Annotated in this window: 51 protein-coding genes (1 of these 51 running past the window's edge); 20 read left to right on the top strand and 31 right to left on the bottom strand. The window is 72.4% G+C overall.

From position 1 onward, the window contains the following. Both ACZ7MF_RS38015 and ACZ7MF_RS38010 read right to left on the bottom strand, forming a co-directional pair. Positions 1-952, bottom strand: the 5' portion of a protein-coding gene (locus tag ACZ7MF_RS38015) for a DNA repair ATPase (protein ID WP_471482702.1). The gene continues 4,292 nt to the left of window position 1, outside the view; only the first 952 of its 5,244 coding nucleotides appear in the window; its start codon is at positions 950-952; its stop codon lies beyond the left edge, outside the window. 87 nt (positions 953-1,039) lie between these two features. Continuing rightward, positions 1,040-3,073, bottom strand: a complete 2,034-nt coding sequence (locus tag ACZ7MF_RS38010) for a flotillin family protein (protein WP_471482701.1) — start codon at positions 3,071-3,073, stop codon at positions 1,040-1,042. A 615-nt stretch (positions 3,074-3,688) separates the two neighbouring features. Here ACZ7MF_RS38010 and ACZ7MF_RS38005 point away from each other — a divergent pair. From ACZ7MF_RS38005 to ACZ7MF_RS37990, 4 genes are all read left to right on the top strand, one after another. Further along, positions 3,689-4,423 carry a hypothetical protein gene (locus tag ACZ7MF_RS38005; protein WP_471482700.1) on the top strand — a complete coding sequence of 245 codons (735 nt, stop codon included), beginning with the start codon at positions 3,689-3,691 and terminating at the stop codon, positions 4,421-4,423. Positions 4,424-4,429: 6 nt separating this feature from the next. Continuing rightward, the gene (locus tag ACZ7MF_RS38000) at positions 4,430-6,031 is read left to right on the top strand and encodes a hypothetical protein (protein ID WP_471482699.1); all 1,602 of its coding nucleotides are present in this window, start codon (positions 4,430-4,432) and stop codon (positions 6,029-6,031) included. Beyond that, positions 6,028-6,777, top strand: a complete 750-nt coding sequence (locus ACZ7MF_RS37995) for a TIR domain-containing protein (protein WP_471482698.1) — start codon at positions 6,028-6,030, stop codon at positions 6,775-6,777. Before ACZ7MF_RS38000 ends, ACZ7MF_RS37995 begins: the two co-directional genes overlap by 4 nt. Positions 6,778-7,004: 227 nt before the next feature. Beyond that, complete coding sequence (locus ACZ7MF_RS37990) at positions 7,005-8,462, top strand: macro domain-containing protein (protein ID WP_471482697.1); 1,458 nt, start codon at positions 7,005-7,007, stop codon at positions 8,460-8,462. A 130-nt stretch (positions 8,463-8,592) separates the two neighbouring features. Here the strand turns inward: ACZ7MF_RS37990 and ACZ7MF_RS37985 are convergent, their stop codons facing one another. From ACZ7MF_RS37985 to ACZ7MF_RS37965, 5 genes are all read right to left on the bottom strand, one after another. After that, positions 8,593-9,102, bottom strand: a complete 510-nt coding sequence (locus ACZ7MF_RS37985) for a hypothetical protein (protein WP_471482696.1) — start codon at positions 9,100-9,102, stop codon at positions 8,593-8,595. Positions 9,103-9,161: 59 nt separating this feature from the next. Beyond that, entirely contained in the window at positions 9,162-9,674 is a 513-nt protein-coding gene (locus tag ACZ7MF_RS37980; protein WP_471482695.1) for a RipA family octameric membrane protein, read from the bottom strand. Then, complete coding sequence (locus ACZ7MF_RS37975; RefSeq protein ID WP_471482694.1) at positions 9,671-11,023, bottom strand: transferase; 1,353 nt, start codon at positions 11,021-11,023, stop codon at positions 9,671-9,673. Before ACZ7MF_RS37975 ends, ACZ7MF_RS37980 begins: the two co-directional genes overlap by 4 nt. A 104-nt stretch (positions 11,024-11,127) precedes the next feature. Beyond that, a complete protein-coding gene (locus ACZ7MF_RS37970) occupies positions 11,128-11,796 on the bottom strand; it encodes a CE1759 family FMN reductase (protein ID WP_471482693.1) in 669 nt (222 codons plus the stop codon). Then, positions 11,793-12,914, bottom strand: coding sequence for an LLM class flavin-dependent oxidoreductase (locus tag ACZ7MF_RS37965; RefSeq protein WP_115742675.1), 1,122 nt, complete (start codon positions 12,912-12,914; stop codon positions 11,793-11,795). Before ACZ7MF_RS37965 ends, ACZ7MF_RS37970 begins: the two co-directional genes overlap by 4 nt. Positions 12,915-13,010: 96 nt before the next feature. On the opposite strand from ACZ7MF_RS37965, the gene ACZ7MF_RS37960 reads away from it, so the two are divergent. Both ACZ7MF_RS37960 and ACZ7MF_RS37955 read left to right on the top strand, forming a co-directional pair. After that, positions 13,011-13,349 (top strand): YnfA family protein, encoded by a 339-nt coding sequence (locus ACZ7MF_RS37960; protein WP_030145264.1) that lies wholly within the window; start codon positions 13,011-13,013, stop codon positions 13,347-13,349. Between the two features lie 55 nt (positions 13,350-13,404). Further along, positions 13,405-14,187: an SDR family NAD(P)-dependent oxidoreductase gene (locus ACZ7MF_RS37955; RefSeq protein WP_115742676.1), complete on the top strand. Its 783-nt coding sequence runs from the start codon at positions 13,405-13,407 to the stop codon at positions 14,185-14,187. Between the two features lie 34 nt (positions 14,188-14,221). On the opposite strand, the gene ACZ7MF_RS37950 is transcribed toward ACZ7MF_RS37955, so the two are convergent. Next, entirely contained in the window at positions 14,222-15,415 is a 1,194-nt protein-coding gene (locus tag ACZ7MF_RS37950) for an RtcB family protein (RefSeq protein WP_471482692.1), read from the bottom strand. A 204-nt stretch (positions 15,416-15,619) separates the two neighbouring features. On the opposite strand from ACZ7MF_RS37950, the gene ACZ7MF_RS37945 reads away from it, so the two are divergent. The 3 genes from ACZ7MF_RS37945 (at position 15,620) to ACZ7MF_RS37935 (ending at position 18,878) form a co-directional block, all read left to right on the top strand. Beyond that, positions 15,620-16,498: a DUF3558 domain-containing protein gene (locus ACZ7MF_RS37945; RefSeq protein ID WP_471482691.1), complete on the top strand. Its 879-nt coding sequence runs from the start codon at positions 15,620-15,622 to the stop codon at positions 16,496-16,498. Positions 16,499-16,630: 132 nt separating this feature from the next. Beyond that, entirely contained in the window at positions 16,631-17,470 is an 840-nt protein-coding gene (locus ACZ7MF_RS37940; RefSeq protein ID WP_471482690.1) for a DUF3558 family protein, read from the top strand. A gap of 88 nt (positions 17,471-17,558) precedes the next feature. After that, entirely contained in the window at positions 17,559-18,878 is a 1,320-nt protein-coding gene (locus ACZ7MF_RS37935; RefSeq protein WP_471482689.1) for a DUF2637 domain-containing protein, read from the top strand. Positions 18,879-18,946: 68 nt separating this feature from the next. Here ACZ7MF_RS37935 and lysS read toward each other — a convergent pair whose 3' ends face one another. Further along, complete coding sequence (gene lysS, locus ACZ7MF_RS37930; RefSeq protein ID WP_471482688.1) at positions 18,947-20,692, bottom strand: lysine--tRNA ligase; 1,746 nt, start codon at positions 20,690-20,692, stop codon at positions 18,947-18,949. A gap of 173 nt (positions 20,693-20,865) precedes the next feature. Here lysS and argS point away from each other — a divergent pair, with 173 nt between their 5' ends. Continuing rightward, positions 20,866-22,629, top strand: coding sequence for an arginine--tRNA ligase (argS, locus tag ACZ7MF_RS37925; RefSeq protein ID WP_471482687.1), 1,764 nt, complete (start codon positions 20,866-20,868; stop codon positions 22,627-22,629). Positions 22,630-22,718: 89 nt separating this feature from the next. On the opposite strand, the gene ACZ7MF_RS37920 is transcribed toward argS, so the two are convergent. After that, the gene (locus ACZ7MF_RS37920) at positions 22,719-23,168 is read right to left on the bottom strand and encodes a peptidoglycan-binding domain-containing protein (protein ID WP_471482686.1); all 450 of its coding nucleotides are present in this window, start codon (positions 23,166-23,168) and stop codon (positions 22,719-22,721) included. Between the two features lie 257 nt (positions 23,169-23,425). Here ACZ7MF_RS37920 and ACZ7MF_RS37915 point away from each other — a divergent pair, with 257 nt between their 5' ends. From ACZ7MF_RS37915 to ACZ7MF_RS37900, 4 genes are all read left to right on the top strand, one after another. Beyond that, positions 23,426-24,271 (top strand): peptidoglycan-binding protein, encoded by an 846-nt coding sequence (locus tag ACZ7MF_RS37915; protein ID WP_471482685.1) that lies wholly within the window; start codon positions 23,426-23,428, stop codon positions 24,269-24,271. Beyond that, positions 24,268-25,146 (top strand): helix-turn-helix domain-containing protein, encoded by an 879-nt coding sequence (locus tag ACZ7MF_RS37910; RefSeq protein WP_471482684.1) that lies wholly within the window; start codon positions 24,268-24,270, stop codon positions 25,144-25,146. The genes ACZ7MF_RS37915 and ACZ7MF_RS37910 overlap by 4 nt, the downstream gene beginning before the upstream one ends. A 109-nt stretch (positions 25,147-25,255) precedes the next feature. Continuing rightward, positions 25,256-25,837, top strand: a complete 582-nt coding sequence (locus ACZ7MF_RS37905) for an ArsR/SmtB family transcription factor (protein WP_471482683.1) — start codon at positions 25,256-25,258, stop codon at positions 25,835-25,837. After that, on the top strand, positions 25,834-28,410 hold the full coding sequence (locus ACZ7MF_RS37900) for an FtsX-like permease family protein (protein ID WP_471482682.1): 2,577 nt from the start codon (positions 25,834-25,836) through the stop codon (positions 28,408-28,410). Before ACZ7MF_RS37905 ends, ACZ7MF_RS37900 begins: the two co-directional genes overlap by 4 nt. Positions 28,411-28,426: 16 nt before the next feature. On the opposite strand, the gene ACZ7MF_RS37895 is transcribed toward ACZ7MF_RS37900, so the two are convergent. The 3 genes from ACZ7MF_RS37895 to ACZ7MF_RS37885 all read right to left on the bottom strand — a co-directional run bounded on the left by ACZ7MF_RS37895 (position 28,427) and on the right by ACZ7MF_RS37885 (position 32,162). Beyond that, entirely contained in the window at positions 28,427-29,656 is a 1,230-nt protein-coding gene (locus ACZ7MF_RS37895; RefSeq protein ID WP_471482681.1) for an aminotransferase-like domain-containing protein, read from the bottom strand. Positions 29,657-29,739: 83 nt separating this feature from the next. Further along, entirely contained in the window at positions 29,740-30,642 is a 903-nt protein-coding gene (locus tag ACZ7MF_RS37890) for an SAM-dependent methyltransferase (protein WP_471482680.1), read from the bottom strand. 104 nt (positions 30,643-30,746) lie between these two features. After that, a complete protein-coding gene (locus ACZ7MF_RS37885; protein WP_471482679.1) occupies positions 30,747-32,162 on the bottom strand; it encodes a helix-turn-helix domain-containing protein in 1,416 nt (471 codons plus the stop codon). A 212-nt stretch (positions 32,163-32,374) separates the two neighbouring features. Between ACZ7MF_RS37885 and ACZ7MF_RS37880 the strand changes: the two genes are divergently transcribed. Further along, positions 32,375-33,091 carry a DUF4232 domain-containing protein gene (locus ACZ7MF_RS37880; protein WP_471482678.1) on the top strand — a complete coding sequence of 239 codons (717 nt, stop codon included), beginning with the start codon at positions 32,375-32,377 and terminating at the stop codon, positions 33,089-33,091. Between the two features lie 58 nt (positions 33,092-33,149). Here ACZ7MF_RS37880 and hemB read toward each other — a convergent pair whose 3' ends face one another. After that, positions 33,150-34,142, bottom strand: a complete 993-nt coding sequence (gene hemB, locus ACZ7MF_RS37875) for a porphobilinogen synthase (RefSeq protein WP_471482677.1) — start codon at positions 34,140-34,142, stop codon at positions 33,150-33,152. Between the two features lie 111 nt (positions 34,143-34,253). Between hemB and ACZ7MF_RS37870 the strand changes: the two genes are divergently transcribed. Next, positions 34,254-34,664 (top strand): SRPBCC family protein, encoded by a 411-nt coding sequence (locus tag ACZ7MF_RS37870; RefSeq protein WP_471482676.1) that lies wholly within the window; start codon positions 34,254-34,256, stop codon positions 34,662-34,664. Here ACZ7MF_RS37870 and ACZ7MF_RS37865 read toward each other — a convergent pair. Together ACZ7MF_RS37865 and ACZ7MF_RS37860 are read right to left on the bottom strand one after the other, a co-directional pair. After that, positions 34,661-35,563: a nitroreductase/quinone reductase family protein gene (locus ACZ7MF_RS37865; protein WP_471482675.1), complete on the bottom strand. Its 903-nt coding sequence runs from the start codon at positions 35,561-35,563 to the stop codon at positions 34,661-34,663. The genes ACZ7MF_RS37870 and ACZ7MF_RS37865 overlap by 4 nt on opposite strands. A gap of 280 nt (positions 35,564-35,843) precedes the next feature. Then, positions 35,844-36,800: an NAD(P)-dependent alcohol dehydrogenase gene (locus ACZ7MF_RS37860; RefSeq protein ID WP_471482674.1), complete on the bottom strand. Its 957-nt coding sequence runs from the start codon at positions 36,798-36,800 to the stop codon at positions 35,844-35,846. A gap of 128 nt (positions 36,801-36,928) precedes the next feature. Here ACZ7MF_RS37860 and ACZ7MF_RS37855 point away from each other — a divergent pair, with 128 nt between their 5' ends. Beyond that, entirely contained in the window at positions 36,929-37,633 is a 705-nt protein-coding gene (locus ACZ7MF_RS37855; protein WP_471482673.1) for a TetR/AcrR family transcriptional regulator, read from the top strand. 22 nt (positions 37,634-37,655) lie between these two features. On the opposite strand, the gene ACZ7MF_RS37850 is transcribed toward ACZ7MF_RS37855, so the two are convergent. The 6 genes from ACZ7MF_RS37850 to ACZ7MF_RS37825 form a co-directional block, all read right to left on the bottom strand. After that, entirely contained in the window at positions 37,656-38,432 is a 777-nt protein-coding gene (locus tag ACZ7MF_RS37850; protein ID WP_471482672.1) for an SDR family NAD(P)-dependent oxidoreductase, read from the bottom strand. Positions 38,433-38,562: 130 nt separating this feature from the next. Next, the gene (locus ACZ7MF_RS37845) at positions 38,563-40,260 is read right to left on the bottom strand and encodes a bifunctional uroporphyrinogen-III C-methyltransferase/uroporphyrinogen-III synthase (RefSeq protein ID WP_471482671.1); all 1,698 of its coding nucleotides are present in this window, start codon (positions 40,258-40,260) and stop codon (positions 38,563-38,565) included. Next, the gene (hemC, locus tag ACZ7MF_RS37840) at positions 40,257-41,216 is read right to left on the bottom strand and encodes a hydroxymethylbilane synthase (RefSeq protein WP_471482670.1); all 960 of its coding nucleotides are present in this window, start codon (positions 41,214-41,216) and stop codon (positions 40,257-40,259) included. The genes ACZ7MF_RS37845 and hemC overlap by 4 nt, the downstream gene beginning before the upstream one ends. Further along, positions 41,213-42,958, bottom strand: coding sequence for a glutamyl-tRNA reductase (locus tag ACZ7MF_RS37835; protein ID WP_471482669.1), 1,746 nt, complete (start codon positions 42,956-42,958; stop codon positions 41,213-41,215). Before ACZ7MF_RS37835 ends, hemC begins: the two co-directional genes overlap by 4 nt. Continuing rightward, positions 42,955-43,731, bottom strand: a complete 777-nt coding sequence (locus tag ACZ7MF_RS37830; protein WP_471482668.1) for a redox-sensing transcriptional repressor Rex — start codon at positions 43,729-43,731, stop codon at positions 42,955-42,957. Before ACZ7MF_RS37830 ends, ACZ7MF_RS37835 begins: the two co-directional genes overlap by 4 nt. Before the next feature lie 274 nt (positions 43,732-44,005). Further along, positions 44,006-44,311: a glutaredoxin family protein gene (locus ACZ7MF_RS37825; protein ID WP_385357588.1), complete on the bottom strand. Its 306-nt coding sequence runs from the start codon at positions 44,309-44,311 to the stop codon at positions 44,006-44,008. 132 nt (positions 44,312-44,443) lie between these two features. Between ACZ7MF_RS37825 and ACZ7MF_RS37820 the strand changes: the two genes are divergently transcribed. The 3 genes from ACZ7MF_RS37820 (at position 44,444) to ACZ7MF_RS37810 (ending at position 48,010) form a co-directional block, all read left to right on the top strand. After that, positions 44,444-45,394 carry an HAD family hydrolase gene (locus tag ACZ7MF_RS37820; RefSeq protein ID WP_471482667.1) on the top strand — a complete coding sequence of 317 codons (951 nt, stop codon included), beginning with the start codon at positions 44,444-44,446 and terminating at the stop codon, positions 45,392-45,394. A gap of 325 nt (positions 45,395-45,719) precedes the next feature. Beyond that, on the top strand, positions 45,720-46,514 hold the full coding sequence (locus ACZ7MF_RS37815; protein ID WP_007443701.1) for an ECF subfamily RNA polymerase sigma factor, BldN family: 795 nt from the start codon (positions 45,720-45,722) through the stop codon (positions 46,512-46,514). A gap of 248 nt (positions 46,515-46,762) precedes the next feature. Further along, positions 46,763-48,010 (top strand): DUF5667 domain-containing protein, encoded by a 1,248-nt coding sequence (locus tag ACZ7MF_RS37810; protein WP_471482666.1) that lies wholly within the window; start codon positions 46,763-46,765, stop codon positions 48,008-48,010. Positions 48,011-48,204: 194 nt separating this feature from the next. On the opposite strand, the gene ACZ7MF_RS37805 is transcribed toward ACZ7MF_RS37810, so the two are convergent. The 9 genes from ACZ7MF_RS37805 to ACZ7MF_RS37765 form a co-directional block, all read right to left on the bottom strand. After that, a complete protein-coding gene (locus ACZ7MF_RS37805; RefSeq protein WP_471482665.1) occupies positions 48,205-49,302 on the bottom strand; it encodes a lysophospholipid acyltransferase family protein in 1,098 nt (365 codons plus the stop codon). A gap of 14 nt (positions 49,303-49,316) precedes the next feature. Further along, positions 49,317-50,378 (bottom strand): NAD-dependent epimerase/dehydratase family protein, encoded by a 1,062-nt coding sequence (locus ACZ7MF_RS37800; protein WP_471482664.1) that lies wholly within the window; start codon positions 50,376-50,378, stop codon positions 49,317-49,319. Positions 50,379-50,567: 189 nt separating this feature from the next. Then, positions 50,568-50,666, bottom strand: coding sequence for a 30S ribosomal protein bS22 (locus ACZ7MF_RS37795; RefSeq protein ID WP_003948845.1), 99 nt, complete (start codon positions 50,664-50,666; stop codon positions 50,568-50,570). A gap of 109 nt (positions 50,667-50,775) precedes the next feature. Next, positions 50,776-50,988 carry a helix-turn-helix domain-containing protein gene (locus tag ACZ7MF_RS37790; protein WP_004984898.1) on the bottom strand — a complete coding sequence of 71 codons (213 nt, stop codon included), beginning with the start codon at positions 50,986-50,988 and terminating at the stop codon, positions 50,776-50,778. A 129-nt stretch (positions 50,989-51,117) separates the two neighbouring features. Further along, positions 51,118-51,933 carry a phosphatase gene (locus tag ACZ7MF_RS37785; RefSeq protein ID WP_471482663.1) on the bottom strand — a complete coding sequence of 272 codons (816 nt, stop codon included), beginning with the start codon at positions 51,931-51,933 and terminating at the stop codon, positions 51,118-51,120. Between the two features lie 212 nt (positions 51,934-52,145). After that, positions 52,146-53,318, bottom strand: a complete 1,173-nt coding sequence (locus ACZ7MF_RS37780) for an acetoin utilization protein AcuC (RefSeq protein WP_471482662.1) — start codon at positions 53,316-53,318, stop codon at positions 52,146-52,148. After that, positions 53,269-54,537, bottom strand: a complete 1,269-nt coding sequence (locus ACZ7MF_RS37775) for an MFS transporter (protein ID WP_471482661.1) — start codon at positions 54,535-54,537, stop codon at positions 53,269-53,271. The genes ACZ7MF_RS37780 and ACZ7MF_RS37775 overlap by 50 nt, the downstream gene beginning before the upstream one ends. A 23-nt stretch (positions 54,538-54,560) precedes the next feature. Then, positions 54,561-55,277, bottom strand: a complete 717-nt coding sequence (locus tag ACZ7MF_RS37770; RefSeq protein ID WP_471482660.1) for a VC0807 family protein — start codon at positions 55,275-55,277, stop codon at positions 54,561-54,563. Between the two features lie 76 nt (positions 55,278-55,353). Next, positions 55,354-56,001 (bottom strand): HAD family hydrolase, encoded by a 648-nt coding sequence (locus ACZ7MF_RS37765; protein ID WP_471482659.1) that lies wholly within the window; start codon positions 55,999-56,001, stop codon positions 55,354-55,356. Between the last annotated feature and the right edge of the window lie 107 nt (positions 56,002-56,108).

Below are 56,108 nucleotides of genomic sequence, written 5' to 3'. Positions count from 1 at the left end.
CGTCGGGCAGGCGGCGGCAGGCCAGGCCGATGCCGTCCAGGCGGACCACCGACTTGGTGAGGGTGTTGAACACCAGGTGCCGGTCGGTGTCCTCCTTGTAGGGCCGTACGCGCAGCAGGATCAGGGCGCCGACCCTGGCGTGCGCGATGTCGGCGTCGGCCAGGGACTGGAGGGGTTCGTCGACGGGCTCGGAGTAGATGCCCCCGGCGGTCTCGGTGTCGTCCTCCAGCTTGACGGTGAGGGCGCCGCCGACCGCGCCGACGTGGAACTCGCCGCGCACCGACACGTGCGGGTGGCGGCCCAGGACGTGGTCCTCGCGGGTCGCGGCGGTCCACTCGAAGTCGTGGGACGGCGGGAACACGTCGTCGCGTTCGCCCCGCGCGTCCAGGAAGGCCGCCCGCCCGTCCTCGGTGAGTTCCCAGCGCAGGACGCGGATGTCGTCGGCCTTCTCGCCGGTGCGGAAGACGGCCAGCAGCCTGCCGCCGACGGGGCGCAGCCGCAGCAGCCGGGCCTGCCGGTAGTAGCGGTGCAGGTCGGCGAACTCCCGTGCGAAGGCCGGGTCGTCGAGCAGGCCCGGCACCGCGGACTCGGGCAGCGGGTTCAGGTCGCGGTCGTACAGCGTGAAGACGTCCGCCACGGCCGCCGTCCGGGTGCGGTGGCCCGGACGGCCGGTGGAGCCGAGGAGCAGGACGTCGCCGACGGCGGCGAGGTCGCGGGGCACCCCCGGGTGCTCGGTGCGCAGCCGCTCGGTGGAGGCCAGTTCGAGGCGGGCCGAGCCGAACTCCTCCACCCGGCGGGTATTGAGGACGTCAGCGCGGCGGGCGAGGTCGGCGCTCTGCGCGGCGAGACGGTCGCGCAGCACCTCGTACGCGCCGGCGTCGGCGGTGTCGTACGTGACCGTGGCGGATGTGACCGTGGCGGACGTCGTAGCCGTCTCCGCAGCGGTGGCCATGAGCGGTTGGTCCCTTCGAGGAAGCGGGGGGTGCCGAAGCCGCCGACCCCCGTACGGCGGTCCCGGCACCCGGTCTGTGGTGGCCGGTCAGACCCTGGCCGTGCCGTTCAGCGCGGTGAGCGGGGTGTCGGCGAGGCCCAGTTCGCCCGCGCGGTCCAGGAGGCGCTGCACCTGCCCGGCGTCCGTGCCGCCCGACTTCATCAGCTTCATCAGCAGCGCGGAGACCGTCAGGTTCTGCACGTCGGCCGTGGAGAACGAGCCGAGTACGCGGGTCAGGTCGTCGGTGAAGCTCGACGAGCCGTCCAGCCAGGGCCCGGCGAGGGCCTGCGCGGTCTCGGAGTGCTTCACGAATCCGTCGACGCCCTTGCCGAGCGCGACCGAGGACATCAGGCGGTCGAAGAAGACCGTGTCGCCGCCGACGATGTCGATGTCGGCGTTCTCCAGACCGGTGGCGAGCACCGTGGCCTGCGCCTCGGCGACCTGCCGCTGCACGTCCAGACCGGCCAGCCGGATGTCCTTCTCCGCCTCCAGGCGCAGCCGGTACTCCTCGTGGCCGCGCGAGGCGTCGTCCAGGGCGGCCATCGCGGCGGCCTTCTCGGTGAGCCCGGCGGCCTCCGCCTTCAGCTTGCCGCCGATGGCCTCCGCCTCGGCCAGGGCCTTGGCCCGCGCGCCCTCGGCCTCGGCGCGCATCCGGGCCTCGGTGGCCTCCGCCTCGGCGCGGCCCGCCTTCTCGATGACCTCGGCCTCCTTGTCGCGGACCTGGACCGCGGCCAGCCCCGCCGCGGCGGCCTCGGCCTGGATGCCCTCGGCCATCCGCAGCTTGGCCTGCGCCTCCAGGTCGGCGCTCTTCAACCTGGCCTCGGCCATGGTGAGTTCCTCGGCGGCACGGTGGGAGGCCGCGGCCTCCGCCGCCTCGGCCGCCTTGATGTCCTTGACCAGCCGCTCCTGCGCCTGGGCCTCGGCGGCGATGATCACGGTCTGCCGGTCCCGCTCCGCCTCCTCCACCGCGCGCAGCTTCTTGATGGACTCCTCCTGCTCGGCGACCGTGCGGTCCACGGCGACGCGCTCGCGGATGACCTCGGCGATGTCCCGCTTCTCCGCCTCGACCTCCTTCTCGGCGGCGATCCGGGTCAGCTCGGTCTCCCGCTCCCGGCCGATGGCCTCCAGCATGCGGTCCTTCTCGATGCGCTCGTTCTCCACGGCGATGACCCGCTCGCGGTTCTTCGCGGCGACCGCGACCTCACGGGCCTGGTTCTCGCGCTGCACGCCGAGCTGCTCCTCGGTGCGCAGGAAGGCCGCCTGCGCGCGCAGCCGCTCCTCCTCCACCACCCTGGCCGTCTCGGCCTCCTCGCGGGCCCGGGTGGTGTCGATCTCGCGCTTCTGCTTGATCTCGGCGTCGGCCTGCCGGCGCTCCAGCTCCAGTACGGCCTCGCGCGCGTCGACGTTCTGCCGGGTGATCTCCTTCTCCTCGGTGCGCCGGGCCTCGTTGGTGCGCACGTGCTCGACGGCCGTCAGCTCGGTGATCTTCCGGATGCCCTGGGCATCCAGGACGTTGGCCGGGTCCAGCTGGGTCAGCGGCGTCTGCTCCAGGTAGTCGATGGCCGCGTCCTCGAGGTGGTACCCGCTGAGGTCGACGCCGATGACCTCGATGATCCGGTACCGCAGCTCCTCGCGCTTGGTGTAGAGGTCGGTGAAGTCCAGCTGCTTGCCGACGGTCTTCAGCGCCTCGGAGAACTTCGCGTGGAACAGCTCCTGCAGCGTGTCCCGGTCGCTGGCGCGGGCCGTGCCGACCGCCTGGGCGACCTTGACGACGTCCTCCACGGTCTTGTTGACCTTGACGAAGAACGTGATGCGGATGTCCGCCCGGATGTTGTCCCGGCAGATCAGCCCTTCCTTGCCGGCCCGGGTGATCTCGATCGTCTTGACCGAGATGTCCATCACCTCGGCCCGGTGCAGCACCGGCAGCACAACCTGACCGGTGAAGGTCACGTCCACCTTGCGCATCTTCGAGACGATCAGCGCCTTGCCCTGCTCCACCTTGCGGAAGAGCCGCGAGACGCCGAACAGCACGACGGCGAGAAGGAGCAGGCAGACGAGGGCGAGGACACCGATGACTTCCATGGCATACGTCCTTACGGCATGAGGCGGCTGTCACGGCGGCCGGACGAGCGCGGCCGGCCGCCGCCGATGTTGGTGTGGTGACGCCCGTGCGGACAGGCGTGGTTCCGGGGGGGCGGGTCTTCGGACGGACCACGCCCGCGCGGGGCCCCGCCAGAGGCGGTGAGCGGGTCTCAGACGGCGCGGCGGCCGTGTGCCGCGGCACCGGCGGCGCGAGCGGCGCGGCCGGGTTCGTCCGGGCGGGGGCGGAGTTGGTGGAGAGGGCGAACGAACGGACTGTGCGTCGACTTCGACTTCGTCTTCGTCGTCATCGTCCGGCCCCCTCTCCGCAGTGCTCCCCGTGCGCCCCATGATGCGTGACGGTGCCACCTATCCGCATTGCCGGTTTCCGGCAGCGTTCACCTGGCCTTGAGTGCCGGTGAAGTGCCCCGGGGCGACCGGCGGGGCGATCAACGCGGCGGCCATACCGGAAGCCGATCGGAAGCGCATCGGAACCCCGGAAATCTGGTTCCGGAAGCGCCGCCACTGGTCGGATCGGTCGATGCACAAGGCACATCGGCCCACTCGGGGCGCGTGCCGTATCCGCCCGGCCGGATACCGGCGGCAATGAGGTGACAGATGAGCAGTACACGCGTCCCGTCCGGCGCCCGGGGTTCCTACCCCGCACCGGGGCTCGCACTCACGCCCGGCCCCGTACGCAACCAGGCCCTGACCGTGATCGCGGTCCCCTTCGTCCTCATAGTCGTGCTGGCCGTCGTGCTCGCCACGACCGGCCCGGACGACGGGGCGCCGGCCACCGACGGGCTCTACGGCAGCGGAGCGCTGCCTGACTGGGGGTCCGGCACGACCGACGACGGCACGACCGACGACGGCACCTCGGGCGACGGCACCGACCCCGACGGCACGTACGGCAACGGCACGTACGAGGACGGCACTTACGGCGACGGCACGACCGACGGCGGTACGTACGGCGAGGACACGTACGGCGACGACACCACGGACGACACCCCCACGGACGACACCACGACCGACGACACGGCCACCGAGGACACCACCGCCGACGGGAGCGGGCCGGAGGCGACCGTGACGGCGTACTTCGGCGCCATCAACAACCGCGACTTCGCGACCGCGTGGGAGCTGGGCGGCAAGAACCTCGACCAGGACTACGACTCCTTCGTCGCCGGCTTCGAGACGACCCTGCGGGACGACGTCACCGTGACCGGCACGTCCGGCGACGACGTCTCGGTCACGGTCGTGGCCCGGGAGACCGACGGCACGCAGACGACGTACGAGGGCACCTACACCGTCAGCGGCGGCGTCATCACCTCGGCCGACATGCGGGAAGGGAACTGAGCAGCCATGACCACCCACGCCGCCCCGCCGCCCCCGGACGCCACGAGCAACGCCACCCGCCTGCTGTGCGCGGGCACCTACCTCGACCCCCTCTACCGCAAGGCCGTCATCCGGGAGCTGCTGACCCACCGCTACCGGGTCGTGGCCCCCTCCTACGGCTACGACGCCGCGCCCGTCCTGGCGCACGCCCTGGCCGCCCACAACCTGCGCCGCAACCAGCTGATCGCCCTCGGCGCGGGCGCGGTCGTCATCGCGCTGCTCATCGCCGCGGGCGTGCTGGGCGGCTGGACGGCCGCGCTGTTCGCGTTCTGGCTGGCCTGGGCCACGATGTTCCTGCGCAGGCTCGCCATCCTGCAGACCCTCGCCGAGCACCTCGCGCCCCCGGCGGACGACCGCACCGGATTCGACGGCTCCCACCCGATCACCTCGCGCCTCACCCCGGAACTCGTCGGCAAGATCAACCGTGAGCAGGCCTCGGACACCGTGTACTACGGCGGCTACAAGCCCTTCGTCGGCGCCGGCGGCTCGGTCAAACGGTGGGCCAACGCGGAACTGCTGCTCGGCGCCCCGAAGTCCCGGGCCGGCGCGCTCGGCCAGACCCTGCTCAACGGACACCTCCCCGCCCAGCACGGACCGGCGGACGGCGCGGACGGCACGGGCGGCACGGGCGGAGCCGGAAGGACGGAACGCAAACCGATCATCCCCTTCACCGTCGAGGACATCACCACCCGGGTCTGCGAGGGGCTGCTCGCGGAACTGCGCGACAAGCCCGCGCCGAGCGACCGCGTCGAGCTGCTCTCCGTCGACCGGCGCCGGTTCACCAAGGCGGTGCGGACCGCCGAGGGCAGCGACCCCGTCGCCGTGCTCCTGGACACGCCCGACCCCGGCCACCCCGACCACACCGCCGCACACTGGCGGGAGGACTACGACGCCCGCCGCGAGTACCTGTGCGTCCGCATCGGGGCCTGGCAACAGGAGCTGGTCACCTCGGTGTTCATCGGCTTCGACATCAAGGGCAGCACCCTGCACACCGAGTTCTACACCTACGTACTCGGTCCGCTGCCGGAGAGCTTCCACCTCGCCGACCGGCTGCCGGCCGCGATCGACGGCAGGCTCATGTGCCGCATCGCCTGGGACGTGACCCGCAGCGCGCCCGGCGAGCTGCTGCGGCTGATCGCCAACCCGCTGCGCGAACGGCTGCCCAGCCGCTTCTCCACCGACACCGTCCGCAAGCTGGTGGGCCGGCCCGCCGACACCAGCGAGTTCCGGCTCGGCCGCTACGCGCTGACCGCGGTGGACTGCGGCGCCCTCACCAGCGTCCGCGAGCTGGCGCCCGACCACGACTTCCACCACTTCTTCCAGGAGTCGGACGCGATCAAGTACATCCAGATCATCGAGCGCCATCTGCTCCAGATCGTCGGCGACTTCCTGCGCGACCACGACGTCGACACCCGGGAGCACGAGGCGAACCAGACCAACATCCTCCAGCAGAACTTCGGCGCCAACAGCACCAACAACTTCGGCGGCAACCAGAGCGTCGGCAACACCAACACCACCCAGACCTTCGGCAACAACTCCGGCGTCACCAGGGAGGCACGGCAGGCATGAGCGGCCAGCAGTTCCACGGCAACAGCTTCGGCCAGGGCAGCACCAACAACTTCGGGGGCAACCAGAGCACCGGCAACACCGACACCACCCAGACCTTCGGCGACAACTCCCCCGTCCACGCCGCACCGCCCGCGCCGTCCACCCCGCCCGCACAGCCGTACGCCGACGGATGGCGGCGCCCGGCCGCCGCGGCGGGCCAGGACGCCGAGCGGGCCCGCAGCGTCTTCGTCGTGCACGGCCGCGACGACCAGGTGCGGCGCGAGATGTACGAGCTGCTGCGCCGGCTCGACCTGCGGCCCAAGGAGTGGGAGGACCTGGTCCGGGCGACCGGCCAGGCCTCCCCCTTCCTCGGCGACGTGGTCGCGGGCGCCCCCGCCCAGGCCCAGGCGGCGCTGGTCCTGCTCACCCCGGACGACGTCGTCACCCTCCACCCGGACCTGCGCGGCCACGACGAACCGGACCACGAGACCCGGCCGGTGTGCCAGCCGCGCCCTAACGTCCTGATCGAGCTGGGCATGGTGCTGATGGCCTACCCGGAGCGCACGCTGATCGTCGAGGTCGGCAGGGTGCGGCCGATCGCCGACATCGCGGGCCGCAACGTGGTCCGCTTCGACGGCTCCGAGACGGCGCTCGGCAAGGTCGTGGAGCGGCTGAAACTGGCGGGCTGCACGGTCAACGACACCGGCTCCGACTGGCGCCGGACCTACCCCTTCCGCCACCTGTCCGCCTACCACCGGCGGCCGTAGCCGTCCTGCCACCGCCGGCGCAGTCGTCCGGCGGATCCGGCGCCGCTCGGGGGACCGGCGCAACCGGCCCCCGGGGCACGTCCCGTCACCGCGGTACGTGTCCCGGGGGCCGGCCCCGCACGAACCGACCGAAACCACAACTCCCCCAAACGGACAATTGATACGCTGCCGACACCTCTCCCGCGACCACCGGTCGGGAGAGTGTGAAGCGAGTGGAGACCACTTGTATGGCGCGCATCCGTGTGAGCGTCCTGGGTCCGGCCAGGCTCGAAATCGACGGCGTACCCGCCCGGTTGACCCCGTTGACGACACGGCTGCTGGTCCGGCTGGTGGCGGCGGACGGCGAGCCCGTCCCGGTGCGCCGGCTGCACCGGGACGTGTGGGCACTCGACGGCGAGCAGCCGCACGCGGCGCAGCGCCACCGCAACGAGGTGCAAAAACGCGTCCTCGAACTGCGCCGCGCCCTCGATCCCACGCAGCGCGGTGACGGCGCCCGGGTGCTGCGCACCGAGCAACTGCTGGCCGGCCCGGCACCCGAGACGGCCTACCGGCTGGTGCTCGCGCCCGGCGAACTGGACTGCGCGGAGTTCACCGACCTGGTCGACTCCGCGCTGCTCGCGGCGCCCGCGTCGGCCGCCGACCGGCTGGCCGCGGCGCTGGCCCTGGTGCGCGGCCGTCCCCTGGCCGAGGCGGGCGACGAGGACTTCGCGCGGCCGCTGGTGCGCCGGCTCACCGCGCTGTACGAGACCGCCCGCCGCCAGCTGATCCGCAGCAGGATGGACCTGGGCCGCCACGACCTCGCGCTGCCGGTCGCGGAACGGATGGCCCGGGAGCGGCCGGACGACCAGGACGTCGCCGAGCTGCTCGGCGCCCTGCGGGCCCGGCTGCGCGAGCGGCACGGACGGGAGTTGCTGCGGCAGCCGTTCCCCGGCGCCGGTGACCTCGTGGTGGTGCGGGGCGACCTGTTCGACCAGGACGACGCCAATCTGGTCGTCGGGTTCACCGACACCTTCGACACCGCCACCGAGCAGGACCTGGTGATCAGCCGGGACAGCGTCCAGGGCCAGCTGGTGGAGCGGCTGTTCGGCGGGGAGCGCAAGCTGCTGGACGACCGGATCCAGGCCGGGCTGCGGGCGCTGCGGCCGCTGCGCACCGAGCGGCCCCAGGACAAGCCGCGCGGCCGGCGCGTCCGCTACCCCCTGGGCACCACCGTGCCGCTGACGGTGGGCGGCCGCCGGGTCTTCGCCGTGGCCTACTCCCGGCTCGGCAACGACCTCGTCGCCCGCTCCGGACCGGCCGAGCTGCGGGCGAGCCTGGACACCCTGTGGCCGGCCGTGGCCCGGTACGGCATGTACCGGCCGCTCGCGATCCCCCTGATCGGCTCCGGGCTGGCCCGGATCGTGGAGCTGGACCGCACCCGGCTGCTGCTCCTGATCGTGCAGAGCTTCGCCGACCACTGCCGCCGCGATCCGGCGACCGCCCCGGAGCTGCGCGTCGTGATCCGCCCGGCCGACCTGGAGCGGACCGACCTGTCGGTGCTCGGCACCTATCTGCGCACCAGGCGACTCCCCGGCACGAACACCACCGCCGGCACCGGCACCAGCGCCGACGTCGGCGCCGGCACCGGGAGTCAGGACACCGGTGCCGGCGCCGGCGACAGCGGTGGGGCGTACGGCCGCCGGTGACGTCGACATGCCCTTACGGCATCAGCGACCCCGCTTCCGGAACCAGCGGCGCACCGCTTCCGAACCGCTTCCGGTTCCGGGTTCCAGGTGCCGGGTTCCGGCGTCGGTCCGCGCCGATCGGCGGCCCTTCCTACCGGGAGTCCGCCCGGCGCGCGGCCCCGGCCGGCCACACGACGTCGACGGGGATCCCCGCCTCCCGGGCGGCGAGCACCAGGTCGGCGGTGCCGCCGCCCCGGCCGCTGGGCGGTTCGCCGTTCCACACGGCCACCAGCCGGTCGGCACGTTCGAGGAGCAGGGCGTTGGCGGCCTCGTACGCCTGCCGGCCGGCCCTCTCGCGGGGCAGTACGACGACCTCGTCGGCGGCGGCGGCGAGGTGGTCGAAGAGGGGGGCGTCGTCGGGCTCGACCGTGCTGCGGCGGTAGTCCCGCGAGGGGACGACGACGACCAGGCGACCGCCGACGGCCAGTACCGCTTCGGCGAACAGCGAGTCGGCCCCCTTGGCGATGCAGGAGATCCCGACCAGTGTCTTGCTTGCGCCCAAGTCCCTGTACCGGCCCAGCAGTTCGTCCAGGGCGGCGCGGACCGCGGGGAGGCTCTCCTCCGTCAGGTCCATGTGCCCGGTCACCGCGAGGGCCGTCACGGTCTCCCCCTCGGTCGATGGCCTGCCGGCAGGCCCCGGATCCTATCGCGGCCCGTGGCTCACCGGGCGACGAGGGCGGAGAAGCCCATCACGTAGGAGACGGCGAAGACGACCGGGACCCACTGCTCGACGTAGGTCAGGGGCAGATACCGGCGCCAGTCCCGGCCCTCGCCCAGCGCGTCCCACTCCCCCCTGCTGTACGCGAACGCCGGCAGCCGCTCCTCGAAGGCGCCGATCACCGCGTACTTGGCGCGGTTGAGCTGCCGGTACGACCGCACCATGACGTACCAGGCGGCGCACTGGACGAGCAGGATGACCAGCCCGGCCAGCAGCAACGGGACGGACGCGTCGGCCAGTGCGCCGCCCGACACCGCGGCCACCACGGCGACCACCGCGCTGTTGAGCGACAGGAAGAACGTGTTGGTCAGGTTCCGCCGGGCGCTGACCCGGTCGGCCATCTCCACGCAGAGCTTGTACTGGTCGAGCACCGCCTGCCGGTAGCGGTCGTCGGCCACCGAGTACTCGGCCGGGCCGACCTCCGTGTTCCACAGCGCGTCCCCCATGTCGCTCATGCCTCGCCGTGCCTCCCGTCCGCCCGCCGTTCGAGTTCGAGTTCGAGTTCGGTCAGGCGCACCATGGCGGGCCACATGGCACGGTCCAAAGAGCCCACGAGCTGGTCTTCGAGCGGTGAGGGCCGGCGCAGGGCGACGAACTCCGCCGTCCAGTCCGGCTCGAAGTGGATGATTCCCCTGACCCGGGACGACAAAGCGCGGCTGCGCCGGTACGCGGGCAGCGCACCGGGCGTCAGGTCGCCCGCGAGCGCGCGGAACTCGTCGTACGCCTTCTCCTTCATCGGCACGAGCAGCAGCAGCCGCTCCGGCGGCAGGATCCGCATCGCCTCGCGGATCTCCCAGAGCGTCCCCCGCCCCTTGCCCAGCACGACCACGACGAGCGCGGCGCCGCGCATCATGGTGCTCACCGGCGTCTGCCAGTCGTCCGGCGGCAGGTACATCCGCCGGGCACCGGCCCGGGGCACGCGCTCCCCGGGCGCCCCCACCCCGACGAGGGTGCCGGCCCAGGAGAGGGCGTCGGCGATGCGCTCCTCCTCGCCCTGGCCGATGCCGACGGCCGCACCCAGCCAGGCGCCCGCCAGAGGGATGCGGTGGGGGCGCGAGAGCCGGTGGTCGTCGCGGAAGGAGCGCAGGTAGAGGACGTACTGGCGGCCCGCGAGGTCGTCCGGGGAGGAGACGACCGTGTCGTAGTACTGCACTGAGGTGCGCAGGATCGTGTTGCCCAGGCCGATGAAGAGGACCGTCTGCACGAACAGGCCGACGACGACCAGGGACGCCCACCACGGGTTGTCCTCGGTCGTCAGCAGGTCCCGCAGGGCGAGAAGGGTGAAGCAGAGGAACAGCGAGCCGAGCCCGGAGACGACCGCGCCGAAGATCCCCGTCGTCGTGAAAGGGATCCAGCGCGCCCCGGGCCGCGGCTCGCCGAGCGGCTCGGCGGGCTCGAGCAGCCCGTTCTCCTCGCGGTGGCGCCGCAGTCCCGACAGGGTGAGCTGCGCGGCCCGCCGCACCTTCCTGCCGTGCAGGAAGAACTGGAGGCCCAGGAGGAAGAGGACGGCCGCACTCCCGTGGGGGCCGAGCGAACCGTCCCGCAGAATCAGGTAGTAGGCGAACGCCTGCGCCAGCACACCCGTCGCGCACAGCCCGGTCCCGGCCGCCAGGTGCCACAGCGCGGGCTTCCTGGACGTGGCGTAGCCCACCGCCACGAAGGCCACGCCGCACAGCACCGCCGCGTAGACCGGTCCCCACAGGACGGCCACCAGGAGGGAAGCGGGGAACACCGCCGGCAGCCACCGGGGCAGCGGCGGCTCGGGTAACCGGTCGGGCGACTGTCCCGGCTGGGGTCTGCTCATCCTGGCCACACCGTAGTGAACCGCCGACCGGGCCGGGCGGGAACCCCGTCGGCGTCACACGATCCGGTGATACGGCCGGTGCCCGGCCCCCACCGGCAGCCGCCCTACGGCGCCGGGCTCGGGCCCGGGACGCTCAGCGCGGCGAGCCGCTCCGCGAAGGGCGTGACCTCCTCGAAGGAGTCCCGCTTCGGCAGCGGGCGCCCCGTGGACGGCCCGGACGCCCGCGAGGACCCCGACAGCCCCGCCATCAGGGCCGCCAGCTCGGTCGCGGCCCGCCCGATCCGGGCGTCGAGCCCTTCCGCGCCCCAGTCCTCGGAGGCGGCGTAGACCCCGGTGGGGACGATCACCGCCTTCAGGTAGGCGAAGAGCGGCCGCAGCGCGTGCTCCAGCACCAGGGAGTGCCGGCCGGTGCCGCCGGTCGCGGCGATCAGGACCGGCTTCCCGGTGAGGGCGTCCTCGTCGTTGACGCTCAGCGCGTCGAAGAACGACTTGAACAGCCCGCTGTACGACGCCGAGAACACCGGCGTGACGACGATCAGTCCGTCGGCCGCCGCGACCTCGGCGAACGCGTCCGCGAGCGCCGGTGCCGGGAAGCCGTTGGTGAAGGTGTGCGCGATCTCCACGGCGAGGTCGCGCAGCTCGATCACCCGGACGTCGGCCGGGGCGGGCTCGGGCGCGGTGGCCGCCGGGGCGGCGACCGCGGCCAGCCGGTCGGCGAGCAGCCGGGTGGACGACGGCACGCTCAGCCCCGCGGAGACGACGACGAGCTTCATGCGCGCGCTCCTTCCTTGTCATGGCTGTCCCGCTTGTCCTGCCCGGCGGCCTTCGCGGCCAGCAGGGACGCGTGGGTCGGCGCGTCCGGCACGCCCGCCGGACGGTCCTTGGCGAACTCCTTGCGCAGCACCGGCACGACCTCCTCGCCGAGCAGGTCGAGCTGCTCCAGGACGGTCTTCAGGGGCAGCCCGGCGTGGTCCATCAGGAACAGCTGGCGCTGGTAGTCACCGGCGTAGTCGCGGAAGGCGAGCGTCTTCTCGATCACCTGCTGCGGCGAGCCGACGGTGAGCGGCGTCTGCGCGGTGAAGTCCTCCAGCGACGGTCCGTGTCCGTACACGGGTGCTTCGTCGAAGTACGGCCGGAACTCGCGCACCGCGTCCTGACTGTTCTTCCGCATGAACACCTGGCCGCCGAGGCCGACGATCGCCTGCTCGGGCGTGCCGTGCCCGTAGTGGGCGTAGCGGGCCCGGTACAGCTCGATCATGCGCTTGGTGTGGTCGGCGGGCCAGAAGATGTTGTTGTGGAAGAAGCCGTCGCCGTAGTAGGCCGCCTGCTCGGCGATCTCCGGCGAGCGGATCGACCCGTGCCAGACGAAGGGCGCGACCCCGTCCAGCGGACGCGGGGTGGAGGTGAAGCCCTGGAGCGGGGTGCGGAACTTGCCCTCCCAGTTCACCACGTCCTCGCGCCACAGGCGGTGCAGCAGGTTGTAGTTCTCGACGGCGAGGTTGATGCCCTCGCGGATGTCCTTGCCGAACCAGGGGTAGACCGGGCCGGTGTTGCCGCGCCCCATCATCAGGTCCACCCGGCCGTCGGCCAGGTGCTGGAGCATCGCGAAGTCCTCGGCGATCTTCACCGGGTCGTTCGTGGTGATCAGGGTGGTGGAGGTGGACAGGACCAGCCGCTCGGTGCGGGCCGCGACGTAGCCGAGCATGGTCGTCGGCGACGAGGGCACGAAGGGCGGGTTGTGGTGCTCACCGGTGGCGAAGACGTCGAGCCCGACCTCCTCGGCCTTGAGCGCGATGGCGACCATGGCCTTGATGCGCTCACGCTCGGTCGGCGTACGGCCCGTGGTCGGGTCGGGCGTGACGTCGCCGACGGTGAAGATGCCGAACTGCATGATCGCTCAACCTCCGATTTGTTGACGGTTCAACTATACCCGTGCAACGGTGGCCCCCGACCCGTTATTCCGCAGGTCCGTGCGAAGCTGCCCCCCATGCTGGTCCTCCGCTCCGCCGCCCTCTTCGTGGTCGCCGCCCTCTTCGAGATCGGCGGTGCCTGGCTGGTCTGGCAGGGGGTGCGCGAGCAGCGCGGCTGGCTGTGGGCGGCGGGCGGGGTCCTCGCCCTCGGCGCCTACGGCTTCGTCGCCACCTTCCAGCCCGACGCGCACTTCGGCCGCATCCTCGCCGCGTACGGCGGGATCTTCGTGGCCGGCTCGATCCTGTGGGGCGTGGTCGCCGACGGCTACCGCCCGGACCGCTGGGACATCGCGGGGGCGCTGGTCTGCCTGGCCGGGATGGCCCTGATCATGTGGGCCCCGCGCAACGGCGGCTGACTACCCTGGTCGGCGACCGTCCGCACCGACCTTCGTACGCACCAGGAGCAGCCCCATGGCCACCGCAGCAGCCGCCCCGTCCGCCGCCTCCCGCATCGCCGTCGTCACCGGCGCGAGCAGCGGCATCGGCGCCGCCACGGCCCGGCAGCTGGCCGCGGCCGGGTACCGCGTCGTCCTCACCGCGCGCCGCAAGGACCGCATCGAGGCGCTGGCCGAGGAGATCGAGGCGGCCGGGCACAAGGCGACGGCCTACCCCCTGGACGTCACCGACCGCGAGGCGGTCGACGAGTTCGCCACCGCGTTCAAGACGGTCGGCGTCCTCGTCAACAACGCGGGCGGCGCGCTCGGCGCCGACCCGGTGGCCACCGGCGACCCGGACGACTGGCGCCGCATGTACGAGACGAACGTCATCGGCACCCTCAACCTCACCCAGGCCCTGCTCCCCAAGCTGGAGGCGAGCGGCGACGGCACGATCGTGGTCGTCTCCTCGACCGCGGGCCTGTCCACCTACGAGGGCGGCGCGGGCTACGTCGCCGCCAAGCACGGCGAGCACGTCCTCGCCGAGACCCTGCGCCTGGAGATCGTCGGCCGCCCGGTCCGCGTCGTCGAAGTCGCGCCGGGCATGGTCAAGACCGACGAGTTCGCCCTGACCCGCTTCGGCGGCGACCAGGACAAGGCGGCCAAGGTCTACCAGGGCGTCGCCGCCCCCCTGACCGCCGACGACGTCGCCGACACCATCACCTGGGCGGTCACCCGCCCGGCCCACGTCAACATCGACCTCCTGGTCGTCCGCCCCCGCGCCCAGGCCTCGAACACGAAGGTGCACCGGGAGGCGTAGACCCGCCTTCCGGTGCACCTGGCGCGTCCGGGCGTCAGCCCTTCACACAGACGACCTGCTTCAGCTTCGCCACGACCTCCACCAGGTCGCGCTGCTGGTCGATGACCTGGTCGATCGGCTTGTACGCGCCCGGGATCTCGTCCACGACGCCGGAGTCCTTGCGGCACTCCACGCCCCGCGTCTGCTCCTCCAGGTCCTTGGTGGAGAAGCGGCGCTTGGCGGCGTTCCGGCTCATCCGCCGGCCGGCGCCGTGGGAGGCGGAGTTGAAGGACTTCGCGTTGCCGAGGCCCTTCACGATGTACGAACCGGTGCCCATGGAACCGGGGATGATCCCGAAGTCCCCGGAACCCGCACGGATGGCGCCCTTGCGGGTGACCAGCAGGTCCATCCCGTCGTACCGCTCCTCGGCGACGTAGTTGTGGTGCGCGCTGATCTCCGGCTCGAAGACCGGCTTGGCCTTCCTGAACTCCTTGCGGACCACGTCCTTGAGGAGCGCCATCATCAGCGTGCGGTTGTACTTCGCGTACTCCTGCGCCCAGAACAGGTCGTTGCGGTACGCCGCCATCTGCGGGGTGTCCGCGACGAACACCGCGAGGTCGCGGTCGACCAGGCCCTGGTTGTGCGGGAGCTTCTGGGCGACGCCGATGTGGTGCTCGGCCAGCTCCTTGCCGATGTTGCGGGAACCGGAGTGCAGCATCAGCCAGACGGAACCGGTCGTATCCGTGCAGACTTCGACAAAATGATTACCTCCGCCCAGCGTCCCCATCTGCTTCCCGGCCCGTTCGTGACGGAACTTGACCGCTTCGGCGACTCCGTCGAACCGCCCCCAGAAGTCGTCCCAGCCGCCCGTCGCCAGCCCGTGGAAGCGCCCCGGCTCAAGGGGGCTGTCGTGCATCCCCCGCCCCACCGGAATCGCCTGCTCGATCTTCGAGCGCAGCCGGGACAGGTCGCCCGGGAGGTCGTTCGCCGTCAGGGACGTCTTGACCGCCGACATTCCGCAGCCGATGTCGACGCCCACCGCCGCCGGGCACACCGCACCCCGCATCGCGATCACGGAACCGACCGTCGCGCCCTTGCCGTAGTGCACGTCCGGCATGACCGCGAGGCCCTTGATCCACGGCAGGGTGGCGACGTTGCGCAGCTGCTGGAGGGCGCCCTCCTCGACCGTCGCCGGGTCGGTCCACATCCGGATCGGCACCTTCGCGCCCGGCATCTCCACGTACGACATATCGTCCTCATTCCCCCGGAAAACAAACAGAAGTCTCGAAGCGCAAATCCGGCGCCAAGGGCAGCCAAAGGGACGACTGACCGGCGTTCACGGCGGCGCGTGCGATACACATTGTCTCCAGGGAACGCCCCCGCGCGGCAAGCGAATAACCAGCGGGGACACTGGAGTACCGACCACAGCCACACCGGCGAGAGGAGCCGCACCGTGCAGCGGAAGGCCTACGTACCGGGCGTCGCCGCCCTCCTGGCGGCGTTGCTGGCCGGCTGCACCGGCGGCTCGGACGGCGGCGCCACCGCGGACGACTCGAACCCGGGGCAGCCCGGGGTCGCGACCGAGGCGGCCGAGCCCGGCAAGTACCGCACCCTTCCGGAGCCGTGCGGCGCGGTCGGCCACAAGGCGCTGGACACCCTCCTGCCCGGCATCGAGGAGATCGCCGACGAGGAGCAGCGCGAGAAGGCGTACGCGGGCGAGCCGACGCTCGCGTACGACACGGACCGCAAGGTCGGCTGCCGCTGGAAGGTGGAGTCGGCGGAGGCCACCGATCATCTCTTCGTCGACTTCGAGCGGGTGGTGTCCTACGACGGCTCCGTGAGCGACGACAGCGAGGCCGAGCAGCTCTTCGCGCAGCAGGTGGAGGCCGCCGACCTGCCCGAGCCGGTCGTCTCGGAGTCCGGGTCCGCCGCCTCGGACTCCCCGTCCGGCAGCCCCTCGTCGTCCGCCGGGGAGTCCGGAGAGCCGGCCGGCGGTGCGGGCGGCACGCCCTCGTCCTCGGCGTCCGCCCCCTCGTCCTCGCCCTCCTCCTCGGCGTCGGGTTCGTCCTCGTCGACCGCGTCCCCCGCCGAGGTCCAGCCCCGGCTCCTGGACGACCTGGGCGACGAGGCGTTCGTGGACGACGCGCTCAGCAGCTCCGGCTCGACGGCGAAGCGGCGCACCGTGACTGTGGCGTTCCGCACGTCGAACGTCATGGTGACCATCGAGTACGCGGAGCAGTCGGCGACGCTCGGAGTCGTCCCGGACAGCGAGGAAATGCAGGACATGGCGCGGAAACTGGCTTCCCAGCTGGCGGATTCACTGGGCGGTTGAGTCGTTCCGGGGCTCCCCCGCACCCGCGTGCGCTGCCGCCGAAGCGGGACCGCACGATTTCTTCACCGCGTACGGTGGCCCCTCGGACCCGTTCCGAACGCAGGAACCACGAGTGCCATGAGTGAAGGAACCATGCAGCTACGAGCCCAGCGTGACCAGCGAGACCCGCAAGCGAAGCGAGCGAAGCGACTCACCCGCGTCCTTGTCGGCGCGGCCGCCGTACCCGTGATGCTGGTGGCAGCCGGCTGCTCCTCGGACTCCGGCTCCGAGGACGGCAAGGACAAGGCCGCTGAGGAGTCCGCCGCGTCGAAGTCCGCGAGCCCGTCCCCGACGGTGAAGGCGGCGGCGTACGGGAAGCTTCCGCAGCCGTGCTCGGTGGTGACGAAGAAGACGCTGGACGATCTGGTGCCGAAGGGCGACTCCGGCAAGGAGGGCTCGTCCAACGACACGGCGACGCGGGCCAGTTGCTCCTGGGACAGTCTCGACGACAACGGCGTGAAGGGTTCTCAGTTCCGCTGGCTGAGCGTGTCGATGCTGCGCTTCGAGTCGGACGTGACGCGCGGCGAGGGCGAGAAGCTGGCGCACGACTACTACCTGAAGCAACTGAAGGACGCGCAGGCCGCTGAGGGGGCGAAGAGCCTCAAGACCACGCCGGTGAGCCGTACGGGCAACGAGGCCTCGGTGGTGAGCTACGACCTGAAGAAGAAGGAAGGCACCTTCAAGCAGCAGACGGTCGTGACACGGGCCGAGAACGTCGTCGTCACCGTCGACTTCAACGGCGCGGGCCTGGCGGGCGACAAGACCCCGGACGCCGACGACCTGGTGAAGGACGCGCAGAAGGCGGCCAAGGAGGCGGTGGCCGCGGTGATGAAGGCCAACGACACCTCCGCCGGCGCCAAGCCGAGTGGCACCCCGAGCGGCACGCCGGCACCCTCCGGCTCGTCCTCCAAGGCGCCGGCGAAGGACAGCTGACGGTCTCTTCGACCCACCGGTCACCCGTCCCCCGCACACATGTGCCACTCTGTTGCGCGCAACAACACGCAATGGGAGGGGAGTACGGGTGGCCGCGCCACTTCAGCTGACCCGGACGCACCGCGTCCTCATCGGCCTGGTCGTCTTCGGTGCCGTCATCATCGCCGGGATCGGCTTCGCGGGTTCGTACGCGGCGGTGCGGGAACTGGCCCTGAAGAAGGGGTTCGGGAATTTCTCGTACGTCTTCCCGATCGGCATCGACGCGGGCATCTGTGTGCTGCTCGCCCTGGACCTGCTGCTGACCTGGATCCGCATCCCCTTCCCGCTGCTGCGGCAGACGGCGTGGCTGCTGACGGCGGCGACGATCGCGTTCAACGGCGCCGCGGCCTGGCCCGACCCGCTGGGCGTGGGCATGCACGGCGTGATCCCGATCCTGTTCGTGGTGTCCGTCGAGGCCGCCCGGCACGCGATCGGCCGGATCGCCGACATCACCGCCGACAAGCACATGGAGGGCGTCCGCCTCACCCGCTGGCTGCTCTCGCCGGTGCCGACGTTCCTGCTGTGGCGGCGCATGAAGCTGTGGGAGCTGCGCTCCTACGAGCAGGTCATCAAGCTGGAGCAGGAGCGGCTGGTCTACCGGGCCCGGCTGCGCTCCCGCTTCGGCCGCGCCTGGCGCCGCAAGGCGCCCGTGGAGTCCCTGATGCCGCTGCGGCTGGCCCGCTACGGCGTCCCGCTGGCGCAGACCGGCCCCGCCGGGCTGGCGGCGGCGGGCATCGAACCGGCCCTGCTCCCGCCGGTGCCGCGGCAGCTCCAGGAGACGGGCCCGCAGACCCCCGTGGGCGAGCAGCGTGCCGAGCTGGTCAAGGGCCCCGAGGCGGACGGGCCCCGGCCCGCCGACCGGTCCGGACCCGCGGACCGGTCCGGGCCCGAGGACGGGCCGCCGCACGGTGCCGGGGAGGAGGACGGCCCGGAGCAGAGCCCCTGGTTCAACACCCGCCAGGTCGCCTACCAGGGCGGTTACGACCCCAGCTACGACCCGGGCGAGCAGTACGCCCAGTGGTACGAGGAGCAGCAGCAGGCCGACCAGTACCGGGACCAGTACGAGGAGGAGCCCCCGCTGCAGGAGCCCTCGCCGGAGGAGACGGGCAGCTTCCCGATACCGGTCGTGCCGGGCCGCACCCGCGAGCTGGGTGAGGGCGTCGGCACAACCGAGCCGGAACCGACGGAGGAGGACTACTACACGGTCTTCCGGAAGTCGATCGACGGCAGCTACCCCACGGTCGCCCAGTTCCGCAACGACGTGGAGGCGACCTTCGGCGTGCCGCTGGCTCCGCGTGAGGCCGATCGCATGGTGAAGGCGTTCAGCGAGCGCCACATGCGGGAGCTCCAGGAAGAGCACATCGCCTGAGGCGGCTACGGCGAAGGGGGCGCCCGGCGAGAACCGGGCGCCCCCTTCTTCGTACCGTCCGTGCGGTGCTACTCCCCGAGCAGGGCCCGCACCCGGTCCTGCCCCACCGCGAGCAGCAGCGTGGGCAGGCGCGGGCCGGTGTCGCGGCCGACGAGCAGGTGGTAGAGCAGCGCGAAGAACGTCCGCTGGGCGGTCTTGATCTCCGGCGGCAGCTCCTTGGGCGTGGCGTCGGCGGGGAAGCCCGCCTGGACCTTGGGGACGCCGTAGACGTGGTGGGTGAGCCCGTCCAGGGACCAGTGGTCGGCCAGCCCGTCGAGCAGCAGCCGCAGCGACTCCCGGCTCGGCTCGTCGAGGGACTTGAGCAGCTCGGCGTCGGGCTCCTGGCGCACGATGGTGCGCTGGTCGGCGGGGACGTGGGTGTTGATCCACGCCTCGGCCTTGTCGTAGCGGGGCCGGGCCTGGTCCAGGGCCTCGATCGGGTTCGCCGGGTCCAGCTCGCCGAGGATGCGCAGCGCCTGGTCCTCGTGTCCTGCGGTGATGTCGGCGACGGAGGCGAGCGTGCGGTACGGCAGCGGCCTGGGTGTGCGCGGCAGCTCACCGGCGGCCGTGCCGACGGCGCGCGCGTGGGCGGCGACGTCGGCGGGGAGGGCCGAACGGTCGGCGACCTTGGCGTCGAGGCGGTCCCACTCGTCGTACAGCCGCTGGATCTCCTGGTCGAAGGCGATCTTGAAGGACTGGTTGGGGCGGCGGCGGGCGTACAGCCAGCGCAGCAGCTGGGGCTCCATGATCTGGAGCGCGTCGGCCGGGGTGGGCACGCCACCCTTGGACGACGACATCTTGGCCATGCCGCTGATGCCGACGAAGGCGTACATCGGGCCGATCGGCTGCTTGCCGCCGAAGATCCCGACGATCTGCCCGCCGACCTGGAACGACGACCCGGGCGAGGAGTGGTCCACGCCGCTGGGCTCGAAGACGACGCCCTCGTACGCCCAGCGCATCGGCCAGTCGACCTTCCAGACCAGCTTGCCGCGGTTGAACTCGCTCAGCCGCACGGTCTCGGAGAAGCCGCAGGCGGTGCAGGCGTACGTCAGCTCGGTCGAGTCGTCGTCGTAGGCGGTGACCGTGGTCAGGTCCTTCTCGCAGTTGCCGCAGTACGGCTTGTACGGGAAGTACCCGGCGGAGCCGGAGCTGCCGTCGTCCTCGGCGGCGGCGCCGGAGCCCTCGGCGGCCTCCAGCTCGGCCTCGTCGACGGGCTTCTGCGACTTCTTGCCGGTCGTCTTCGGCTTGGTCCGGTACTGGTCGAGGATCGCGTCGATGTCCCGCCGGTGCTTCATGGCGTGCAGGATCTGCTCGCGGTAGACGCCGGAGGTGTACTGCGCGGTCTGGCTGATCCCGTCGAACTCGACGCCCATCTCGGCGAGCGAGGCGACCATCGCGGCCTTGAAGTGCTCCGCCCAGTTCGGGTGCGGGGAGCCCTTCGGGGCCGGGACGGAGGTCAGGGGCTTGCCGATGTGCTCGGCCCAGGTCTCGTCCACGCCGGGGACGCCGGCCGGGACCTTGCGGTAGCGGTCGTAGTCGTCCCAGGAGATGAGGTGCCGCACCTCGTACCCGCGGCGGCGGATCTCGTCGGCGACCAGGTGCGGGGTCATGACCTCGCGCAGGTTGCCCAGGTGGATGGGGCCGGAGGGGGAGAGTCCGGAGGCGACGACGACACCTGGTTTGCCCGGGGCACGGCGCTCCGACTCGGCGATGACCTCGTCCGCGAAACGGGAGACCCAGTCGGTGGTCTCTGTGCTCTGAGCCACGATCGGCACGTCCTCTTTCCTGAAGCTTCCCCGGAACCGCTCCGGAGACAGCCGGTACGGTCGCACGGCTGACCGCTCCATTCTCCCAGCCCGGCCCGCATCCGCGAAAACCGCTTTTCACCGCGTGGGATACTCGGTTTCTGTACCACTTCCAGGAACCCGAGCAGAACGGCAGCCACTCCATGGCCTCGGTCACGTCCCTCAGCGACTCCGTCCAGCAGCACCTCGCGTCCGCCCTCACGGCCACCCGGCCGGAGGCCGCCGGCGCGGACCCGCTGCTGCGACGAAGCGACCGGGCCGACTACCAGGCCAACGGCATCCTCGCCCTGGCCAAGAAGGCGAAGGCCAACCCGCGGGAGCTGGCGGCCGAGGTCGTCGCGCGGATCACCACCGGTGACGAGCTGATCAAGGACGTCGAGGTCTCGGGACCCGGCTTCCTCAACATCACCGTCGCCGACCGGGCGATCACCGCGAACCTCGCCGCGCGGCTCGCGGACGGCGAACGCCTCGGCGTGCCGCTGAAGCAGGACGCGGGCACCACGGTCGTCGACTACGCCCAGCCGAACGTGGCGAAGGAGATGCACGTCGGCCACCTGCGTTCCGCGGTCATCGGCGACGCCCTGCGCGGCATGCTCGACTTCACCGGCGAGAAGACGATCGGCCGGCACCACATCGGCGACTGGGGCACCCAGTTCGGCATGCTCATCCAGTACCTGTTCGAGCACCCCGGCGAGCTGGCCCCGGCCGGGGACGTCGACGGCGAGCAGGCCATGTCGAACCTGAACCGGGTGTACAAGGCCTCGCGCGCGGTCTTCGACGCGGACGAGGAGTTCAAGGAGCGGGCCCGGCGGCGGGTCGTCGCCCTGCAGTCCGGCGACAAGGAGACGCTCGAGCTGTGGCAGCAGTTCGTGGACGAGTCGAAGGTCTACTTCTACTCCGTCTTCGAGAAGCTCGACATGGAGATCCGCGACGAGGAGATCGTCGGCGAGTCCGCGTACAACGAGGGCATGCCGGAGACCGCCCGCATCCTGGAGGAGACGGGTGTCGCGGTGCGCTCCGAGGGCGCGCTCGTGGTGTTCTTCGACGAGATCCGCGGCAAGGACGACCAGCCGGTGCCGCTGATCGTGCAGAAGGCCGACGGCGGCTTCGGCTACGCGGCCTCGGACCTGACCGCGATCCGCAACCGCGTCCAGGACCTGCACGCCACCACGCTGCTGTACGTCGTGGACGTACGCCAGTCGCTGCACTTCAGGATGGTCTTCGAGACCGCCCGCCGGGCCGGCTGGCTCGGCGACGAGGTCACCGCGCACAACATGGGCTACGGCACGGTGCTCGGCGCCGACGGCAAGCCCTTCAAGACGCGTGCGGGCGAAACCGTGCGCCTGGAGGACCTGCTGGACGAGGCGGTGCAGCGGGCGGCCGAGGTCGTGCGCGAGAAGGCGCGGGACCTCACCGAGGACGAGATCCAGGAGCGGGCGGCGCAGGTCGGCATCGGCGCCGTGAAGTACGCGGACCTGTCGACGTCGCCGAACCGCGACTACAAGTTCGACCTGGACCAGATGGTCTCGCTCAACGGCGACACCAGCGTCTACCTCCAGTACGCCTACGCCCGAATCCAGTCCATCCTCCGCAAGGCCGGCGAGGTCCGCCCCGCCGCCCACCCGGAGCTGGAGCTGCACGAGGCGGAGCGCGCGCTGGGTCTGCACCTGGACGCGTTCGGCACCACCGTCTTCGAGGCGGCCGCGGAGTACGCCCCGCACAAGCTGGCGGCGTACCTGTACCAGCTGGCGTCGCTGTACACGACGTTCTACGACAAGTGCCCGGTGATCAAGCCGCAGCCGCCGCAGGACGTGGCGGAGAACCGCCTGTTCCTGTGCGACCTCACGGCCCGCACCCTCCACCGGGGCATGGCCCTGCTGGGCATCCGGACGCCCGAGCGGCTCTGAGCGCCTGAGCACCCGAACAGACACGCACGGCCCGTCCTCTCCCCCGGTGGAGGACGGGCCGTGCGTGTCCGTGTGCTCGCGGGGCCGAGTCAGCAGACGGCGGTGAAGTTCCAGAACGCGGCCCTGGTCGCCACGCCGGCGACGCCGTCGACAGCGAGGTTCTCGTCCGTGTGATCGTTCAGGTAGCGCTGCAGCGCCCGGATCGTATTGGTTCCGACGATTCCGTCGATCTGGTTCCTGGGATAGCCCCACTTCGTCGAGAACAAGCGCTGGGCGGCCTTCCAGCTGTTGGTGCCCAGCTGCCCGTCGATCGAGCCGGGGTTGTAGCCCTTGTACTTCAGCCAGCACTGCCAGTTCTTGGCGTGCTTGCTGTCCAGCCCCAGGTTGTTCACCGCGAGCACGGAGACCGCCCCGGCGCTCGCCGTCCGCTGCTGTGCCGGCTCGGGCGCGGCCGTCGCGGTACTCGCGGCGGCCAGGCCGCCGACGGCGATCCCGGCCGCGGTGGTCACACTCACCAGTGCCCTGGTCAAAGCTCGCATGGTTCCCCTCCGATGCGTTCGCGGTGCTGTCGACGACGAGCCTGCGGCCCCGGCGGCCCGGCCCGCCACACTCGCCTGGCGACTGACGTCCGGACGGGACGTTGCACCCGGCTGCCTGCGGGGATGCCGTACGCCGGGACGGCACGACGGGACGGCTGGGGCGGGCGATGGCCGATTCCGTACGGGCACGGGAACCGCCGCCCGGTGGGTGTCGTGGTCGCTGATGCAGAACGAGCCGGGACGCGAGTGGGGGGAACATGTCGCGTTGGAAAGAGCTGCCCGCCGAACTCGACCCGCGCGTCCACCAGCTGGTGGTGCGATTACGGCGGGTGAAGGACCACGGCGGACTGAGCATGCGGCAACTGGCCGCGAAGACGGGGTACAGCGCGAAGTCCTGGGAGCGTTATCTCGGCGGGCGGTCGCTGCCGCCCCGGGCGGCCGTCGAGGCGATGGCCCGGATCGCCGGGGAGGAGCCGGCCCGGCTGCTCGCACTGCACGAGGTCGCCGCCGAGCGCTGGGCCGCCCGGACCCGCGGGGGCGTCCTGGCCGAGCCGGACGGCACGGCAGCAGCCGGGCGGGAGGGCGCGACGGCCGGGTCCCCACCCGGGAACGGGCGGACCGGGGGGCGTTGGCCGCGCGGCGCCGTGGTGGCGGGTGCGGCAGCCCTCGTCCTGGCCGTCTCCGCCGCCGTCCTGCTGGCGGTGCGGCTCCCCGGCGCCTCCGACTCCGGCCCCGGTGCCGGGGGCGGGGGCGGCGACCGTGCGCACGGTACGACGACGGCCACGCCCGTCCCGGCCACCGCGTCGGCGTCCCGCTCACCGGTCACCTACACCTGCCGGATCACCCGGGCCGACGGCCTCTGGTACGCGGGCAACAGCCGTACTCGGGACGCCGTCGTGGCCTTCGGCGAGGCGGGCCCGGAGGTGGCCGAGGCACAGTGCCTGCTGGCGCGGGCGGGGCTCTCGCCGGGAGAGGTCGACGGCATCTTCGGCCCGATGACACAGCGCGCGGTCAAGCGCGTGCAGAAGCGGCACGGGCTCGTCGTGGACGGCATCGTCGGCCCGCACACCTGGAAGGCGCTGCGGGGGAAGGCGCCAAAGTGACGCCGGAGGGCGACCGGCTGACCGCGGCGCTGCGGGAGTTGCGCACGCGTACGGGTCTGAGCCTGGCGGCACTGGCGGAGCGCACCACGTACAGCAAGTCGTCCTGGGAGCGCTACCTCAACGGCAAGACCGTACCGCCGCGTCGGGCCGTGCGGGACCTGTGCCGGCTCGCGCGGGAGCCGGAGGGGCGGCTGCTGGCGCTGTGGGAGATCGCGGAGTCGGAGTGGAGCGGACGCGGGGCGCGGCCCGCCCCGGCCCCGCCGGAGGCCGCCCCTGCGGAGCCCACTCCTCCGGAACCGCCGCCCGAGTCGCCGTCGTCCCGGGCGCGGCCGCCCCTCGCCCGCGGACGCCTGCTGGTGGTGCTGGCGTCGGTGTGCGCGGTGGCCGCCGGAGGTGTCGTCTCGGCGCTCCTGCTGCTGCCGCACCTGCGGGGCGACGGGGGCGCCCACGGGCCGCCGTCCGCCGCGCCGTCCGCACCCGGACCCCGCTGCCGGGGCGCCGCCTGCGAGGGCCAGGATCCGATGCAGATGTACTGCGGTTCGGGACCCGACACCCTCACCGCCGAGCGCACCGCCACCGGGGCCCGGGTGGAGCTGCGCTACAGCCCCAAGTGCCAGGCCGGGTGGGCCAGGATGTGGGGGACGCGGGTCGGGGACCGGCTGGAGGTGACGGCGGGCGGCCCGACCCGGCGCGCGGAGATCGCGGACGAGGTCGACGCGGAGTCCTACGTCTACACGGTCATGACCGCGGCCCGCCCCGGGACCGTCGTCCGGGCCTGCTTCCGGCCCGCGGCGGCCGACGGCGAACGGGAGTGCGTCGACGCCCGCGTGCGCGGTGCCGCCGACACGACACCCCGGTCGCCGCCGCCCGGGTAGCACCAGCGGCAGGCGTACCGGCATTTGGCGCCGGGGTGGGGACAACCCCCGGTGGGGACACCGGGCCACCGCAGTGCACAGACATCTGTGCACAGACGACTGTGGACGCATGCCCCAGGAACCCGAAGCACTCGACCCCGCCGCGCTCAAGGCGCTCGCGCATCCGCGCCGGCAGCGGGTGCTGCACCACCTGAGCCTGCACGGACCGGCCACGTCGGCGACCCTGGCCCGCTCGCTCGGCCTGAACACCGGGGCGACCAGCTACCACCTGCGTGAGCTGGCCAGGTACGGCTTCGTGGAGGAGACGGAGCGCGGCGGCGGCCGGGAGCGCTGGTGGCGTGCGGTGCCCCGCGACCGCCGCTTCCCGCCCCGCAGCCGCCAGAGCCTTGAGACCCGGCACGTCATGGACGAGCTGAACCGGCACGCGTACGCCGCCGACCTGGAACTCTTCGAGCGGCTGCAGCGGACCGCACCCGACGACCCGTGGGCCGACGCCTACCCGTACTCGCGCGGCACGGTCCGGCTCACGCTCCCCGAACTCCACGCGTTCTTCGAGGAGTACATCGCGCTCCTCAACCGCTACAAGCGGCCCGCGGACGAGACCCCGCCCGGCGCCCGCACGCTGCTCACCCGGTTCTTCGCCTTTCCCGTCCCGGAGCCGGGCGCCGACAGAGAGGCCGACCCCTCATGATGCTGCGCTACGCCCTGAAGACCGTCCGCGCCCGCAAGGCCGGCTTCCTCGGCGCCTTCCTCGCCCTGATGTGCGCGGCCGCCCTGATCACCGCCTGCGGCACGCTGCTGGAGACCGGACTGCGCGGCACCGTTCGCACCGAGCGGTACGCCGCGGCCCCGGTGGTGGTCTCCGCCGACCAGAACGTCCACCAGAGAACCGTCAAGCACAAGAAGGGCAAGACCAAGGTCAAGCACAAGGCCAAACCCATCGCCGAGCGGGCGTGGCTCGCAGCCTCCCTCGCGGACACCCTCGCGGACACGCCCGGCGTCGCCCGGGTGATCCCCGAACTTACCTTCCCGGCCACGCCGTTGACCGGAACCAGCACCGGCACCAGTACCGGCAGTGACACCGGCGCGGACGGTCGGGCCGCCTACGGGCACGCCTGGGAGTCGGCCGCGCTGACGCCGTACCGGCTCACCTCCGGCGCCGCCCCGGAGGCCGCCACCGACGTGGTCGTCGACCGGCACCTCGCCGAACGCGCCCGGCTCGCCCCCGGCGACCGTCTCACCGTCCAGTCGACGCGGGCGCCGCGTTCCTACCGGGTCTCCGGGATCGCCGCTCCGGGCCCGGACGTGCGCCACCAGACCTCCCTCTTCTTCTCCGCCGCCGAGGCCCGCCGGCTCGCCGCACACCCCGGGCAGGTCACCGCCTTCGGCGTGCTCCCCGAGGCGGGCACCGACCCGGAGCGGCTGCGGCACGACCTCACCGAGACGCTGCGCGACACCGGCAGCGGCGCCGGTACCGGCGCCCGGGTCACGACCGGCGACGCCCGCGGACCGGTGGAGTTCCTGGACGCCGCCGCGGCGCGCACCAAGCTGGTCAGCATGGGCGGCGCGATGGGCGGCACCTCGCTGCTCGTGGCGGTCCTCGTGGTCGTCGGGACCTTCGCGCTCTCCGTACAGCAGCGCCACCGCGAGCTCGCCCTGCTGCGTGCCGTCGCCGCCACCACGGGGCAGGTCCGCCGGCTGCTCGGGCGGGAGGCGCTGATCGTCGGCGCCGCCGCGGGCACCGCCGGGGCCCTGCTGGGACTCCCGCTGGGCACACTGCTGTTCGACAGGTTCGTGGCGCTGGGCGCCGTACCCGCCACGCTCCAGCACACCACCGGCTTCCTCCCGCCGCTCGCCGCCGTCGCCGCGACCCTCCTCGGTGCCTGGGCCGCCGCGCGGATCGCCTCCCGCCGGGTCACCCGGATCCGCCCCGCGGAGGCGCTCGCCGAGGCCCGCACCGAAAGCCCCCGGACCCCCTGGGGCCGCCTGCTCGCCGGGCTGGTGCTGCTCGCCGGTGGTGTCGTGCTGGTGGTGGTGCTCAGCATGCTGCGCACCGAGCCCGCCTCGACGCCGGTCACGTTCCTCGCGGTCGTCGTCCTGTCGACCGCCGTCGCCCTGCTCGGGCCGCTGCTGGTCAGGGCGGCGGCCCTGCTGCTGGCGGGACCGTTGCGGCTGACCGGCCACGGGGGCAGGCTCGCCACCGCCAACCTGCGCGCGGGCGCCGCCCGCGCGGCCTCCGTCGTCACCCCGCTGACGCTGCTGGTCGGCATGGCCTGCACCGTGCTGTTCGTGCAGCCCACCCTCGGCGACGCGGCCCGCGCCCAAGCCCGTGAGGGGGTGCGCGCCGACTGGGTCGTCGCCTCACCGGGGCCCGGCGTCCCGGCCGAGGCGGCACACCGCCTGCGCTCGGGCGAGGACGTGGTGACCGAGGTGGTCCGTACGACCGTCCGGGTCGGCCTCGACAAGTACGCCGCGCAGGGCGTCACGCCCGCGGGCCTCACCCGCACCTGGGACCCGGACGTGGTCGCCGGTTCGCTCGACGGCCTCACGGAGCGCACCGTCGCCGTCAGCGAACTGGCCGCGGACCAGCTCGGCCTGGCCCCCGGCAACGCCCTGAAGCTCACCCTCGGCGACGGCACGCCCGTCGAGGTCACGGTCGCGGCCGTCTACGCCAGGGGCCTGGGCTTCGGCGACCTCACCTTCGCGCACGGCCTGGTCGCGGCCCACGTCGACAATCCGCTGGCCGCCACCCTCCTCGTCGGCACGGACCGCGCCCGCGGCGACCTGGCCGCCGCACTGCGGGACTTCCCGGGCCTCACCGTCCTCACTCCGGCCGCCGCGGACTCCCTCCAGGCCGAGCGTCAACAGGCCAACGCCGAGGTGAACTTCCTCGCCATGGGCCTCGTCCTCGCCTTCACCGCGATCGCCGTCGTCAACACGCTCGCCATGTCGGTCGCCGAGCGCGTCCGTGAGTTCGCACTGCTGCGCCTCGCGGGCGCCACCCGCCGCCAGGTGCTGCGCATGCTGCGCACCGAGGCCCTGTCGCTGCTCCTGCTCGCCACCACGCTCGGCAGCGCCATCGCCCTGTCCGTCCTGACCGCGTTCAGCGTCGGCATGACCGGCCGGGCGGCACCGGCCGTCCTCCCGCTCGTGTACGTGGCGGTGGTCGCCGGGGCCGGATTCCTCACCCTCGTCGCGACCGCTCTGCCCGGCCGGGTGGCCCTGCGGGTCCGGGCGGTGACGGTCGCGACGGCCAGGGAGTGACCCTGCCGGCTCCGGTCTAACGCGCGGCCCGCAGCCCCTCCCCCAGCCTCCGCAGCCCCTCCGCGATCTCGTCCGGTGTCTGGGTGACGAAGCAGAGCCGCAGCGTGGCGCGGTCGGGCTCGCCGGCGTGGAAGGGGGCTCCGGGGACGTACGCCACGTCGTGCCGGACCACCTCGGGGAGCAGGGCGGTGGTGTCGTACCCCTCGGGCAGTCGCGCCCACAGGAACATGCCGCCCTCGGGGCGGGTCCACACCGACCCGGCCGGGAGCGCGTCCGCGAGGCCCGCGAGCATGGCGTCCCGGCGCCGGCCGTAGACGGCGGCGACGCGGGCGACGTGGGCGTCCAGGTCCCGGTCGGCCAGGTAGCGGGCGGCGGCGAGCTGGTTGACGGTCGGGGTGTGCAGGTCGGCGGCCTGCTTGGCGACCGCGCAGGCCCGGCGCAGCTCGGCGGGCGCCCGCAGCCAGCCCAGGCGCAGACCGGGCGCCATGACCTTGGAGAAGGAGCCCAGCAGCACGGTCCGGTCACGCGCGCCCTCGTAGGAGGCGATCCACGGCACCCGCTCGCCCTCGAAGCGCAGTTCGCCGTACGGGTCGTCCTCGACGATCCACAGGCCGCACCGCCCGGCGACCTCGGCGAGGGCGGCGCGGCGGGCGGCTGGCACGGTGCGGCCGGTGGGGTTGGAGAAGGTGGGCACCGTGTAGAGCAGCTTGGGGCGCTCGCGCACCACCAGCTCCTCCAGTGCCTCGGGGTCGATTCCGTCCTCGTCCCCGGGCACGGCCACCACCCGGGCGCCCGCGAAGCCGAAGGCCTGCAGCGCGGCCAGGTAGCAGGGGCGCTCGACGAGGACGGTGTCGCCGGGTTCGAGCAGGGCGGTGGCGAGCAGCGAGAGGGCCTGCTGCGAGCCGGTGGTGACCAGGATGTCGTCGGCGCCGGTGGCCAGCCCGCGCGCCGAGGTACGGGCGGCGAGCGCGGCCCGCAGGGCGGGTTCGCCCTCGGTCGTGGAGTACTGCAGGGCCCGCGCGGGCGTCTCGGCGAGGACGTCCCGGTACGCGGCGGCGATGCCCTCCGCGTCGAAGAGTTCGGGGGCCGGCAGCCCGCCCGCGAAGTTGATCACCTCGGGGCGGGCGGTGACGGCGAGGATGTCCCGTACGGGCGAACCGCCGATCGACCGGGCCCGTGCGGCGAGCGGCGGCAGTGGAGCGGGCACGGCGGCGGTGGCGGCGGGCGCGTTCTCAGTCACGGTCATGCGCGCAGCGTAAAGAAATACGTGTCGCCTACAGGCGACTTTCCGCGATCCGGACACCCGTACGGCTCGCGGCCGCCGAACGGTCAGCCCTTGGTGCCCAGCCCGCCGTACACGTTGATGTCCGCGTCCGTGACGTCGTTGATGTCCCGGTAGCGGACCTTCTCGATGTCGTCGAGCTCGGCCAGGTACGACTCCTCCGGCTGCTCCGGCACCGGTGCCGCGTGGTCGGGCCGCCAGTGGTGCACCGGGACGACCCCCGGCTCGGCCGGCTCGAGACCGGCCTCGGTGAAGAAGCGCTCGACGTCCTTGCGGGAGCGCAGCACGAAGGTGAAACCCCGCTCCGTGTACGTCCGCTGGACCGCGCGGATGTTCTCCGGGTTGAGGTCCTCCGTGAGGTGGCTGAGGACGAGCCGGCTGCCGGCGGGCAGCGCGTCCATCAGCTCGCGCACGATCGGGTACGCCTCCTCGTCCTCGACGAAGTGCAGGATGGCGACGAGGCAGAGCGCCACCGGCTGGTCGAAGTCGAGGGTCCCGGCGGCCTGTTCGAGGATCCGCGCCGGGCTCTTCAGGTCCGCGTCGATGTAGTCCGTACGCCCCTGGGGGCCGCTGGTGAGCAGGGCGCGGGCGTGGGCCAGCACGACCGGGTCGTTGTCGACGTAGACGACCCTCGACTCGGGGGCGATGCGCTGGGCGATCTGATGCACGTTCTCGGCGGTGGGCAGCCCGGTGCCGATGTCGAGGAACTGCCGGATGCCGTCCTCGCGGGCGAGCGCGGTCACCGCGCGCCGCAGGAAGTCGCGGTTGTGCCGTACGTCGAGGTAGCCGCGCGGATTGGCGGCGAGCCCGGCGGCCGCGGCGTCGAGGTCGGCGGGGTAGTGGTCCTTGCCGCCGAGGAAGACGTCGTAGACCCGGGCCGGGTGCGCCTTGCTGCTGTCGATCCTCCTCCGCAGCTCCGCGGGGTCCTGGCTGAGGGCGTCACCGGGCATGGGCGTCCCACCTTTCGGATGTCGCCTGACGAAGCGAACCGGTTAGATGGTCAACAACCTATCCCCCGGCCGGACTTGCCGCTGCCCCGCCGTGGCCTCCCGCGTCAGCCGCCCTCGACCGCCTCCCAGGCGTCGCTGCCGAGGGGGTAGGCGTAGTAGGAGTCGTCCCGGGAGGCACTGGTGCGGAACGGCTTGCCGTTGTCGTCGATGCGCGTCGTGCCGTGCCGGCCGCCGCTGGACCACTCCAGCTCCAGCTCCCAGCTGACGTCGTGGCCGCTGGTGTGCGCGTTGACCTGGAAGACCTCGGGGTCGGACTCGCTGACGCTGTACGGGAAGTCCCGCTGGCCCCCGATCGGCGTCGCGGTCGGCGTGCCGAGGTCGAGCGAGACGTCGAAGGCCGTGATGTGCACCTGGCCGCCGCAGCCGTTGCCCATCACGTACTGGTTCCAGTCCAGCGCCGGTCCGCTGCTCTTCACCCGGACGTGCAGGTCCTCCAGGACCACCGTCTCCGGACCGGTGCCCTGCACGGTGAGGACGACCGTCTGCCGGTTCGCGGAGACCGCGTTGAGGGGGGTGGCCCAGCCGACGGCGTCCTGCTGGGGCGGGGGCTTGGGCACGTTCTTCGGGCTGCGGTCGATCAGGAAGGCGTGGTCGCAGGGCACGTCCCAGTAGTACGGGGTGGTCGACACGGTGAGCGGAGGCCCGGCGGGGGGTGCCTCGCGGCTCGGCTCGGCGGTGGTCCGGCGCGATGGCGTCGAGGAGGGGGACCCGGACGGGGACGGGGAGGCGGACGGGGAGGACGTGGCGGCGCTCGCGCTCGGGGAGCCCGACCCGGTCGCGGTCGCGGACACCGACGCGGAGGTCTGCGCGACGGCCCCGGCCGGACCGTGCCCGCCGTCCTCTCCCGGGCCGGAGACGAGGTTCGCCACCAGCGCCACGGCGGCGCTGACGGCGACGACGCCGGACGCGGCGTAGAGCGCGGCGCGCGGGACCCGACGGCGGGCCGGGCCGGGCGGCACATCGAGGGCGAGGGCGCGCGGGGCACGCGGTGCGGGTGAGGGATCCGGGGCGGGTGCGGCATTCGGGGCCGACCGTGCGTCCGAGGCGACCGAGGCATCCGAAGCGTCCGAGGCGTCCGAGGCGTCCGAGGCGTCCGAGGCCGACGGTGTCTCCGCTGCCTCGGCTGCTTTTGCCGCCCCCGGCATCGGGGAGGCGGGCCCGGAATCGTCCGCGACCGGGCGCCCGTCGCCCGCTTCGCCCTCCGGCTCCTCCTTCTTCACGCCGCGCAGCGCGTCCGCGCGGATCCAGCGGCGGTGGAGTTCGAGCAGCTCCTCGGGCGTCGCCCGGCACACGCGGGCGAGGCGTTCGACGGGCGCGAACTCGACCGGCACCACCTCCCCGCTGACGTACCGGTGCAGGGTCGAGCCGCTCATGTGCAGCCGCTTGCCGAGTGCCCCGTAACTGAGTCCGGACCGCTCCTTCAGCTCCCGAAGCAGTCCCGCGAAGTCGTCCCCCGCCACCGTTCCTCCCTCTCCTCGCATCCCCGTACCGCATCCCAGAGGGACGTTGTTCCCGCAGGTCAGAGCGTTCCGGGCGTCCCACCGTCCCGCATGCTCCCCCATCGCTGGCGGCCGGGACGATCAGGGCCGCAAGCTGTGGTCATCCAAGCAGCCGCTCCCGGTGAACGGTCGAGCGGCTCGCCTCAACAGTCACATTCCCAGGGGGACCTTCCATGTCCGCACGCCGCATCACCCGTACCCGCCTGTTCGCCGCCACCACGGTCGCGCTGGCCGCGCTCTCCCTCACGGCCTGCGAGGGCGACGAACTCACGGGCTCCCCGGCGCCCGAGTCCACCACCTCCGCACCGGCGGACGGGAACAGCGCCAAGCCGGCCGGAGGCACCGGCGACACGGGGTCGACGGGCGCGACCGGCACCGCCGGCTCCAACGGCTCCAACGGAAACGACAACGCCTCGGGCTCCGGGTCCGGTTCCGACGCCGGGTCCGAGGCCGGAGCCGGAACCGACGACTCCGACTCGGACGTCCCCGGCGAGTGCTCCGCGTCCGACGTACGGATCACCGCGGCGAACGCCCCCCGCCCGATCAACCACCTGCTGCTGACCGCCACCAACACCGGCTCGAAGACGTGCGCGCTGCCGCCGTACCCGGCGGCGCGGTTCGGCGAGGCCCAGTCCGTGCCGCCGGTCGCGGAGTCCAGCAAGCCGCAGTCGCTGACGACGCTGGCCCCGGGCGAGTCGGGCTACGCGGGCGTGCGGCTGTCGTCCGGCGACGGCAGCGGCGAGAACGGCTACGACGCGAGCACCCTCACCATCCCGTTCGAGGACGGTTCCATCGCCACGGTCAAGCTGCCCTCCGGCGGCGTCTACGTCGACACCGCGCTGACGGTCACCTACTGGCAGACCGACGCTTCGAACGCGCTCGAGTACTGAAGGGGTCCGCACCCCCGCACGCCCCGCACCCCTTGTGTGCGGGGCCGGCACCGGTCGCTCAGCGCAGTGTGCGGGCGACCTCGGTCGCCCAGTACGTCAGGATGTTGCGCGCGCCCGCCCGCTTGATCCCGGTGAGGGACTCCAGGATGGCCCGGTCGCGGTCGATCCACCCCTTCTCGGCGGCGGCCTCGATCATCGAGTACTCGCCGGAGATCTGGTAGGCGGCGACGGGCACGTCCGAGGCCTCGGCGACCTTGGCGAGGATGTCGAGGTAGGGCCCGGCCGGCTTGACCATCACCATGTCGGCGCCCTCCTCCAGGTCCAGCGCCAGCTCCCGCAGCGACTCCCGCGCGTTGGCGGAGTCCTGCTGGTAGGTCTTGCGGTCGCCCTTGAGCGACGACCCGACGGCCTCCCGGAAGGGCCCGTAGAAGGCGGAGGCGTACTTGGCGGTGTACGCGAGGATCGCGACGTCCTCCCGCCCGATCTGGTCGAGCGCGTCCCGGACGACCCCGATCTGCCCGTCCATCATCCCGCTGGGCCCGACGACATGGGCGCCCGCGTCGGCCTGCACCTGCGCCATCTCGGCGTACCGCTCCAGCGTGGCGTCGTTGTCGACGCGCCCCTGGTCGTCGAGCACCCCGCAGTGTCCGTGATCGGTGAACTCGTCGAGGCACAGGTCGGACATCACCAGCAGCTCGTCCCCGACCTCGGCCCGTACGTCCCGCAGCGCGACCTGGAGGATCCCGTCGGGGTCGGTGCCCGCCGTCCCGGCGGCGTCCTTCTTCCCCTCCTCCGGCACCCCGAAGAGCATGATCCCGGAGATCCCGGCCTCGACCGCCTCCGCGGCCGCCTTCTTCAGCGTGTCCCGCGTGTGCTGCACGACCCCGGGCATCGCCGCGATCGGCACCGGCTCGCCGACGCCCTCGCGGACGAACGCGGGGAGGATGAAGTCGGCGGGGTGCAGCCGGGTCTCGGCGACCATCCGACGCATCACGGGGGTGGTCCGCAGTCGCCGGGGCCGGGTGCCGGGAAAGGATCCGTACGTCGTCATACCACCTACGCTACGCCCGCCCCACCCGTGCCTTTGCCGACGGGAAGTCGGCCCGGCCGGTGTCCGATTCCTTCAAGAGAACGGCGGCGGCGACCCGCTACCGTCGGCGCCATGAACGGCACCGGCAGCGAGTCCCGCCACCTGAGCATCCGCGTCGACCGCCCCGTCGACGACGTCTACGCCTACGCCTCGGACCCGGCCAACCTGCCCGCGTGGGCCCACGGCCTCGGCGGGTCGATCGAGAGGATCGCGGACGAATGGATCGCGGACTCCTCACCCCTCGGCCGGGTCAAGGTCACCTTCGTCCCCCGCAACGACCTGGGCGTACTCGACCACCACGTCACGCTCCCCTCCGGCGAGACCGTCCACAACCCGGTCCGCGTCCTCGCCGACGGCACGGCGAGCGAGGTGGTGTTCACCCTCCGCCGGCAGCCGGGGACGACCGACGCGGACTTCGAGCGCGACGCGGGCATGGTGGCCGCCGACCTGGCCCGGCTCAAAAAGCTGCTGGAGTCCGACTAGGGCGCGGCGGGCGGTCCGGGCGGCGGCCACGGGACGTCGGCGAGGAGCGGCAGCAGCGTCTCCTCCTCGTAGTCGAGATGCGCGTTGAGCTGTGCGGACATCTCGTCCATCTCGGCCCGGAAGCGCACCGGATCGGCGATGGCGACACCGTCCAGCAGGACGGCCAGCTCACCCTGGAAACGGGCGACCGTGCGGTGCTCGTCGGCGAGCCGGTCGAAGACGCCGGACAGGTGGGGGTGGTGCCGGGCGATCCCGGGGAACAGGTGTCCGTCCTCGCTCACGTGGTGGAACTCCAGCGCCTGGCAGAACGCCAGGCAGCGCTGCCGGATCTGCAGCCCGAGACCCGGCGGCGCACCGACCGCCCCCGGGGCAGCGAAGTGGGCCTCGACCTCCGCCCGTACCTGCCGCAGCTGCCCGCGCAGCCAGGTGTGCACCTCCAAGAGCTTGTCGGCGAGCGTACGGACTTCTCGGGGCCCCTCCCACCCCTCGGGCTCGGCCCGCTCCAGCACCACGACCGGCAGCCGCCTGCCGGTGCGGGCCTGGTAGTCGCCGTAGCCGGGCGCCGCCCGCACGACGTGCGCGAACAGCTCCTCGCGCCGGGTCCCCTCGGCGGGCACCGCGAGCGCCTCGGAGCTCGACGTGCCCACCTCCACCCGGACCACGGGATGGGCGAGCAGGTTGTGGTACCAGCCGGGGTGTCGCGGCCCCCCGAGGTTGGACCCAACGACGAGCAGGGAGTCCCCGTGGCGGACGTAGCCGAGCGGGGTGGTCCGTGCGGCGCCCGACCTGGCGCCGGTGGTGGTCAGCAGGAGCAGGTCTCCGCCCTCGAAGGGGCCGCCGACCTTCCCCTCGTTGGCGCGGAACTCGTCGATGACGGACTGATGGAACGATGTGGGCATCGGTTCTGTGTCTCCAGGACGGCAGGCCGCGGCAACGGCATGCGCCGCGGCGTGCGAGGAACGAGGGACGAGGACGAGGTCGACGTGCGAAAGCGCTACGTCGCGAACTCGGAATCAGGGCGCGGAGTGTGAACGCATCACGTACCCCTTGAGGGAAGGGCGCTCGCCCGATCGCCGGTCGGCCCACTGCTCTTTGACCGGCGCCACGCGGCACCACCCTCATTACACGCACCTGCCCGCCCCCTGTCAACGCGGGCCCGCCCGCCACCGGTTGCCGGACCTACTGCACCCGCACGACGTGCTTGCCCCGAACGCCCCCGGCCGCCAGGGCCCGTTGGGCGTCGGCGACCCCGTCGAGCGGGTGGACGGTGTCGACGACGGGGACGATGTCACCGCGCTCGGCGAGCCGGGCGGCCTCGGCGAGCAGCGCGCCGTCGGGATTGCCGCTGAAGAAGCGGATGCGCCCCTTGCCGTGGGCGACGGAACCGAGCACGGTACCGAGCCACGCGAGCGGCCGGTCGAGGTCGGGGGCGACGGCGACCATGCGCCCGCCCGGCGCCAGCAGCCGCCGCACTCGGGCCTGCTCGGTGCCGACGGTGTCGAGGACGACGTCGAAGCGGCCGAGCGCGGACAGCGCGGTCGTCCGGTGGTCCAACGCCTCCTCGGCGCCCAGCCCCCGCACGAAGTCGAGGTTGCGCCCGCCCGCGAGCGCGACGACACGTGCCCCGAGCACCTTTCCCACCTGCACGGCGACGCTGCCCACGCCCCCGCTTCCGCCCCGCACGAGCAGCCGCTCACCGGGCTGCAGGGCGGCCTTGTCGCGCAGCGCGGTCACCGCCGTGGTCGCGCCCGCGATCAACGAGACGGCCTCCTCCGGCGTGAGGTTCTCGGGGGCGGCCGAGATCCGCCGGGGGCTGACGGCGACGTACTCGGCCATGCTGCCGGTACGGCGCCCCAGCAGCCCCCACACCCGCTGTCCCTCCCGGATCCCGCGCACCGAGGCCCCGACCTCGGCCACCTCGCCCGCGAAGTCGATGCCGCACCCCTTGGGAAAGGTCCGGCCGGTCACCAGGCGCACCTTCCCCGTCCGGTCGTGCAGGTCCCCGCCGTTGACCGCGGCGGCACGCACCCGCACCAGCACCTCGTCGGGGCCGATGGCGGGCACCGGCCGCCGTCCGACGTACAGCACCTCGGGAGGCCCGTAGCGGTCGAAGAGAACCGCCTTCATCTCACCCATGTCTCGGCCCATGTCTCGTGATCCACATCGTGTTCGGGAAGTGCGGAGGCGGGGCCCGCATCCGCTGCTAACCTCACGCTAGACACCTAAGTGGACGGCACCCTCCACTTGACCCGGAAGTGAGAAACATGCCTGACCAGCCCTCTCACAAGCCCGCAGAGCACAGACCCGCGGAGCACACCACCGGGTTCCCTCCGCCGGACGCGCTGCGGGCCGACGCCCGCCGCAACCGCGAACGCGTCCTGGAGGCCGCCCGCGAGGTCTTCGCCGCCCAGGGGGTGGACGCCCCGATGAGCGCGGTCGCCCGCCGGGCGGGCGTCGGCGTCGCCACCCTCTACCGCCGCTTCCCCACCCGCTCGTCCCTCGTGACCGCGGCCTTCGACGACCAGCTCGCCGTGTGCGCGACCGCGTTCGAGGAGGCCCTGGCCGACCCCGACCCGGGACACGGCCTGTACACGCTCCTGCGGAAGGTGTGCACCACCCTGGTCACCGACCGCGGCTTCGAGACGGTGTTCATGGCCGGTTTCCCGGCGTCCCTGGACTACGACCGGGAACGCGCCTGCGCCGAGGAGCGCCTGGCGCACCTGGTCCAGCGCGCCCGCGACGCCGGCCAACTCCGCGAGGACTTCTCCCCCGCCGACATCCCCCTGCTCCTCCTGGCGGTGAGCGGCCTGGCCTCCCAGCCCCCCGAAACCGCCGTCCCCGCCGCCCACCGCCTCCTCACCTACCTCTTCCAGTCCTTCCAGGCCGACCCTCCGGCCCGGCCGGCCCCCCTGCCGCCCGCCCCGGCGCTGGACCTGAGCGGGCTGCACCGGTCGGCGGGGCACCCGTAGCGGGTGCGCCCCCCGCCCTCGGCTACTCGGGGAACGGACCGCGGACCGAGACCCCGCCGTCCAGCACGATCTGCTGGCCGGTGACGTAGCGCGACTCGTCCGAGGCGAGATAGACGGCTGCGGCCGCCATCTCCTCCGACGTGCCGTAGCGGCCCGCCGGGATCTCCGGAACCCATGCGGCGGAGGGACCGGCGTTGACGGCGGTACTGATCGCCCCACCCGCGACGACGTTCATCCGGATGCCGTCGGCCGCGTACTCGGCCGCGACGGTCCGCGCCAGACTGTGCAGGCCGGCCTTGGCCGCGCCGTAACCGGCCTGCATCGGCGCGGCCATGAAGCCGGTGACCGAGCCGATGCCGACGATGCTCCCGCCGGTCCCCTGCTCCAGGAACAGCCGCAGCACCCGTCGTACCGCGCGCGCCACATAGCGCAGGTTCAGTTCGTAGACGGTGTCCCAGTCGGCGTCCGCCATCTCGTGCAGCTTGACCGCGGGTACGAACGCCACCTGCCCGCCGACGACCGTGATCAGGACGTCAAGACCGCCGAGCCGTTCGGCCGCGCCGACGATCACGTCTTCGAGCTGCTCGCGGGAACGGACGTCGCCGCTCAGCGCATGGGCGACGTGTCCGGCCGCCAGCAACTCGTCCGCCGCCTCGGTCGCCCGCGCGGCATCCACGTCGGCCACCGCCACTGCCGCCCCGGCGGCCGCACAGGAACGGACGATGCTCCGGCCGATCCCCGCCCCGCCACCGCCGATCACCAGAGTCCGCTTGCCCTCAAGCCTGCCCAACCCGGTCATGCACCCTCCACCGTCGTCAAGTCGCCCAAGGCTAGGCGCAGTCGCCCCCCGCCCACTTGCGGTCCGGGCAACGACGACGGGGCGCCCCCTGACCAGGGACGCCCCGCATCAGCTCACGCGGAAGACCACCTCAGGTCGAAGACCGCCGTCTCCGTGACCCCGGCCGCCGCTCGCTCGGGCGCGTCACCGGGTCCCCCGCCTCCAGGGCCGCCGCCCGGCGGCGCAGGCCGAAGTCGGCCAGGGCCTCCGCCAGCTTGTGGACGGACGGTTCGGGAGCCATCACGTCGACACGCAGCCCGTGCTCCTCGGCCGTCTTGGCCGTCGCCGGGCCGATGCACGCGATCACCGTGACGTTGTGCGGCTTGCCCGCGATGCCGACCAGGTTGCGGACCGTGGACGACGACGTGAAGAGCACCGCGTCGAAGCCACCGCCCTTGATGGCCTCCCGGGTCGTGGCCGGGGGCGGCGAGGCGCGCACCGTGCGGTAGGCCGTGACGTCGTCGACCTCCCAGCCCAGCTCGATCAGACCGGCGACCAGCGTCTCGGTGGCGATGTCGGCCCGGGGGAGGAAGACACGGTCGATCGGATCGAAGACCGGGTCGTACGGCGGCCAGTCCTCCAGCAGACCGGCGGCCGACTGCTCGCCGCTCGGCACCAGGTCCGGCTTCACGCCGAAGGCGATCAGCGCGTTGGCCGTCTGCTCGCCCACCGCGGCGACCTTGATGCCGGCGAAGGCGCGGGCGTCGAGGCCGTACTCCTCGAACTTCTCGCGGACCGCCTTCACCGCGTTGACCGACGTGAACGCGATCCACTCGTAGCGGCCCGTCACCAGGCCCTTGACCGCCCGCTCCATCTGCTGCGGGGTGCGCGGCGGTTCCACCGCGATGGTCGGGACCTCGCTGGGGACGGCCCCGTAGGACCGCAGCTGGTCGGAGAGCGAAGCCGCCTGCTCCTTCGTGCGCGGGACGAGGACCTTCCAGCCGAACAGCGGCTTGGACTCGAACCACGACAGCTGGTCGCGCCGGGCGGCGGAGCTGCGCTCGCCGACCACGGCTATCACCGGGCGGCCGCCGTCCGGGGACGGCAGCACCTTCGCCTGCTTCAGGGTCTGGGCGACCGTGCCGAGCGTCGCCGTCCAGGTGCGCTGCCGCGTGGTCGTACCGGCGATCGTCACCGTCAGCGGGGTGTCCGGCTTGCGGCCCGCCGAGACCAGCTCGCCGGCCGCCGCCGCGACCGAGTCGAGCGTCGTCGACACGACCACCGTGCCGTCGGAGGCGCCCACCTCGGTCCAACAGCGGTCCGACGCCGTACGGGCGTCCACGAAGCGCACGTCCGCGCCCTCCGCGTCCCGCAGCGGCACACCGGCGTACGCGGGCACGCCGACGGCGTTCGCGACGCCCGGGACGACCTCGAAGGGCACCCCCGCCGCGGCGCACGCCAGCATCTCCTCGGCGGCGTACGCGTCGAGCCCGGGGTCACCGGTCACCGCACGCACGACCCGCCTGCCGCCCCGCGCGGCCTCCATGACAAGATGTGCGGCATCCCGCACAGCGGGGGCGCCGAGGGTCGTTGACGCACCGTCAACTACCGTCAGCTGGGGCGCGCCTGTGCCCGGATCCGACGGATCGGCATCCGTGTGCACTTCCGACACGCCCTGCCTCGCGTGCGTGCGCACGACGTCGAGCACCTCGTGCTCGGCGACGAGGACGTCCGCGTGGGACAGCGCCTCCACGGCGCGCAGAGTCAGCAGTCCCGGATCTCCGGGTCCGGCACCGAGGAAGGTGACGTGCCCGTGTTCCGGACCGGCGGGAAGGGTGGTGGGGCTCACTGTGCTCGCTCCCCCATCAGACCGGCCGCGCCCTGGGCGAGCATCTCGGTGGCGAGTTCGCTACCGAGTGCCAGCGCCGCCTCGTGCGTCTCGGGCACGGGACCGGTGGTGGACAGCTGCACCAGCGTCGAGCCGTCGGTCGTGCCGACGACGCCGCGCAGGCGCATTTCCTTGACAGTCTGCCCGTCGGCCAGAAGGTCGGCCAGCGCCCCCACGGGTGCGCTGCAGCCGGCCTCCAGGGCGGCGAGCAGTGACCGCTCGGCCGTTACGGCGGCCCGCGTGAACGGGTCGTCGAGCTCGGCGAGCGCGGCGATCAGCGAGGCGTTGTCCGCCGCGCACTCGACCGCCAGTGCCCCCTGGCCGGGGGCCGGCAGAACCGTGTCGACCGACAGGAAGTCGGTCACCTCGTCGATGCGCCCCACCCGGTTCAGCCCGGCGGCGGCCAGCACGACCGCGTCCAGCTCACCGCTGCGGACGTATCCGATGCGGGTGTCGACGTTGCCCCGGATCGGGACGGTCTCGATCTCCATCCCGTGGGTGCGGGCGTACGCGTTCAGCTGCGCCATGCGGCGCGGCGCGCCCGTGCCGATGCGCGCCCCGCTCGGGAGGTCGGTCAGCTTGCGCGCGTCCCGGGCGACGACCACGTCCCGCGGGTCCTCGCGCTCCGGGATCGCGGCCACGACCAGGCCTTCGTGCTGCGCGGTGGGGAGGTCCTTGAGCGAGTGAACCGCGAAGTCCACCTCACCCCGGAGCAGCGCGTCGCGCAGCGCGGCGACGAACACCCCCGTGCCGCCGATCTGCGCCAGGTGCTCTCGCGACGTGTCGCCGTACGTGGTGATCTCGACCAGCTCAACGGGCCGACCGGTCACCTGGCTCACGGCGTCCGCCACCTGCCCGGACTGGGCCATGGCGAGCTTGCTCCGCCTGGTCCCCAGCCTCAGTGCCTTCTCAGTCATGCCGGCCCTCGGTTCTTCTCAGTGCTGTTCTCGGCGCGGGAGACGGAGGCCACCGTCTCCTGGTCGAGGTCGAACAGGGTGCGCAGCGCGTCCGCGTACCCGGCGCCGCCGGGTTCGGCGGCGAGCTGCTTGACCCGCACCGTCGGCGCGTGCAGCAGCTTGTCGACCACACGCTTGACGGTCTGGGTGATCTCGGCCCGGTGCTTGTCGTCGAGCCCCGGCAGCCGCCCTTCCAGGCGGGCGATCTCGCCGGCCACGACGTCCGCGGCCATGCTGCGCAGCGCGACCACGGTGGGCGTGATGTGCGCGGCGCGCTGGGCGGCGCCGAAGGCGGTGACCTCGTCGGCGACGATCCGGCGGACCATGTCGACGTCGGCGGCCATCGGTGCGTCGGCGGAGGCCTCGGCGAGCGACTCGATGTCCACCAGGCGGGCCCCGGCGAGCCGGTGCACGGCGGCGTCGACGTCCCGCGGCATCGCGAGGTCGAGCAGGAAGAGCACGGGCTCGGGGCGGGGCACCTCGGCGACCGGCTCCGGGCGGCGGCGCTCGGGGATGCGGCCGACGCGGGTCGCCGTCGCGGCGAGCGCGCCGATCAGCTCGGCGTCCGCCTCCGGACCGCTCCGGCCCGACTCGCGCGGCCGGTCCACCGCCGTACCGCCCGCGGCCCACGCCCCGTGCTGCTCCAGCGTCGCCGCGTCCAGGCCGGCCACGGCGGCCTCGCCCATGACGGAGAAGCCGGAGGGGACGGAGGACACGGAGGAGAGGTCCAGGGGGCAGTTCTCGTCGGCGGCGCTCCCGGCACCCGGCAGTGGCGTTTCGCCGGCTTCCCGTACGGCGGTCTCCCGTACGGCGGTGTCCGCGACGGCGGGCGCGCCGGTGCGGCCCTGCACCGTCGCCGCCACCGAGTCGGCCGTGAGGACGAGACCGGTCGCACCGGTGCAGGAGACGGCCACGTCGGCACGTGTCAGCTCGTCCGGCACCGAGTCCATCGGTACCGCGCGGGCCAGCACGTCCGTGTCGTCGCCCTCGGAGAGACGTTGTCCATATTGCTCTTCGAGCAGGAGTGCGAGGCGCTCGGCGCGCTCGAAGGTGCGGTTGGCGACCACGATCTCGGCGACCCCGGCCCGCGCCAGCGTCGCGGCGGCCAGCGAGGACATCGAACCGGCGCCGATGACCAGCGCCTTCTTGCCCCGGGCCCACTGCTGGACGTCGGCTCCGGCGGACAGCTGCTCCAGGCCGAAGGTGACCAGGGACTGTCCGGCGCGGTCGATGCCGGTCTCGGAGTGGGCGCGCTTGCCGACCCGCAGCGCCTGCTGGAACAGGTCGTTCAGGAGCCGTCCGGCGGTGTGCAGGTCCTGGGCGCGGGCCAGCGAGTCCTTTATCTGGCCGAGGATCTGCCCCTCGCCGACCACCATCGAGTCCAGCCCGCAGGCCACCGAGAACAGGTGGTGGACGGCCCGGTCCTCGTAGTGCACGTAGAGGTGGGGGGTCAGCTCCTCCAGGCCGACGCCGCTGTGCTGGGCGAGCAGCGTGGACAGCTCGGCGACACCGGCGTGGAACTTGTCCACGTCGGCGTACAGCTCGATGCGGTTGCAGGTGGCCAGCACCGCGGCCTCGGCGGCCGGTTCGGCGGCGACCGTGTCCTGGAGCAGCTTGAGCTGCGCGTCCGCGTTCAGCGAGGCCCGCTCGAGCACGCTGACGGGGGCGCTGCGGTGGCTCAGCCCGACGACGAGGAGGCTCATGCCGGCATCACGGCGGGTACGTCCCCGTCGGGTCCCTGGTCGGTGGAGCCGGTGGAGCGCTGCTGCTTGCGGGCGGCGACGGGCGGTGCGACGCCGTCGGCCGCGGCCTCCTCACCCGCCTTGCGCTGCTCGTGGAAGGCGAGGATCTGCAGCTCGATGGAGAGGTCGACCTTGCGCACGTCGACGCCCTCGGGGACGTTCAGCACGGTCGGCGCGAAGTTCAGGATGGAGGTGACACCGGCGGCCACGAGGCGGTCGCAGACCTGCTGGGCGGCGCCGGCGGGGGTCGCGATCACACCGATCGAGACACCGTCGTCCTGGATGATCTTCTCCAGCTCGTCGGTGTGCTGCACCGGGATGCCGGCGACGGGCTTTCCGGCCATTCCCGGATCGGCGTCGATGAGTGCGGCGACGCGGAACCCGCGGGAGGCGAAACCGCCGTAGTTGGCGAGCGCGGCACCGAGGTTGCCGATACCGACGATCACAACCGGCCAGTCCTGGGTGAGGCCGAGTTCGCGCGAGATCTGGTAGACGAGATACTCGACGTCGTAGCCGACACCACGCGTCCCGTAGGAGCCGAGGTAGGAGAAGTCCTTGCGCAGCTTCGCGGAGTTGACCCCCGCGGCGGCCGCCAGCTCCTCGGAGGAGACCGTGGGCACCGAGCGCTCGGACAGCGCGGTCAGTGCGCGAAGGTACAGCGGAAGCCTGGCGACGGTGGCCTCGGGAATCCCTCGGCTGCGGGTCGCCGGTCGGTGTGCTCGGCCAGTTGCCACGGTGCTCCTGCGGGTAGAGCGGGGCTGTAGGCGGTCATACGTCCCTACATGACCGCCCCGTCGAATGCAGGCTATGTCTTTGTGAACGCGTGCACAAAGATGGTGTCCGATTTGCCCGGCCAACGTGACCGGGGTCACGCGCCCCCGGCGCACGGAACGGGAACCGGCACATACGTACTCTCGTTCCTCACTCATCGGGGGCAAAGCCGTACACGCTCCTCACGATCAACGCCCCCGAGACCTGGTCGCCATCGATCCTAAGCGACCATACGGACTACTTGTACTGATCGGTCAGTACCTTGCGCAGCCGTTCCTCGTTCACACGCCAGAAGGTGTGCTGCCGGCCGTCGACCAGTACGACCGGAATCTGTTCCCAGTACTGGTCGTGGAGCCCGCGGTCCTCGGTGATGTCCTTCCCCTCCCAGGGGACGCCGAGTTCCGCGCAGACCTTCTCGACGACGAGCTGTGCGTCATCACACAGATGACAGCCGGGTTTGCGGATGAGGGTGACGAGATGGTTCTCGGAGTGCTCAGGGGGCTGCGTGGGCTTCCGGCGGAAGAGGGGACTCATGCCGGCCATTCTCGCGCGCGCGGGCGGGACCGCGGGCGAGCCCTCGGAGCGCGGCCGCTTAACGAGACCGCCGCCCGACGTTCACAGCCTGCGAACCCGTCGGCTCCGAAGCATCCGAACAAGCTGGCTATGCTCACTGGCATGGCCGCTCTTCGATGGCTCACTCCCCGTAGGCGCTCCGCCACGGCACGGAGCGTGTTGGCAGGCGAGGCCTCGGCGGAGGCAGCCCGCAAGTCCGCGGAAGCCGCCGAGCTCGCCGGGCCCCCGCAGGAAACCGCCTCCGACTCCGGCATCGCCGAACCGGAGTTCCCGGTCCACGGCGACGACCGCGCGGCCGCCTTCTTCGACCTCGACAACACCGTCATGCAGGGCGCCGCGATCTTCCACTTCGGCCGGGGCCTGTACAAGCGGAAGTTCTTCGAGACCCGCGACCTCGCCCGCTTCGCCTGGCAGCAGGCGTGGTTCCGGCTGGCCGGGTTCGAGGATCCGGAGCACATGCAGGACGCCCGCGACTCCGCGCTCTCCATCGTCAAGGGCCACCGCGTCTCCGAGCTGAAGTCGATCGGCGAGGAGATCTACGACGAGTACATGGCCGAGCGGATCTGGCCCGGCACCCGCGCCCTCGCCCAGGCCCACCTGGACGCCGGGCAGAAGGTCTGGCTGGTCACGGCCGCCCCGGTGGAGATCGCCCAGGTGATCGCCCGCCGCCTGGGCCTGACCGGCGCGCTCGGCACGGTGGCCGAGTCGATCGGCGGCGTCTACACGGGCAAGCTGGTCGGCGAGCCGCTGCACGGCCCCGCGAAGGCCGAGGCGGTCCGGGCGCTGGCCGCGGCCGAGGCCCTGGACCTGTCCCGCTGCGCCGCCTACAGCGACTCCCACAACGACATCCCGATGCTGTCGCTGGTCGGACACCCGTACGCCATCAACCCGGACTCCAAGCTGCGCAAGCACGCCCGCGAGCTGGAGTGGCGGCTGCGCGACTACCGCACCGGGCGCAAGGCCGCCAAGGTCGGCATCCCCGCGGCCGCGGGCGTCGGGGCGGTGGCGGGCGGCACCGCGGCGGCCATCGCGCTGCACCGCCGCCGCCGTTGACCGGCCGTCGACCCGGTCGTCGACCCAATCGGGATGACGTACCCCAGGGACCGGCTTTCCAGTCCCCTGTACTCACATCGACCACAACACGCTCTGTAGTCACACGGAATCCGAACCGTTCCGGTCACCAAGCGATCATTCTGGCGCAGCTGATCGAGCGTCAATCGGGCACAGAAGCGACGTAATCGATGATTTGAGCAACTGGGCGTAGCAGTGCCTGCACGAAGCGTTATTCTCCTCAGACGCATTCCGGTGCCCCACCTTCGCTACGACGGGTGAATGGTTCCGTACTGCACGTGATGGAAGCTCTGCCTCTGGGAGTCCCGTGTACCCACACGTCGGGGTTGACGCCTCGGGCCTGGCTACGCTGCGCGCAACGGTCAAATCAGCCCAAGACCTTTTGCGCGGCTTCGTCCCCACCGCGTATGCCGTCCCCGCCCTCGCCGCGGCCGCCGTGCCCGCCGGTCCGTGCTACGCACTGGCCGAAGGAAGCGCCGCCGTCGGCAGACGAGCGCGGTCGTCCTCGTCCGGGGCCGCCGCCACCACCCACCGCCGCCCCGCCGCGGACAGCGACAGCGCCCGCATGATGGAGCTGGTCGAGCGGGCCCAGGCCGGCGAGGCCGACGCCTTCGGCCGGCTCTACGACCAGTACAGCGACACCGTGTACCGCTACATCTACTACCGCGTGGGAGGCAAGGCCACCGCCGAGGACCTCACCAGCGAGACCTTCCTGCGGGCGCTCAGGCGCATCGGCACCTTCACCTGGCAGGGCCGCGACTTCGGCGCCTGGCTCGTGACGATCGCCCGCAACCTGGTCGCCGACCACTTCAAGTCCAGCCGTTTCCGCCTCGAGGTCACCACCGGCGAGATGCTCGACGCCAACGAGGTCGAGCGCTCCCCCGAGGACTCCGTCCTCGAGTCCCTCTCCAACGCCGCCCTGCTGGAGGCCGTACGGCGGCTCAACCCACAGCAGCAGGAGTGCGTGACCCTGCGCTTCCTCCAGGGCCTCTCGGTCGCCGAGACCGCCCGGGTCATGGGCAAGAACGAGGGCGCCATCAAGACGCTCCAGTACCGGGCCGTGCGCACCCTCGCCCGGCTGCTCCCCGACGACGCCCGCTGAGAGCCGCCCGTCGAGGCGCTCACCCTTCGTGTTCCCCAAGTCACCACTGGTGAGAGTCCGTTGAGTCCGCCGTCCGATCATCCAGCGTCCGTAACCCAAGTGCCGCGCCGCTCGTTGTGCGGGATGCAGGCTCCCTGTGGTCACTCCCTGGCCGACTCCGATCACCCGATCGGATGGTTCCGACCAGGGCGTGCAACCCTCAGGACCCCCTGGGGAGTCGACCGTGATGACGAGAGGAGGTGCCGCCAGTGATCGCGAACGTATCGGCACACCGGCGGGCGAACGCCTTCGCCCAGGCCCTGGAGGAGCAGTCGGATCCCGGGGCGGCGGCCGAGCAGTCCGGAGGGCCGGCGACCGCCGGGGCCACCGCGGAACCGACCGAGCAGGGTCGCCTGGTGACCCTCGCCCATGGTCTGGAGACGCTGCCCCGGCCCGAGCTGGATCCCGAGGTCAAGGTCGTCCAGCGGGCCCAGCTCGTGGCCGCTTTCGAGGCCATGCTGCAGGAGGGCACCGCGAGCGGCGGGGCGACGGACACGTCGGTACCGGAGCAGCGCCGGGCGCGCGGCACCCATCGGGCGGCCCCGCTGAGCAGGTTCCGGCCCCGCTCGCGGCTGGCCAAGGGCCTCACCGCGGGCGGACTGAGCGTGAGCGTGGCCGCCGGTGCCTTCGGCGGAGTCGCCGCCGCCAGTTCGGACGCCCTGCCCGGCGACTCGCTCTACGGCCTCAAGCGCGGCATAGAGGACTTCCGCCTCGGCCTCGCCGACGGCAACGACGAGCGGGGCCGGGCCTATCTGGACCTCGCCTCGACCCGGCTCAGCGAGGCACGCCGGCTGATGGAGCGCGGCCGCAGCGGCCCCCTCGACCACGAGTCCCTCGGCGAGGTCCGCCGCGCCCTGTCCGGCATGCGGCACGACGCCTCCGAGGGCCACCGCCTGCTCAGCGCGGCCTATGCCCACGACCCCGACTCGCTGGCCCCCATGCAGGCCCTCTCCGCCTTCTCCCAGTCCCACCGGGAGACCTGGGGAGCGCTGCGCGAGCGGCTGCCCGTGCAGCTCGGGGACGTCAGTGAGCAGGTGTCGTCGGTGTTCGACGCCATAGACGACGACGTGGCCCCGCTGCAGTCCATGCTGCCGCAGCCGCCAGCCCAGGACGAGGACGGCGGGGACGACGGTCTGCCGGGCGGTTCCGGCTCGACGACCACCGACACCCCCGGCTCCGGTCACTCCTCGGCGCCCCGCACCGGCGACGAGGGCACGTCCGAGCGCGGTCGCTCGCAGTCCGACCGGCCCAGCGAGTCCGCCGAGTCCGGCGACGAGAGCGACGGCCTGCTCGGCGGCGGCACCGGCGGCCTGCTGGACCCGCCGAAGGACGACAGCGGCACCGCCTCCCCGTCCACGGGCGGCAACACCCCGCCCACGGAGCCGGACGTCACCCTCCCGCCCCTCCTCCCGGGCCTCCTGCCCGGCCTGGGCATCGAGGCGGAGGACGCGGACTGAGCCGACGCGGCGCGTGTACGGCGGTGGGACAGGCCCATCGCCGTACTGGCCGTCAGAAGAACACCGACCTCCGCTGCACCAGCAGCGTGGCCCCCCTGTCTGCTGCCCTCGCACCGCTCCGCGGGCTTCGGCCGGCTGCGCCGGACTCCGTCCGCCGGCTCAGTGCCCCCACCACGCCGTCCACGCACCGCGCCTCAGAAGAACACCGACCTCCGCTGCACCAGCAGCTTGTAGAGCGTGTGCTGGATCTGCTCTCTCACCTGGTCGGTCAGGTTGAACATCAGCACCGGGTCCTCGGCCGCCTCCGGCGCGTAGCCGTCCGTCCGGATCGGCTCACCGAACTGGATCGTCCACTTCGTCGGCAGCGGCACCGCGCCCAGCGGCCCCAGCCACGGGAAGGTCGGCGTGAGCGGGAAGTACGGGAAGCCCAGCAGCCGCGCCAGGGTCTTGGAGTTGCCGATCATCGGGTAGATCTCCTCCGCCCCGACGATCGAGCACGGAACGATCGGCGCCCCCTGCCGCAGCGCCGTGGAGACGAAGCCGCCCCGCCCGAACCGCTGGAGCTTGTAGCGCTCGCCGAACGGCTTGCCGATGCCCTTGAAGCCCTCCGGCATCACCCCGACCAGCTCGCCCTGCGCCAACAGCCGTTCGGCGTCCTCCGCGCAGGCCAGTGTGTGGCCCAGCTTGCGCGCCAGCTCGTTGACCACCGGCAGCACGAACACCAGGTCCGCCGCCAGCAGCCGCAGGTGCCGGTCGGCCGGATGGTGGTCGTGCACGGCGACCTGCATCATCAGCCCGTCCAGCGGCAGGGTCCCGGAGTGGTTGGCGACGATCAGCGCACCGCCCTCGGCCGGGATGTTCTCCACGCCCTTGACCTCGACCCGGAAGTACTTCTCGTACACCGGGCGCAGCAGGGACATCAGCACCTGGTCGGTCAGCTCGGCGTCGTAGCCGAAGTCGTCGACCTCGTAGTCGCCGGTGAGCCGGCGGCGCAGGAAGGACAGACCGGCCGCGACGCGCCGCTCCAGGCCGCCGTCCTGGTCGCCGTCGTCCTGATCGCCCTCGTCCTGGTCGCCGCCGTCGCCGACCGCCGACCGCGGCTCGGGCGACTCGTCCGGCCCGGGGGCGGGGTCCTGCGCGGCGGCTCCCCGTACGGGCAGCGGCTGCACGTCGCCCACCGGCCCCTCGCCCACCGGCGCCGACTCCGCCGCACCGCCCCTGCGTCGGCTCCCCGCGCCGCGGCTTCCCCGCGACCGGTCGTCGTCGAACGGAATGACCTTGGCGTCCGCCATCGTTGATGCGCTCCTCAGTTGGCGCTCTGCGTCGGGAGGTGACCGCTGCCCGGCAGGGACAGCTCCGCGATCCGGTCGACGGCCCCCGCGAGGGCCTCGGGCGGCAGCAGCCCGGCACCGCGCCCGCGGGCGAAGTCCGCGAACGCCCCGGCCGTCGAGTACTTCGGCCGGAAGCCCAGCGTCTCGCGCATCTGCGTGGTGTCCACCACCCGACCGTGGGTGAGCAGCCGGATCTGCTCGGGGGAGAAGTCCGTCATCCCCAGCGTACGCACGAGCGAACCCGCCCAGGTGACCGCCGGCAGCAGCAACGGCACCGTGGGACGGCCGAGGCGCCGCGAGCACTGCGAGAGCAGCAGCACACCGTCCCCGGCGATGTTGAAGGTCCCGCTGTTCAACGTGGACCGCCGCGGCTCGTCCGCGCAGACCCGCAGGACCTCGACCACGTCGTCCTCGTGCACGAACTGCAGCCGCGGGTCGTAGCCGAACACCGTGGGCAGCAACGGCAGTCCGAAGTACGAGGCGAGCGGCGTGTCCGCGGCCGGGCCGAGGATGTTGGCGAACCGCAGCACGGTCACCGACACGTCCGGCCGCCGGCGCGCGAAGCCCCGCACGTACCCCTCGACCTCGACGGCGTCCTTGGCGAAGCCGCCGCTGGGCAGGGACTTGGGCGCAGTGGTCTCGGTGCAGACGGCCGGGTCGCGCGGCGCGGACCCGTAGACGTTCGTACTGGACTTCACCACCAGCCGCCGCACCGTCGGCGACTTCTGACAGGCGCCGAGCAGCTGCATCGTGCCGATGACGTTGGTCTCCTTCACCGAGGCGCGACTGCCGCTGCCCAGCGGCGTGCCCGTCACGTCCAGGTGCACCACCGTGTCGGCACGCGTCTGGGCCAGTACCCGCCCGATGGCCGACTGCCGGATGTCCGCCTGGACGAACTCGGCGCCGCCCAGATGGTGCTCGGGCGCGACGGCGTCCACGCCGATCACCCGCTCCACGCCGGGATCACGCTGGACGCGCCGGACGAACCGGCCGCCCAGCTGCCGGGCCACTCCGGTCACGAGCACGACCTTGCCCAAGATCAGCGCCTTCCTTCCGCCTGCACCGTAGCCTGCCGCGTTCCCCGCCTGCGGGCCAACTTAGCCGGTAGGTGTTGCGCCGTGATGACCGCCGGACGCGGCACATGACGAAAAATGACGGCCGAACGACTGTGGCCCCCCACCGGATGCGGTGGGGGGCCACAGACCACGCCGACGGCGCAGCGTCGCTTACTTCTTGTTGCGACGCTGAACGCGCGTGCGCTTCAGCAGCTTGCGGTGCTTCTTCTTGGCCATCCGCTTGCGCCGCTTCTTGATAACAGAGCCCACGACAGTCCTCGCTCACTTCTCATCACTCGGTTGGTGAGCGCCATGGGCCCACACGACCTACGAGGGGCCAGCCTACCGGTCCGAGCGCTGAGGGTGTAATCGAGGCCAGTCAGGCCGTTTCCACCCCCACATAGCTCTCGCGGAGGTACTCGTGAACCGCTTGCTCCGGGACGCGGAACGACCGTCCCACCCGGATCGCGGGCAGATGACCGCTGTGCACCAACCGGTACACGGTCATCTTGGACACGCGCATCACCGAGGCGACCTCCGCCACGGTAAGGAACTGAACCTCGTTCAGAGGCCTCTCGCCAGCTGCAGCCATGACACACCTGAACCTTCCGCACTCGACGGCCACCGGCTTCCCCTTCCGGTGACTCTTCGTCGCTGCGTGCTCACTCCCCAATGTAGGGGCGGGTGATGCGAATGGGGAAGAGGTGCACCCATCGCTTCCCTACCGTGACAGACACGCCCGATTGAGTACGTAGCGGGTAAGCGGTCGGTAGTACTCGGACCGCACGGCGTCATCAAGTGGAACGGCGACGGACACGAACCCCTCGGCCTCCCCCACGAAGAGCGCGGGATCGTCCGTATCGGCCGGCCCGATCGCCTCGAACCCCAGCTGACCTGCTCCGCAGACCCACCCGTGGTCCCCGATCACCAACTCGGGCAGTGGCCCGCCGCCCTCGGCCGCGGCGGCCAGCGCGGTCCGAACCGGCAGCGGCGAGTGCGTGTGCGCGCCGGGCTCACCACCGGCGCGCCCGGCACCGGGCTCCCGCACCAACGCGACTCCGCGGACGTAGTCGAGGTTGTACGTGCGTAGGCCGAACCGGGTCGTTATGTCGACAGAGCGACCCTGCGCCGGGGTGAGGACAGTACATCCCGCCGCCGACAGCGCCTCGGCCAAGGCGACGTAGAAGCCGAGCAGTCGGTGCGGGTGCCCGGTGCCGAGCAGCACCGGGGCCCGGCGTCCGGCGGCCGCCGCGAGCCGCCCGGCGAAGGCGTCCAGCGCCGCGAGGGTCCGGTCCGGGTCGATGACGTCCTGGCCCGAGACGTCACACGGATCGGCCGAAACCCCGCACCTCTCCGCCATCAGCCCGAGCAGCTCCCGCTGCCCCCAGTCCCGCTCCGGATCGATCCCGATCAGCACCCGGGGATCCCTAGCGGCGAACAACCGGTAACTCCGCAGACTCACCTCCCGAGAGGTCGCCACCACGCCGGCCAGCCGGACATCAAGAAGATGAGCCCGAAGAGCTCCACGGGTCAGCACACCTCCGATGCTGCCGGGTCCTTCCATCACCGGAAGAGGAAACGGGGGAATCTACGCACGGTCGGCGTAACACCCGTGCCCCCCCCCAGCTGCGGGCAATCGTGCCGCTGGGGCGGCACGGGTGGGCGCAGCGGCACCCCGCGACGCCGGGCTGCGCACCGCCCCCCGCCCAGCACCAACGCCGGGCAACCGGAAAACGCCCGAGAAACCCCCTACGCCAACAACCCCCGCAACGGAAAAACCGCCCGCCGAGCCGCCCGCACCGCCTGATCCAACCGATCCGCAGGGTCGTACCCCGCCTCCCACGAGGCATACGACACCGGCCACCGCCCATCAGTCATCCGCATCGGCCCAAGCTGCCGCGTCCGCGCGTACACCTCCTGCCGCCACCCCTCCGGAATCACCGTCTCCGGCTCCACCGGCCGCCCCGCCGCGATCCCCACCAGATGCGCCCACGACCGCGGCACCACCTCCACCACGGCGTATCCACCCCCGCCGAGCGCCACCCACCGCCCCCCGGCGTACTCGTGCGCCAGCCCGTGACACGCCACCTGCACCGCCCGCTGCGCGTCCAGCGACACCGCCAGATGCGCCAGCGGATCCTCGAAGTGCGTGTCGGCGCCGTGCTGCGTCACCAGCACCTGCGGCCGGAACTCCGCGAGGACCTCCGGCACCACCGCGTGGAACGCCCGCAGCCACCCCGCGTCCCCGGTCCCCGCCGGCAGCGCGACGTTCACGGCCGACCCCTCGGCGCAGTCCGCCCCCGTCTCCTCCGGCCAACCGGTCTGCGGGAACAGCGTCGCCGGATGCTCGTGCAGCGACACCGTCAGGACCCGCGGGTCCTCCCAGAACGCCGCCTGCACCCCGTCCCCGTGGTGCACGTCGACGTCCACGTACGCGACCCGCTCGGCCCCCAGCTCCAGCAGCCGCGCGATCGCCAGCGCCGCGTCGTTGTACACGCAGAACCCGGACGCCGCCCCCGGCATCGCGTGGTGCAGCCCGCCCGCGAAGTTCACCGCGTGCAGCGCGTCCCCGCGCCACACCGCCTCCGCCGCCCCCACCGACTGCCCGGCGATCAGCGAGGACACCTCGTGCATCCCCGCGAAGGCAGGGTCGTCGACCGTCCCGAGCCCGTACGAACCGTCCGCCGACCGCGGATCCGCCGACGCCGCCCGCACCGCGTCGATGTAGTCCTCCCGGTGGACGAGCCGCAGCGTCGACTCCCCGGCCGGCCGCGCCGCGACGACCTCCACCTCCCGGTCGAGCCCGAGGGCACCGACCAGACTGCGCGTCAGGGCGAGCCGGACCGGGTCCATCGGATGCTCGGGACCGAAGTCATAGCCCGTTACTGCCTCGTCCCACATCAGCTGTGCGCGGCCGCTCATGCCCGCCACCGTATCGGTCCGGTTGACCCTCGAACGACCTGGCGTACACGACCGTCACCAGCACCAACACCATCGGCACGAGCATCGCCCCGCGATAGCTCCAGGCGTCCCCGAGCGCGCCCACCAACGGCGAACCGATCAGGAAGCCGACGTAGTTGAACACATTGAGCCGCGCCACCGCCGCGTCGGAAGCCCCCGGGCGACCGTCCCTCTCCGCCGCCAGCCGCCCCGCCGCCGCGAACGTCTGCGGCACCAGCACACACAGCCCGAGACCCAGCAGCGTGAACCCCAGCATCCCCACCCAGGCTCCCGGCGCCGAGGCCACCACGGCGAACCCGCCCGCCGCGACGACCGCCCCGCCCCGCACCACCGCCACGGCCCCGAACCGACGCACCCCGAAGTCCCCGAGGGCCCGCCCCACCAGCGTGGTCACCATGTAGACGTTGTACGGCACAGTGGCCAGCTGCTCCGAACTCCCCAGCACGTCCTGGAGGTACTTCGCGCTCCAGTTGGAGACGGTCGAGTCCCCGATGTACGCGAACGTCATCACCAGACACAGCGGCAGCAGCACCTTGAAGCCGACACCCGCGCCGACTCCGCCCCCGCCCGTGACCTCACCCGTGCCCGTGCCCGTGCCCGCGCCCTCCGCGCCGCCCTCACGGTCCCCGTCGACGTACCACCGGCTCCCGACCAGCGCGGCCGGCAACAGCAACACCACCACCGGCAGATACGACACCCACAGCGCCAGACCCCAGTGCGCCCCCGCCCAGGCCAGCGAGGCCCCCAGAATCCCGCCCAGGCTGTACCCGGCGTGAAACCCGAGCATGATGCTTCGCCCGTACGCCCGTTGCAGGCTCACGCCGAGCATGTTCATCGACGCGTCCAGCGCGCCCACCGCCAGCCCGAAGACCGCCAGGGCGACGGCCAGCACCGCCACCCGGTCCCCCGCCCCGACCCCGAGCAGCGCCAACAGCACCACCGGCTGGGACCAGCGCAGCAGCCGGCTCGGCCGCACTCGCCGCACCAGGCGCTCGCTCACCACGCTCCCGACCCCGGCCAGGATCGGCACGGCGGCCAGGAAGACGGGCAGCAGCGCGTCGGAGACGCCGTACCGGTCCTGGATGGCCGGGATACGCGTCACCAGCAGGGCGAAGGCGACACCCTGGGCGAAGAAACCGAACGCGAGCGAGGCCCTGCCGCGCCGCAGCACATCAGTCATGGCGGCGAGCGTAGGGCCCCGGCTTACCCGTGGGTAGATCCAACCAAAGATGAATTCTTCTCAGCTTCCAGGACCGCGTCGAAGGCATCGACGGCGTCGTCCGTGGTGACGGCGGCCCCGATCATGTGGGCCATGGGCCCCGCCCCCAGCGCACCACTCACCACGAACGCGACCAGCATCGTCACGATCATGACGACCGTCCCGAGCCACACCATCGTGTCGACGGGCAACGCGTAGACCCCCACGATCCGCACCCCGCACTCGCCGACGAAGGCGACTCCCCACACCGCCGAGAACCGCAGCTCCGCCCGCCTGAACGCCGACGACTCACGCCGCAGCCGTCCCCAGGCCGCCTCCCGGCCCGCGTCCCCCTTCACCAGCCACGGCTTCAGGGTCGCCGTCATCATCGGCCGCCCGAGCAGCACCGACCCCAGCAGCGCGAACCCGACCAGGCTGGTGACCGCGCTGTCCTTGGCCAGCATCAGCCGGGCGTCCCCCGTCCCGAAGCCCATCAGCAGCCCGGCCAGGTTGGCCAGCAGGATGAGCAGCGGCAGCACGTTCACCTCCCGCTGCCTCAGCACCCCCCAACCGGTCCGCAGCAAGGGCCCGACACTGCTCCAGCCGAGCGCCGCGACCGCGCTCGTCCCGAACGCTCCCGTCAGCAGGTAGTACGACCCGACGGGCACGCCCACGTCCAGGAGCAGCGACACGACGGTCCGAGACTTACGAGGCTTGGTCATGCACTCAGCTTCGCGGCCGGGCAGGGTCCCGCAGTAGAAACAACCGTCCGGATCCGCGCATGACAAATGTCAGGCCTCAGCCGCGCAACAGGTCGGCCAACTCCCCCATGTCCGCGAAGAGCCGAGTGGCTCCGTCGAGCTTCCCGGCGGGCGTCATCGCGGTGAACCCGTACACGTCCATCCCGGCCGCGACGGCCGCCCGCACGCCCAGCGGACTGTCCTCGACCACGACACACCGCTCCGGCGCCACGCCCATCCGCGCGGCCGCGTGCAGGAACAGATCCGGCGCCGGCTTCCCTCGCCCCACGTCCTGGGAACTGAAGATCCGCTCGTCGTCGAACCACCGGTCGAGCCCGGCCTTGCGATGCCCCATCCGAATCCGCTCGTGACTCCCGGAGGAGGCCACGCAGTACGCCACCCCGTCCGCGGCGAGCTTCTCCAGCACACCGGCAGCGCCAGGAACGGGCTCCAGCTCCCGCTCGAAGGCGGCGAACACCCGCCCGTGGAAGACATCGTCGAAGTCCTCGGGCAGTCGCCGCCCCGTCCGCTCCAGCACGAGGTCGTGCACGCGGTGCATGGCACCACCCATGTAGTCCCGCAGCGAGTCCTCGTAGGACGTCGGGTGCCCCAGCTCGGTCAGATAGCCGGCCAGCAGCCGATTCGAGATCGGCTCACTGTCGACGAGAACACCGTCGTTGTCGAAGATAACCAAGTCGTAGCGCATACGGAGACCCTAAACGCAGAAAACCCCGCACCGTTCCCGGTGCGGGGTCTCCCAGCAATAATTGTTCGGCGGCGTCCTACTCTCCCACAGGGTCCCCCCTGCAGTAC

The organism is Streptomyces sp. NPDC111628 (genome assembly GCF_055635195.1).
The sequence above is the reverse complement of the archived record's forward strand: the minus strand, read 5'-3'. Positions and strand labels throughout refer to the sequence as shown.

Bases quoted from the DNA above. Each gene is read 5' to 3' on its own strand.
- ACZ7MF_RS38010 (WP_471482701.1), bottom strand. From the start codon at position 3,073: ATGGAAGTCATCGGTGTCCTCGCCCTCGTCTGCCTGCTCCTTCTCGCC.
- ACZ7MF_RS38005 (WP_471482700.1), top strand. From the start codon at position 3,689: ATGAGCAGTACACGCGTCCCGTCCGGCGCCCGGGGTTCCTACCCCGCA.
- ACZ7MF_RS38000 (WP_471482699.1), top strand. From the start codon at position 4,430: ATGACCACCCACGCCGCCCCGCCGCCCCCGGACGCCACGAGCAACGCC.
- ACZ7MF_RS37995 (WP_471482698.1), top strand. From the start codon at position 6,028: ATGAGCGGCCAGCAGTTCCACGGCAACAGCTTCGGCCAGGGCAGCACC.
- ACZ7MF_RS37990 (WP_471482697.1), top strand. From the start codon at position 7,005: ATGGCGCGCATCCGTGTGAGCGTCCTGGGTCCGGCCAGGCTCGAAATC.
- ACZ7MF_RS37980 (WP_471482695.1), bottom strand. From the start codon at position 9,674: ATGAGCGACATGGGGGACGCGCTGTGGAACACGGAGGTCGGCCCGGCC.
- ACZ7MF_RS37975 (WP_471482694.1), bottom strand. From the start codon at position 11,023: ATGAGCAGACCCCAGCCGGGACAGTCGCCCGACCGGTTACCCGAGCCG.
- ACZ7MF_RS37970 (WP_471482693.1), bottom strand. From the start codon at position 11,796: ATGAAGCTCGTCGTCGTCTCCGCGGGGCTGAGCGTGCCGTCGTCCACC.
- ACZ7MF_RS37965 (WP_115742675.1), bottom strand. From the start codon at position 12,914: ATGCAGTTCGGCATCTTCACCGTCGGCGACGTCACGCCCGACCCGACC.
- ACZ7MF_RS37960 (WP_030145264.1), top strand. From the start codon at position 13,011: ATGCTGGTCCTCCGCTCCGCCGCCCTCTTCGTGGTCGCCGCCCTCTTC.
- ACZ7MF_RS37955 (WP_115742676.1), top strand. From the start codon at position 13,405: ATGGCCACCGCAGCAGCCGCCCCGTCCGCCGCCTCCCGCATCGCCGTC.
- ACZ7MF_RS37950 (WP_471482692.1), bottom strand. From the start codon at position 15,415: ATGTCGTACGTGGAGATGCCGGGCGCGAAGGTGCCGATCCGGATGTGG.
- ACZ7MF_RS37940 (WP_471482690.1), top strand. From the start codon at position 16,631: ATGCAGCTACGAGCCCAGCGTGACCAGCGAGACCCGCAAGCGAAGCGA.
- argS (WP_471482687.1), top strand. From the start codon at position 20,866: ATGGCCTCGGTCACGTCCCTCAGCGACTCCGTCCAGCAGCACCTCGCG.
- ACZ7MF_RS37920 (WP_471482686.1), bottom strand. From the start codon at position 23,168: ATGCGAGCTTTGACCAGGGCACTGGTGAGTGTGACCACCGCGGCCGGG.
- ACZ7MF_RS37915 (WP_471482685.1), top strand. From the start codon at position 23,426: ATGTCGCGTTGGAAAGAGCTGCCCGCCGAACTCGACCCGCGCGTCCAC.
- ACZ7MF_RS37905 (WP_471482683.1), top strand. From the start codon at position 25,256: ATGCCCCAGGAACCCGAAGCACTCGACCCCGCCGCGCTCAAGGCGCTC.
- ACZ7MF_RS37900 (WP_471482682.1), top strand. From the start codon at position 25,834: ATGATGCTGCGCTACGCCCTGAAGACCGTCCGCGCCCGCAAGGCCGGC.
- ACZ7MF_RS37895 (WP_471482681.1), bottom strand. From the start codon at position 29,656: ATGACCGTGACTGAGAACGCGCCCGCCGCCACCGCCGCCGTGCCCGCT.
- ACZ7MF_RS37890 (WP_471482680.1), bottom strand. From the start codon at position 30,642: ATGCCCGGTGACGCCCTCAGCCAGGACCCCGCGGAGCTGCGGAGGAGG.
- ACZ7MF_RS37880 (WP_471482678.1), top strand. From the start codon at position 32,375: ATGTCCGCACGCCGCATCACCCGTACCCGCCTGTTCGCCGCCACCACG.
- hemB (WP_471482677.1), bottom strand. From the start codon at position 34,142: ATGACGACGTACGGATCCTTTCCCGGCACCCGGCCCCGGCGACTGCGG.
- ACZ7MF_RS37870 (WP_471482676.1), top strand. From the start codon at position 34,254: ATGAACGGCACCGGCAGCGAGTCCCGCCACCTGAGCATCCGCGTCGAC.
- ACZ7MF_RS37865 (WP_471482675.1), bottom strand. From the start codon at position 35,563: ATGCCCACATCGTTCCATCAGTCCGTCATCGACGAGTTCCGCGCCAAC.
- ACZ7MF_RS37860 (WP_471482674.1), bottom strand. From the start codon at position 36,800: ATGGGTGAGATGAAGGCGGTTCTCTTCGACCGCTACGGGCCTCCCGAG.
- ACZ7MF_RS37855 (WP_471482673.1), top strand. From the start codon at position 36,929: ATGCCTGACCAGCCCTCTCACAAGCCCGCAGAGCACAGACCCGCGGAG.
- ACZ7MF_RS37850 (WP_471482672.1), bottom strand. From the start codon at position 38,432: ATGACCGGGTTGGGCAGGCTTGAGGGCAAGCGGACTCTGGTGATCGGC.
- hemC (WP_471482670.1), bottom strand. From the start codon at position 41,216: ATGACTGAGAAGGCACTGAGGCTGGGGACCAGGCGGAGCAAGCTCGCC.
- ACZ7MF_RS37835 (WP_471482669.1), bottom strand. From the start codon at position 42,958: ATGAGCCTCCTCGTCGTCGGGCTGAGCCACCGCAGCGCCCCCGTCAGC.
- ACZ7MF_RS37825 (WP_385357588.1), bottom strand. From the start codon at position 44,311: ATGGCCGGCATGAGTCCCCTCTTCCGCCGGAAGCCCACGCAGCCCCCT.
- ACZ7MF_RS37820 (WP_471482667.1), top strand. From the start codon at position 44,444: ATGGCCGCTCTTCGATGGCTCACTCCCCGTAGGCGCTCCGCCACGGCA.
- ACZ7MF_RS37805 (WP_471482665.1), bottom strand. From the start codon at position 49,302: ATGGCGGACGCCAAGGTCATTCCGTTCGACGACGACCGGTCGCGGGGA.
- ACZ7MF_RS37790 (WP_004984898.1), bottom strand. From the start codon at position 50,988: ATGGCTGCAGCTGGCGAGAGGCCTCTGAACGAGGTTCAGTTCCTTACC.
- ACZ7MF_RS37780 (WP_471482662.1), bottom strand. From the start codon at position 53,318: ATGAGCGGCCGCGCACAGCTGATGTGGGACGAGGCAGTAACGGGCTAT.
- ACZ7MF_RS37775 (WP_471482661.1), bottom strand. From the start codon at position 54,537: ATGACTGATGTGCTGCGGCGCGGCAGGGCCTCGCTCGCGTTCGGTTTC.
- ACZ7MF_RS37770 (WP_471482660.1), bottom strand. From the start codon at position 55,277: ATGACCAAGCCTCGTAAGTCTCGGACCGTCGTGTCGCTGCTCCTGGAC.
- ACZ7MF_RS37765 (WP_471482659.1), bottom strand. From the start codon at position 56,001: ATGCGCTACGACTTGGTTATCTTCGACAACGACGGTGTTCTCGTCGAC.